This window comes from Paenibacillus turpanensis (assembly GCF_011421635.1).
GTDB classification, from domain to species: domain Bacteria; phylum Bacillota; class Bacilli; order Paenibacillales; family YIM-B00363; genus Paenibacillus_AK; species Paenibacillus_AK turpanensis.
Window position 1 is genome coordinate 1 of the sequence record NZ_WTLI01000015.1, and the last position, 55149, is coordinate 55149.

The 55149-nt window shown below is 52.0% G+C and carries 64 protein-coding genes, 3 tRNA genes and 2 riboswitches (1 of these 69 only partly in view); of the genes, 55 read left to right on the forward strand and 12 right to left on the reverse strand.

What is annotated here, in order from left to right:
- Positions 1–157: 157 nt before the first annotated feature.
- The 7 genes from GQS10_RS14595 to GQS10_RS14625 all read left to right on the forward strand — a co-directional run bounded on the left by GQS10_RS14595 (position 158) and on the right by GQS10_RS14625 (position 7503).
- Positions 158–1483 carry a putative glycoside hydrolase gene (locus GQS10_RS14595; protein ID WP_243735185.1) on the forward strand — a complete coding sequence of 442 codons (1326 nt, stop codon included), beginning with the start codon at positions 158–160 and terminating at the stop codon, positions 1481–1483.
- 110 nt (positions 1484–1593) lie between these two features.
- Positions 1594–3048: an IMP dehydrogenase gene (gene guaB / locus GQS10_RS14600; protein ID WP_166243447.1), complete on the forward strand. Its 1455-nt coding sequence runs from the start codon at positions 1594–1596 to the stop codon at positions 3046–3048.
- Between the two features lie 206 nt (positions 3049–3254).
- The gene (locus GQS10_RS14605) at positions 3255–4463 is read left to right on the forward strand and encodes a D-alanyl-D-alanine carboxypeptidase family protein (RefSeq protein WP_243735186.1); all 1209 of its coding nucleotides are present in this window, start codon (positions 3255–3257) and stop codon (positions 4461–4463) included.
- Positions 4464–4532: 69 nt separating this feature from the next.
- The gene (pdxS, locus tag GQS10_RS14610; RefSeq protein WP_166243451.1) at positions 4533–5414 is read left to right on the forward strand and encodes a pyridoxal 5'-phosphate synthase lyase subunit PdxS; all 882 of its coding nucleotides are present in this window, start codon (positions 4533–4535) and stop codon (positions 5412–5414) included.
- A 1-nt stretch (position 5415) separates the two neighbouring features.
- Entirely contained in the window at positions 5416–6006 is a 591-nt protein-coding gene (gene pdxT / locus GQS10_RS14615; RefSeq protein ID WP_166243453.1) for a pyridoxal 5'-phosphate synthase glutaminase subunit PdxT, read from the forward strand.
- Positions 6007–6085: 79 nt separating this feature from the next.
- The gene (gene serS / locus GQS10_RS14620; RefSeq protein ID WP_166243454.1) at positions 6086–7366 is read left to right on the forward strand and encodes a serine--tRNA ligase; all 1281 of its coding nucleotides are present in this window, start codon (positions 6086–6088) and stop codon (positions 7364–7366) included.
- 49 nt (positions 7367–7415) lie between these two features.
- A tRNA-Ser gene (locus GQS10_RS14625) sits at positions 7416–7503 on the forward strand.
- A 484-nt stretch (positions 7504–7987) separates the two neighbouring features.
- On the opposite strand, the gene GQS10_RS14630 is transcribed toward GQS10_RS14625, so the two are convergent.
- The gene (locus tag GQS10_RS14630; protein WP_243735187.1) at positions 7988–8908 is read right to left on the reverse strand and encodes an L-lactate dehydrogenase; all 921 of its coding nucleotides are present in this window, start codon (positions 8906–8908) and stop codon (positions 7988–7990) included.
- Complete coding sequence (locus GQS10_RS14635; protein ID WP_166243457.1) at positions 8901–9701, reverse strand: formate/nitrite transporter family protein; 801 nt, start codon at positions 9699–9701, stop codon at positions 8901–8903. Before GQS10_RS14635 ends, GQS10_RS14630 begins: the two co-directional genes overlap by 8 nt.
- A gap of 243 nt (positions 9702–9944) precedes the next feature.
- Here GQS10_RS14635 and GQS10_RS14640 point away from each other — a divergent pair, with 243 nt between their 5' ends.
- The 4 genes from GQS10_RS14640 (at position 9945) to GQS10_RS14655 (ending at position 12073) form a co-directional block, all read left to right on the forward strand.
- The gene (locus GQS10_RS14640) at positions 9945–10292 is read left to right on the forward strand and encodes a hypothetical protein (protein ID WP_166243458.1); all 348 of its coding nucleotides are present in this window, start codon (positions 9945–9947) and stop codon (positions 10290–10292) included.
- A gap of 15 nt (positions 10293–10307) precedes the next feature.
- Positions 10308–10484 carry a hypothetical protein gene (locus tag GQS10_RS14645; RefSeq protein ID WP_166243460.1) on the forward strand — a complete coding sequence of 59 codons (177 nt, stop codon included), beginning with the start codon at positions 10308–10310 and terminating at the stop codon, positions 10482–10484.
- 15 nt (positions 10485–10499) lie between these two features.
- The gene (locus GQS10_RS14650) at positions 10500–10652 is read left to right on the forward strand and encodes a small acid-soluble spore protein P (RefSeq protein WP_243735188.1); all 153 of its coding nucleotides are present in this window, start codon (positions 10500–10502) and stop codon (positions 10650–10652) included.
- 167 nt (positions 10653–10819) lie between these two features.
- Positions 10820–12073 carry a M48 family metallopeptidase gene (locus GQS10_RS14655; RefSeq protein ID WP_166243462.1) on the forward strand — a complete coding sequence of 418 codons (1254 nt, stop codon included), beginning with the start codon at positions 10820–10822 and terminating at the stop codon, positions 12071–12073.
- Here the strand turns inward: GQS10_RS14655 and GQS10_RS14660 are convergent.
- A complete protein-coding gene (locus tag GQS10_RS14660; protein ID WP_166243464.1) occupies positions 12070–12459 on the reverse strand; it encodes a hypothetical protein in 390 nt (129 codons plus the stop codon). The genes GQS10_RS14655 and GQS10_RS14660 overlap by 4 nt on opposite strands.
- Positions 12456–12761: an antibiotic biosynthesis monooxygenase family protein gene (locus GQS10_RS14665; protein WP_166243466.1), complete on the reverse strand. Its 306-nt coding sequence runs from the start codon at positions 12759–12761 to the stop codon at positions 12456–12458. Before GQS10_RS14665 ends, GQS10_RS14660 begins: the two co-directional genes overlap by 4 nt.
- A gap of 206 nt (positions 12762–12967) precedes the next feature.
- Between GQS10_RS14665 and GQS10_RS14670 the strand changes: the two genes are divergently transcribed.
- From GQS10_RS14670 to tatC, 6 genes are all read left to right on the forward strand, one after another.
- The gene (locus GQS10_RS14670; RefSeq protein WP_166243468.1) at positions 12968–15019 is read left to right on the forward strand and encodes an alkaline phosphatase; all 2052 of its coding nucleotides are present in this window, start codon (positions 12968–12970) and stop codon (positions 15017–15019) included.
- A 29-nt stretch (positions 15020–15048) separates the two neighbouring features.
- Positions 15049–16008, forward strand: a complete 960-nt coding sequence (locus tag GQS10_RS14675) for a hypothetical protein (protein ID WP_166243470.1) — start codon at positions 15049–15051, stop codon at positions 16006–16008.
- Entirely contained in the window at positions 16008–16697 is a 690-nt protein-coding gene (locus tag GQS10_RS14680) for an ABC transporter ATP-binding protein (RefSeq protein ID WP_166243471.1), read from the forward strand. The genes GQS10_RS14675 and GQS10_RS14680 overlap by 1 nt, the downstream gene beginning before the upstream one ends.
- Positions 16698–16699: 2 nt before the next feature.
- Positions 16700–18049 carry an ABC transporter permease gene (locus tag GQS10_RS14685; protein WP_166243473.1) on the forward strand — a complete coding sequence of 450 codons (1350 nt, stop codon included), beginning with the start codon at positions 16700–16702 and terminating at the stop codon, positions 18047–18049.
- A gap of 123 nt (positions 18050–18172) precedes the next feature.
- Positions 18173–18394: a twin-arginine translocase TatA/TatE family subunit gene (gene tatA, locus GQS10_RS14690; protein ID WP_166243475.1), complete on the forward strand. Its 222-nt coding sequence runs from the start codon at positions 18173–18175 to the stop codon at positions 18392–18394.
- A 12-nt stretch (positions 18395–18406) separates the two neighbouring features.
- Positions 18407–19150, forward strand: coding sequence for a twin-arginine translocase subunit TatC (tatC, locus tag GQS10_RS14695; protein ID WP_166243477.1), 744 nt, complete (start codon positions 18407–18409; stop codon positions 19148–19150).
- A gap of 422 nt (positions 19151–19572) precedes the next feature.
- Here tatC and GQS10_RS14700 read toward each other — a convergent pair whose 3' ends face one another.
- From GQS10_RS14700 to tadA, 4 genes are all read right to left on the reverse strand, one after another.
- Positions 19573–19905, reverse strand: coding sequence for a hypothetical protein (locus tag GQS10_RS14700; protein ID WP_166243479.1), 333 nt, complete (start codon positions 19903–19905; stop codon positions 19573–19575).
- Between the two features lie 429 nt (positions 19906–20334).
- A tRNA-Pro gene (locus GQS10_RS14705) sits at positions 20335–20408 on the reverse strand.
- A gap of 20 nt (positions 20409–20428) precedes the next feature.
- A tRNA-Arg gene (locus GQS10_RS14710) sits at positions 20429–20503 on the reverse strand.
- A 146-nt stretch (positions 20504–20649) separates the two neighbouring features.
- The gene (gene tadA, locus GQS10_RS14715; RefSeq protein WP_166243481.1) at positions 20650–21111 is read right to left on the reverse strand and encodes a tRNA adenosine(34) deaminase TadA; all 462 of its coding nucleotides are present in this window, start codon (positions 21109–21111) and stop codon (positions 20650–20652) included.
- A gap of 249 nt (positions 21112–21360) precedes the next feature.
- Here tadA and ychF point away from each other — a divergent pair, with 249 nt between their 5' ends.
- The 3 genes from ychF (at position 21361) to prmC (ending at position 24561) form a co-directional block, all read left to right on the forward strand.
- A complete protein-coding gene (gene ychF / locus GQS10_RS14720; protein WP_166243482.1) occupies positions 21361–22461 on the forward strand; it encodes a redox-regulated ATPase YchF in 1101 nt (366 codons plus the stop codon).
- Positions 22462–22562: 101 nt separating this feature from the next.
- Positions 22563–23642, forward strand: a complete 1080-nt coding sequence (prfA, locus tag GQS10_RS14725) for a peptide chain release factor 1 (protein ID WP_166243484.1) — start codon at positions 22563–22565, stop codon at positions 23640–23642.
- A gap of 31 nt (positions 23643–23673) precedes the next feature.
- Positions 23674–24561: a peptide chain release factor N(5)-glutamine methyltransferase gene (gene prmC / locus GQS10_RS14730; protein WP_166243684.1), complete on the forward strand. Its 888-nt coding sequence runs from the start codon at positions 23674–23676 to the stop codon at positions 24559–24561.
- Positions 24562–24630: 69 nt separating this feature from the next.
- On the opposite strand, the gene GQS10_RS14735 is transcribed toward prmC, so the two are convergent.
- Together GQS10_RS14735 and GQS10_RS14740 are read right to left on the reverse strand one after the other, a co-directional pair.
- Positions 24631–24957: a hypothetical protein gene (locus GQS10_RS14735; RefSeq protein WP_166243486.1), complete on the reverse strand. Its 327-nt coding sequence runs from the start codon at positions 24955–24957 to the stop codon at positions 24631–24633.
- 75 nt (positions 24958–25032) lie between these two features.
- Positions 25033–25209 carry a hypothetical protein gene (locus GQS10_RS14740; protein WP_166243489.1) on the reverse strand — a complete coding sequence of 59 codons (177 nt, stop codon included), beginning with the start codon at positions 25207–25209 and terminating at the stop codon, positions 25033–25035.
- 294 nt (positions 25210–25503) lie between these two features.
- Between GQS10_RS14740 and spoIIR the strand changes: the two genes are divergently transcribed.
- The 9 genes from spoIIR to GQS10_RS14785 all read left to right on the forward strand — a co-directional run bounded on the left by spoIIR (position 25504) and on the right by GQS10_RS14785 (position 32887).
- Positions 25504–26271: a stage II sporulation protein R gene (spoIIR, locus tag GQS10_RS14745; protein ID WP_243735189.1), complete on the forward strand. Its 768-nt coding sequence runs from the start codon at positions 25504–25506 to the stop codon at positions 26269–26271.
- A 99-nt stretch (positions 26272–26370) separates the two neighbouring features.
- Complete coding sequence (locus GQS10_RS14750) at positions 26371–27549, forward strand: L-threonylcarbamoyladenylate synthase (protein WP_166243491.1); 1179 nt, start codon at positions 26371–26373, stop codon at positions 27547–27549.
- A gap of 6 nt (positions 27550–27555) precedes the next feature.
- Positions 27556–27699 carry a hypothetical protein gene (locus GQS10_RS14755; protein WP_166243493.1) on the forward strand — a complete coding sequence of 48 codons (144 nt, stop codon included), beginning with the start codon at positions 27556–27558 and terminating at the stop codon, positions 27697–27699.
- A 164-nt stretch (positions 27700–27863) separates the two neighbouring features.
- Complete coding sequence (locus GQS10_RS14760) at positions 27864–28424, forward strand: manganese efflux pump MntP (RefSeq protein WP_166243495.1); 561 nt, start codon at positions 27864–27866, stop codon at positions 28422–28424.
- A 57-nt stretch (positions 28425–28481) separates the two neighbouring features.
- A complete protein-coding gene (locus GQS10_RS14765) occupies positions 28482–29063 on the forward strand; it encodes a low molecular weight protein arginine phosphatase (protein WP_166243497.1) in 582 nt (193 codons plus the stop codon).
- A 51-nt stretch (positions 29064–29114) separates the two neighbouring features.
- Positions 29115–29198, forward strand: a riboswitch (ZMP/ZTP riboswitch).
- 89 nt (positions 29199–29287) lie between these two features.
- On the forward strand, positions 29288–29746 hold the full coding sequence (gene rpiB / locus GQS10_RS14770; RefSeq protein ID WP_166243499.1) for a ribose 5-phosphate isomerase B: 459 nt from the start codon (positions 29288–29290) through the stop codon (positions 29744–29746).
- An 18-nt stretch (positions 29747–29764) separates the two neighbouring features.
- Positions 29765–30373, forward strand: coding sequence for a TIGR01440 family protein (locus GQS10_RS14775; protein ID WP_166243501.1), 609 nt, complete (start codon positions 29765–29767; stop codon positions 30371–30373).
- A gap of 66 nt (positions 30374–30439) precedes the next feature.
- A complete protein-coding gene (glyA, locus tag GQS10_RS14780; RefSeq protein ID WP_166243503.1) occupies positions 30440–31687 on the forward strand; it encodes a serine hydroxymethyltransferase in 1248 nt (415 codons plus the stop codon).
- Positions 31688–31879: 192 nt separating this feature from the next.
- Complete coding sequence (locus GQS10_RS14785) at positions 31880–32887, forward strand: protein kinase domain-containing protein (RefSeq protein WP_166243505.1); 1008 nt, start codon at positions 31880–31882, stop codon at positions 32885–32887.
- Positions 32888–32993: 106 nt separating this feature from the next.
- On the opposite strand, the gene GQS10_RS14790 is transcribed toward GQS10_RS14785, so the two are convergent.
- Positions 32994–33221, reverse strand: a complete 228-nt coding sequence (locus GQS10_RS14790) for a hypothetical protein (RefSeq protein WP_166243507.1) — start codon at positions 33219–33221, stop codon at positions 32994–32996.
- Between the two features lie 182 nt (positions 33222–33403).
- On the opposite strand from GQS10_RS14790, the gene GQS10_RS14795 reads away from it, so the two are divergent.
- Positions 33404–34132 carry a YwiC-like family protein gene (locus GQS10_RS14795; RefSeq protein WP_166243509.1) on the forward strand — a complete coding sequence of 243 codons (729 nt, stop codon included), beginning with the start codon at positions 33404–33406 and terminating at the stop codon, positions 34130–34132.
- 17 nt (positions 34133–34149) lie between these two features.
- On the opposite strand, the gene GQS10_RS14800 is transcribed toward GQS10_RS14795, so the two are convergent.
- Positions 34150–34845 (reverse strand): Crp/Fnr family transcriptional regulator, encoded by a 696-nt coding sequence (locus GQS10_RS14800; RefSeq protein WP_166243511.1) that lies wholly within the window; start codon positions 34843–34845, stop codon positions 34150–34152.
- A gap of 112 nt (positions 34846–34957) precedes the next feature.
- On the opposite strand from GQS10_RS14800, the gene GQS10_RS14805 reads away from it, so the two are divergent.
- The 25 genes from GQS10_RS14805 to GQS10_RS14925 all read left to right on the forward strand — a co-directional run.
- Positions 34958–35998, forward strand: a complete 1041-nt coding sequence (locus GQS10_RS14805; RefSeq protein ID WP_166243513.1) for a glycine-rich domain-containing protein — start codon at positions 34958–34960, stop codon at positions 35996–35998.
- A gap of 126 nt (positions 35999–36124) precedes the next feature.
- Positions 36125–36754 carry a uracil phosphoribosyltransferase gene (gene upp, locus GQS10_RS14810; RefSeq protein ID WP_166243515.1) on the forward strand — a complete coding sequence of 210 codons (630 nt, stop codon included), beginning with the start codon at positions 36125–36127 and terminating at the stop codon, positions 36752–36754.
- Between the two features lie 21 nt (positions 36755–36775).
- Positions 36776–37915, forward strand: coding sequence for a non-hydrolyzing UDP-N-acetylglucosamine 2-epimerase (wecB, locus tag GQS10_RS14815; protein ID WP_166243517.1), 1140 nt, complete (start codon positions 36776–36778; stop codon positions 37913–37915).
- 189 nt (positions 37916–38104) lie between these two features.
- Positions 38105–38335 carry an AtpZ/AtpI family protein gene (locus GQS10_RS14820; RefSeq protein WP_166243519.1) on the forward strand — a complete coding sequence of 77 codons (231 nt, stop codon included), beginning with the start codon at positions 38105–38107 and terminating at the stop codon, positions 38333–38335.
- Position 38336: 1 nt separating this feature from the next.
- Complete coding sequence (locus GQS10_RS14825; RefSeq protein WP_166243521.1) at positions 38337–38711, forward strand: ATP synthase subunit I; 375 nt, start codon at positions 38337–38339, stop codon at positions 38709–38711.
- A gap of 38 nt (positions 38712–38749) precedes the next feature.
- Positions 38750–39529 (forward strand): F0F1 ATP synthase subunit A, encoded by a 780-nt coding sequence (atpB, locus tag GQS10_RS14830; protein WP_166243522.1) that lies wholly within the window; start codon positions 38750–38752, stop codon positions 39527–39529.
- An 83-nt stretch (positions 39530–39612) separates the two neighbouring features.
- Positions 39613–39828, forward strand: coding sequence for a F0F1 ATP synthase subunit C (atpE, locus tag GQS10_RS14835; RefSeq protein ID WP_166243524.1), 216 nt, complete (start codon positions 39613–39615; stop codon positions 39826–39828).
- 160 nt (positions 39829–39988) lie between these two features.
- On the forward strand, positions 39989–40468 hold the full coding sequence (gene atpF / locus GQS10_RS14840) for a F0F1 ATP synthase subunit B (RefSeq protein WP_166243526.1): 480 nt from the start codon (positions 39989–39991) through the stop codon (positions 40466–40468).
- A 2-nt stretch (positions 40469–40470) separates the two neighbouring features.
- A complete protein-coding gene (locus GQS10_RS14845) occupies positions 40471–41022 on the forward strand; it encodes a F0F1 ATP synthase subunit delta (RefSeq protein ID WP_166243528.1) in 552 nt (183 codons plus the stop codon).
- 16 nt (positions 41023–41038) lie between these two features.
- Positions 41039–42553 (forward strand): F0F1 ATP synthase subunit alpha, encoded by a 1515-nt coding sequence (gene atpA, locus GQS10_RS14850; RefSeq protein WP_166243530.1) that lies wholly within the window; start codon positions 41039–41041, stop codon positions 42551–42553.
- A gap of 15 nt (positions 42554–42568) precedes the next feature.
- Positions 42569–43444 carry an ATP synthase F1 subunit gamma gene (gene atpG / locus GQS10_RS14855; RefSeq protein WP_166243532.1) on the forward strand — a complete coding sequence of 292 codons (876 nt, stop codon included), beginning with the start codon at positions 42569–42571 and terminating at the stop codon, positions 43442–43444.
- A 33-nt stretch (positions 43445–43477) separates the two neighbouring features.
- On the forward strand, positions 43478–44878 hold the full coding sequence (gene atpD, locus GQS10_RS14860; protein ID WP_166243534.1) for a F0F1 ATP synthase subunit beta: 1401 nt from the start codon (positions 43478–43480) through the stop codon (positions 44876–44878).
- 37 nt (positions 44879–44915) lie between these two features.
- Positions 44916–45317, forward strand: coding sequence for a F0F1 ATP synthase subunit epsilon (locus GQS10_RS14865; RefSeq protein ID WP_166243536.1), 402 nt, complete (start codon positions 44916–44918; stop codon positions 45315–45317).
- A gap of 349 nt (positions 45318–45666) precedes the next feature.
- Positions 45667–45754: riboswitch (cyclic di-GMP riboswitch) on the forward strand.
- Positions 45755–45856: 102 nt separating this feature from the next.
- The gene (locus GQS10_RS14870) at positions 45857–46852 is read left to right on the forward strand and encodes a 3-oxoacyl-[acyl-carrier-protein] synthase III C-terminal domain-containing protein (RefSeq protein ID WP_166243538.1); all 996 of its coding nucleotides are present in this window, start codon (positions 45857–45859) and stop codon (positions 46850–46852) included.
- A 40-nt stretch (positions 46853–46892) separates the two neighbouring features.
- Positions 46893–47249 (forward strand): hypothetical protein, encoded by a 357-nt coding sequence (locus GQS10_RS14875; RefSeq protein WP_166243540.1) that lies wholly within the window; start codon positions 46893–46895, stop codon positions 47247–47249.
- Between the two features lie 258 nt (positions 47250–47507).
- The gene (locus tag GQS10_RS14880) at positions 47508–47876 is read left to right on the forward strand and encodes an NADH-quinone oxidoreductase subunit A (RefSeq protein WP_166243542.1); all 369 of its coding nucleotides are present in this window, start codon (positions 47508–47510) and stop codon (positions 47874–47876) included.
- On the forward strand, positions 47861–48379 hold the full coding sequence (locus GQS10_RS14885) for a NuoB/complex I 20 kDa subunit family protein (protein WP_166243544.1): 519 nt from the start codon (positions 47861–47863) through the stop codon (positions 48377–48379). The genes GQS10_RS14880 and GQS10_RS14885 overlap by 16 nt, the downstream gene beginning before the upstream one ends.
- Positions 48376–49089 carry an NADH-quinone oxidoreductase subunit C gene (locus GQS10_RS14890; RefSeq protein ID WP_166243546.1) on the forward strand — a complete coding sequence of 238 codons (714 nt, stop codon included), beginning with the start codon at positions 48376–48378 and terminating at the stop codon, positions 49087–49089. The genes GQS10_RS14885 and GQS10_RS14890 overlap by 4 nt, the downstream gene beginning before the upstream one ends.
- Before the next feature lie 3 nt (positions 49090–49092).
- Positions 49093–50196: an NADH-quinone oxidoreductase subunit D gene (locus GQS10_RS14895; RefSeq protein ID WP_166243548.1), complete on the forward strand. Its 1104-nt coding sequence runs from the start codon at positions 49093–49095 to the stop codon at positions 50194–50196.
- A complete protein-coding gene (gene nuoH / locus GQS10_RS14900; protein ID WP_166243550.1) occupies positions 50196–51200 on the forward strand; it encodes an NADH-quinone oxidoreductase subunit NuoH in 1005 nt (334 codons plus the stop codon). Before GQS10_RS14895 ends, nuoH begins: the two co-directional genes overlap by 1 nt.
- A 15-nt stretch (positions 51201–51215) precedes the next feature.
- Positions 51216–51674, forward strand: a complete 459-nt coding sequence (nuoI, locus tag GQS10_RS14905; RefSeq protein ID WP_166243552.1) for an NADH-quinone oxidoreductase subunit NuoI — start codon at positions 51216–51218, stop codon at positions 51672–51674.
- Positions 51671–52171 carry an NADH-quinone oxidoreductase subunit J gene (locus GQS10_RS14910; protein ID WP_341805076.1) on the forward strand — a complete coding sequence of 167 codons (501 nt, stop codon included), beginning with the start codon at positions 51671–51673 and terminating at the stop codon, positions 52169–52171. The genes nuoI and GQS10_RS14910 overlap by 4 nt, the downstream gene beginning before the upstream one ends.
- A 1-nt stretch (position 52172) precedes the next feature.
- Positions 52173–52484 carry an NADH-quinone oxidoreductase subunit NuoK gene (gene nuoK, locus GQS10_RS14915; RefSeq protein WP_166243554.1) on the forward strand — a complete coding sequence of 104 codons (312 nt, stop codon included), beginning with the start codon at positions 52173–52175 and terminating at the stop codon, positions 52482–52484.
- 12 nt (positions 52485–52496) lie between these two features.
- Positions 52497–54368: an NADH-quinone oxidoreductase subunit L gene (nuoL, locus tag GQS10_RS14920; protein WP_166243556.1), complete on the forward strand. Its 1872-nt coding sequence runs from the start codon at positions 52497–52499 to the stop codon at positions 54366–54368.
- Positions 54369–55149 carry the 5' end (the start) of a complex I subunit 4 family protein gene (locus tag GQS10_RS14925; RefSeq protein WP_166243558.1) on the forward strand. 851 nt of this gene lie beyond the right edge of the window, so 781 of the gene's 1632 nt are visible here — the first part of the coding sequence; its start codon is at positions 54369–54371; its stop codon lies beyond the right edge, outside the window.

The window sequence follows — 55149 nt, forward strand, 5'->3', positions numbered from 1 at the left end:
GCAGGGTCCCGGAAGAGTAGGACGCCGCCAAGCAAATGAAAACACGCTTCACCATAATGGTGAAGCGTGTTTGTTTTTTTATAACAAGGCTGGTGTCATTTCAGACTTATGATTGCAGGTAAGCCGCTTCATACTAATGCCTAAGGAGGTGTACCGTATGAAGCGGTTTTTATTATATTGTATGTTATTCCTTGTCACTGTCGGCTTATTCGGGTGTGCAGCTGCAAACGATCGGCAGGATGAAGCGGCACCATCGAAGCCTGATTCCTTTACTGCGCAGGAAGAGGAGGGGCTTGCAGATGGGAATGAGAATAATGAAGCGCCCCACAATTTAAATGCTCAAGCGATGGATGGAACCCATTCCAATCAGCAAAATTCAATGAATCAACAATCGAAGTCAGAGCAAGCCAATGATGGGCAGCAAGCCGAAACCTCAAAAACGGAGGTTAACGATACCCCAATTTCCCCACGTGTACCTGATGTTCCACTTCGCCATGACATTAAAGGTATTTATGTGTCCGGTTATGCAACACAGGAAAAAAACTTTGAGAAGCTACTGAAGCTTTTGGATGATACCGAATTGAATGCAATGGTTATCGATGTGAAAGACGATAGCGGTCGAATTACGTACGATTCCAATATTCCGCTTGCTGGCGAGATTGGTGCAGACGAAAAAGCGAAGATCACTGATGTCAAAGCCTTGCTTCAAAAGCTGAAGGATAAGAAGATCTACGCCATTGCACGAATCGTTACGTTTAAGGATCCCTTTTTAGCAGCGAAAAAGCCTGAATACGCCATCCATACGAAAAAAGGCCAAGTGTGGCGTAATAATAAGGGGGTTTCCTGGGTAGATCCGTATATCCCGGAAGTACAGCGCTATAACCTTGAGATTGCGAAAGAAGTGGCTGCGCTTGGATTTGATGAGATCCAATTCGATTACGTTCGTTTTCCGGAGAATGGCGCCAAATTGGATCGTGAAGCAGCGTTCCGTAATGAGAATGGCTGGACAAAGGAACAGATGATCGCTAATTTTGTAAAGCTGGCCAAGGAAGAGCTTCATGCTGCTGGAAAGCCGGTTTCTGCGGATGTATTTGGATTAACGACGACGGTAAATAACGATATGGGAATCGGGCAAAATTGGACCGCGATCAGTCCTTATACCGATTTTATTTCCCCAATGACTTATCCTTCCCACTACGGGAGTGGGCATTACGGAATTAAGCACCCTGACTTAGAACCGCATCGGCTGATTGAAGAAGCCATTAAGGATGCACAGGAAAAGAACAATACCTTAAAACAGCAGGGGAATACGCCAGCCTCGATCCGTCCTTGGCTCCAGGATTTTACGGCTACCTGGGTGAAGCCGCATCAAACGTATAAAGATAAACAAGTGAAAGAGCAAATTAAAGCGTTAAAAGAGCTCGGAATTGAGCAATATTTATTATGGAACGCGAACTGCAAATATTCGTTAAAAGGCGGTTGAAATCCGTCTGGTTCGGTCTGACCCCTTTGCTTGACAGCAATAGGGGTCATTGTTAAGATGGCAATAATAAATTTTGGAATATGGAACCATGAAAGGTAGGGTGCCTCCACGTGTGGGAGTCGAAATTTGAGAAAGAGGGCTTAACGTTTGATGACGTTTTGCTTGTGCCGCGTAAATCGTCCGTGCTTCCGAGAGAAGTTAATGTTTCAACGAAAATTGGACATCTCACGCTCAACATACCACTGATGAGTGCAGGGATGGATACGGTAACGGAATCGAAGCTTGCGATCGCAATTGCCCGTGAAGGCGGAATTGGCGTTATTCACAAGAACATGTCTATTCAGCAGCAGGCTGAGGAAGTGGACCGGGTAAAGCGTTCCGAGAGCGGAGTCATTACCAACCCGTTTTCCTTAACTCCCGATCATCATGTGTACGAGGCAGAAGCATTAATGAGCAAGTACCGGATTTCCGGTGTTCCGATTGTGGATGCGGACCAGCGTTTAGTTGGAATTATCACAAATCGGGATTTGCGTTTTGTCCATGACTATTCGATTCGGATCGATGAGGTGATGACCAAGCAGAACCTCGTGACGGCACCAGTGGGGACAACCCTCCAGGAAGCCGAAATCATTTTACAAAAACATAAGATTGAAAAGCTCCCCTTAGTGGATGAAGAAAAACGCCTCAAGGGCCTGATCACCATTAAGGATATCGAAAAAGCGATCCAGTTTCCGAATTCGGCGAAGGATGCGCAAGGCCGTCTCGTTGTTGGTGCGGCGATCGGCATTTCGAAGGATACCTTTGAGCGCGCCGAAGCCCTTGTTAAGGCTGAGGTCGATTTAATTGTGGTGGATTCCGCTCACGGCCATCATATCAACATTATTGAAACCGTAAGGAAGCTTCGCCAGAAGTACCCAGAGCTGCTCATTGTCGCAGGCAATGTGGCCACGGGAGAAGCAACACGCGATTTGATCGAAGCCGGAGCATCGGTCGTTAAAGTGGGCATTGGACCTGGTTCCATCTGTACAACGCGGGTTATCGCCGGTATTGGGGTACCCCAGGTTACGGCTGTTTACGATTGTGCGAATGTGGCAAGACAGTATAATGTACCGATTATTGCCGACGGAGGCATTAAATACTCGGGTGACGTTGTCAAAGCTATCGCGGCCGGCGCAAGCGCCATTATGATTGGCAGCTTGTTTGCAGGTACGGAGGAAAGCCCGGGGGAATCGGAAATTTATCAGGGTAGGCGCTTTAAAGTGTACCGTGGTATGGGCTCAATCGGTGCAATGAAAGAAGGCAGTAAAGATCGTTACTTCCAAGAAAACGAGAACAAACTGGTACCGGAAGGAATCGAAGGCCGCGTACCGTATAAAGGACCGATCGTTGATACGATTCACCAGTTGATTGGCGGATTGCGTTCCGGTATGGGATATTGTGGTACAGGAACGATCACTGAGCTGCAAAATGATACACAGTTCATTCGCATTACTGGTGCCGGTTTGCGAGAGAGCCATCCTCATGATGTGCAAATTACGAAAGAGGCGCCAAACTATTCCTTATAAAATGACGTCGAAGGTACACCAAATTAATGGTGTGCCTTTTGTATTATTTTTTTATGTAGGAAAGCTATGGTACAATGGATAAGCGAAAAAACAGATGGGAAGTGAGAGCGTTGTTCATCAAGCCACGAGCTTGGAAAAAGCGAATTTCGACGGTCGTTGCACTGGCATTATGTATAAACATCGGTTCTACATTCATTTCTGGCTCTATGGCAAAAGCAGCTGAAGACCCGGCATTGCAGCTTGATGTGCGCACGGCCATTTTAATGGATGCGGGCACAGGTCAATTTTTATATGAGACCGAGGGTGCGGATAAGCCGCTGCCCCCGGCAAGTATGGCGAAAATGATGACAGAGTTCATCGTCATGGAAAACATCAAATCGGGTAAGCTAACTTGGGAAGAGCTCATAACAACGACACAAAATGCTGCGGACGTTATTGGTTCCCAAGCATTGCTGGCAGTAAATGAAAAACTGACCGTTCGTCAAATGTTTGCGGCGGTTTCCATTTACTCGGCAAACGATGCTGCTGTTGCTTTAGCAGAGCATATTGCCGGATCGGAAGAAGAGTTTGCCAAGCTGATGAATGAAACTGCGAAGCGGCTCGGATTATCGGCAGACGCTCATTTTATCAACGCAACCGGTTTGTCTCGCAAGGATATGGGTAAATATGTGCCAGAAAGTATTGAAGGGGAAACGCTGCTAACAGCGCGTGATGCGGCGTTACTTGCTTATTATATTATTCGTGATCATCCAGAGGTTTTGGAATTTACGAAGCAGCCGAGCTTCAAGCTCCGTGAGCGGGATAAAGATCCTATGGTGAACTGGGATTGGATGGTTGAAGGCAACAAGGATAATGTGTATTTGCGAAAGTATGCTTACGAGGGCTTGGATGGTTTAAAGACAGGTAGCACGGATGAGGCAAAGTGGTGTTTTACCGGAACGGCTGTGCGTGACGGAATGCGTTTGATCAGCGTTGTCATGGGTGCTCCTTCTGAGCCCAAGCGGTTTGAGGAAACAAGAAAGCTTCTCGACTACGGCTTTAAAAATTTCGAAAAGCGCACCCTTCTGGACGCAAAAGTAGAACTTCCCGACGCGAAAACGGCAGAGGTGAAAAAAGGCAAGGAGCCTGAAGTTCCGGTCGTAACGGACGGTAAGGTTGAGCTCATTGTAAAGAAATCGGACAAGGTGGAGCCGGAAGTAAAGGTTGAGTGGATCGAAGAAACGAAGCGGGTAGCGCCAATTGAAGCGGGTGCAGTAATGGGCACAGCTACAGTGCTTTATAACGGCAAGGAAGTTCAGAAGGTCAACCTTGTCGCAGCGGAAAAGGTCGAAAAGGCTAATTGGTTCGCACTGTTATTCCGTTCCATCGGTTCATTCTTCGGAAACTTATTTTCCGGTGTGAAAAATATGTTTTAATTTCGTTGTATCTTGAAAATGAATCAGGTAAAATAATCGGATAGAAGTCATTGGCAGGGGGAAAAGCAAATGGAAACAGGTACATCAAGAGTTAAGCGCGGTATGGCTGAAATGCAAAAAGGCGGCGTCATTATGGACGTCATGAATGCAGAGCAAGCGAAAATTGCCGAAGCTGCGGGCGCATCTGCGGTTATGGCTCTGGAGCGGGTTCCTGCAGATATCCGCGCAACCGGCGGAGTAGCGCGTATGGCGGATCCGACGATCGTTGAAGAAGTGATGAAGGTCGTATCGATCCCGGTTATGGCGAAGGCTCGTATCGGTCACTTCGTTGAAGCCAAGATATTGGAATCTCTTGGCGTGGACTATATCGATGAGAGCGAAGTTTTGACGCCTGCGGACGAAGTGTTCCACATTAACAAGCATGAGTTTACGGTGCCGTTCGTTTGCGGCGCGAGAGACATCGGCGAAGCATTACGCCGTATTGGTGAAGGCGCATCGATGATTCGGACGAAGGGCGAACCGGGAACAGGCAATATCGTTGAAGCGGTACGTCATATGCGTTTGATGATGAGCCAAATCCGCAAGGTGCAGAACATGTCCAAGGACGAGCTTATGGCGGAAGCAAAGAACCTGGGAGCGCCGTATGAGCTGCTGCTCCAAGTTCACGAAACCGGTCGTATGCCGGTTGTAAACTTTGCTGCAGGCGGCGTGGCCACTCCGGCAGACGCTGCATTGATGATGCATCTTGGTTCGGACGGTGTATTCGTTGGTTCCGGTATTTTCAAATCGGACAACCCGGAGAAATTTGCAAAGGCGATCGTTGAGGCGACAACTCATTATACAGATTATGGCTTGATCGCGGAGCTTTCCAAAAATTTGGGTACACCGATGAAGGGCATCGAAATTTCCAAAATCGCAGCTGCAGAACGCATGCAGGAGCGCGGTTGGTAAGATGAAGATCGGAGTACTGGCTCTGCAGGGAGCCGTAGCTGAGCATATCCGCCTTATTGAGAAGGCCGGCGGTCAAGGCATTATCGTGAAGCGCAAAGAGCAGCTGGACGAGCTTGACGGTCTTATTATCCCAGGCGGGGAAAGCACTACGATCGGGAAGCTGATGCGTACGTATGACTTCATCGACCCGATTCGCACGTTTGCCGCTGCCAAAAAGCCGGTATTCGGCACCTGTGCCGGGCTGATTGTTGTAGCGAAGGAAATTGCCGGACAGCCGGAGGCTCATTTAGAGCTGATGGACATGAAGGTGGCACGGAATGCTTTTGGACGTCAGCGCGAAAGCTTTGAGGTGAATCTGGACGTCAAAGGGATTGCCGAGGACGTGAGAGCGGTCTTTATCCGTGCTCCGCTGATTGAGTCGGTTGGCGACGGGGTCGAAGTCCTAAGCGAATACAAAGGACAAATCGTCGCCGCTCGCCAAGGGCATTTGCTGGCAACCTCCTTTCATCCGGAATTAACCGACGATGAAAGAGTTCATGCCTACTTCCTGCAGATGGCGAAGGAACAGCAATCTGCGAAAGCTGCATTATAATGAATGTAACGGCACCTCAGCTCCGCTTGCGGATGTCTGCAGGTGCTTCCATTTTAGTTGAGTTGCGGAGGGATTGGGCTTGTTAGACGTCAAGTTATTACGTAACGACTTGGAAGCCGTGAAGCAAGCTTTGAAAAAACGCGGAAAATCGCCGGAAGAGCTGGATGGGTTCACCGAACTGGACATCCGGCGCAGAGAGCTGCTGCAGGAAAGCGAGCAGCTGAAAAACCGTCGTAACACGGTATCTCAAGAGGTGGCCGCCAAGAAAAAAGCCGGTGAAGATGCGGAAGCGCTTATTTTGGAAATGCGCGAAGTATCCGACCGGATTAAGCAGCTGGATGATGAAGTAAGACAGACGGAAGAGGAGCTTAACGGCCTGGTGGTCGCGATCCCGAATATTCCGCATCCTTCCGTTCCGGTAGGCGCTAATGAGGATGACAACCAAGAGGTCCGCCGCTGGGGCGAGCCTACATCGTTCGGCTTCGAACCGAAGGCTCACTGGGACTTGGGTCAGGAGCTTGGTATTTTAGATTTTGAAGCGGCGGCAAAGGTGACCGGCTCACGCTTTGTATTCTATAAAGGTCTTGGCTCGCGGCTGGAGCGGGCGTTAATCCAGTTTATGCTGGATACGCATGTCGATCATTTCGGGTATGAAGAAATGCTGCCACCGATGATCGTAAACCGCGACAGCTTATTCGGAACCGGACAGCTTCCGAAATTTTCGGAGGATCTGTTCCATTTGTCGGATTCGGAGTATTATTTGATCCCGACAGCAGAGGTTCCGGTCACGAACTATCATCGTGACGAGATTTTGGACACTGATCAGCTGCCGAAGTACTACGCGGCTTACAGTGCGTGCTACCGCTCTGAAGCGGGAGCAGCCGGCCGTGACACCCGCGGATTGATCCGCCAGCATCAATTCAATAAAATTGAGCTGGTGAAGCTGGTCAAGCCGGAGGAGTCCTACGAGGAGCTGGAGAAGCTTACGGCGCAGGCAGAGAAGATCTTGCAGCTGCTTGGCCTGCCATACCGTGTGATGCTGCTCTGTACGGGCGATATGGGCGCCAACTCGGCGAAAACCTACGACCTTGAGGTGTGGCTGCCTTCGGGCAATACGTACCGCGAGATTTCGTCCTGCAGCAATTTCGAGGATTATCAGGCACGCCGTGCAAATATCCGTTACCGGAAAGAGCCGAAAGCGAAGCCAGAGTTTGTCCATACGCTTAACGGTTCGGGTCTTGCCATTGGCCGGACGGTAGCTGCGATCATGGAAAATTATCAGCAGGCCGACGGATCAATCGTCATTCCAGAAGTGCTTCGACCGTATATGGGCGGCAAATCAGTAATTGCTAAAATGTAGAGATTGAATATAGGTTACACCTGTGATACAATGCAAATTGTCACCGTTCGGAGAGGTGGTCGAGTGGTTTAAGGCAGCGGTCTTGAAAACCGCCGAGGTGCAAGCCTCCGTGGGTTCGAATCCCACCCTCTCCGCCATAACATCTTCTGCAGATTCGACCCCCAGGGTTCGTCGGAGGATCAGCAACGGTAGCAATAGCTTCGCAGTCTCGCCGAAGGCGAGGATCCCACCCTCTCCGCCATAACATCTTCTGCAGATTCGAACCCCAGGGTTCGTCGGAGGATCAGCAACGGTAGCAATAGCTTCGCAGTCTCGCCGAAGGCGAGGATCCCACCCTCTCCGCCATAACATCTTCTGCAGATTCGACCCCCAGGGTTCGTCGGAGGATCAGCAACGGTAGCAATAGCTTCGCAGTCTCGCCGAAGGCGAGGATCCCACCCTCTCCGCCATAACATCTTCTGCAGTATTCGAACCCCAAGGGTTCGTCGGAGGATCAGCAAACGGCAGCAATCACGCATCGTAAAGGTAAAACCTTAATACATATACAAACAGAAAGAGCGCCGCGATGGACGCTCTTTTTTTGTTGCAGCTTAACCACATATTCGATGGTTCCTATCTCCCTTACTGAACCTCGATCGAATGGATAAGCTCCTTCAGCTTGTTCGCCGATTTATGCAGAAGCGCTTTTTCGTCCTCGGAGATATCCAGCTTCATAACCTCCCGGACGCCTTGGCGGTCCACGATGCACGGAACCCCCAAGTACACATCAGATACGCCATGGTAATCGTTAAGCAGGGTCGATACATTGAGCACGGCACCCTCGTCACGAAGGATTGCTGTGCAAATACGGTCCAGCGCAAGAGCGATCGCGTAATAGGTCGCCCCCTTGGCTTCGATGATTTCGTAAGCGGCATCCCGCGTGCTGACAAAGATTTTATCCCGCTGCTCCTGATTCAGCTGAACGGGGGTGCCTGCAACATTAGCCAGGCTCCATAACGGAAGCTCCGAATCGCCATGCTCCCCGATGATGTGGGCATGAACGCTGCGAGGGTCAATATTCAGCTCTTCCCCGATTAAATACCGGAAACGTGCACTATCCAGCAAGGTTCCCGACCCGATAATCCGTTGAACCGGCCACTGCGACTTTTTCCAAGAGAAGTAGCTCATAATATCGACCGGGTTTGATGCAATGAGCAGAATCGCATCTTGGTTAACCTTTAACACCTCATTGATAATGCTCTCGTAAATGGCAACATTGCGCTTTAGAAGGTCGACCCGGGATTCTCCCGGTTTCTGTGCAGCACCCGCGGTGATGATGATGATCTCCGCGCCGCGGCAATCCTCGTAAGTTCCTGCCCATACTTTGGTTTTGCCGACGAAAGGAAGGCCATGATTCATATCGATCGCATCGCCAATCGCTTTTTTCTGATTAGCATCAATCAAGACAAGCTCATCCGCTCGTTCGCGCAGCAGGAGTGTATAAGCCGTTGTTGCACCGACCGCACCTACTCCAATAATGACTACTCTTGATTTATTATTCATGCTCTGCACCTTCCTGTTCTTCATAATAAGGTTTATTGACATAGTGATACATATAAGCCATAAGAATTGCTCCGCCAATCAGGTTACCCAAAGTGACAGGAACTAAGTTATGGAAGACGCCCTGCATCGAAATGGTCCCAGGATGATTAAGTACAAGTGCGATGGCGAAGGTGCACATGTTGGCAATACTGTGTTCGTAGCCGGAAATAAAAAAGCAAAACACAAATAGCATCATGGCAAACATTTTGGCCCCATCATTTTTCATGGACATCGGGATGAAAAAAGCGAGACAAACTAACCAGTTACAAAGAATGGCTCGAAAAAACAGCTCCATGCTGGGTAGGTTCATTTTTTTATCGACAACACTTAATAAGAAGGCATTGACCGATTCTTCGGCAAACAATCCGGTGGTAAAAATAAGAGCTGCAAACGCGACCGCACCGAGGATATTACCTAGGTAACTTAAGACCCACAGCTTAACGACCGTAAGCCAGCGCATTTTACGTCGTAGCGCCGTGTAGCTGTAATAAAACGTGTTTCCCGTAAACAAATCGCCGCCGCCGTACGAAATTAAGATAATGGCCGCACCGAAGGTGAGGGCCGCCATAGGATACGTAAATGGGGAATGCACCGCGTAAAAGAAGCTTCCGGTTTTAAAAGCAACGATGACGCCAAACCCGATGAACATGCTGGCTAATGCGGAACGCGCTATGTAGCGAAGCCAACTGCTTTGGTACACTTTTTGTTTTTTGAGGGCGAGCTGCTCCACTTTTTTTAATGCTTCGACTTCCATCCTGTTTCCCCTATTCTTTCAAAGGTTCGCAATGCAGCTGAACACTCAGAACTAAACTTTTACTTCCAAAATTCCATGTTTTACCCTTTTAAATATAGCTTATCAGTTCGGATCCGCATACATCAATGGTTCGATATTAACAATTTCTTTATTCATCCCAAGGAAGTTCCCTGAGGAACGAAATTACCATTCATGGTGCTGTACCAAATCGGGCATTGTAAGCAGTAGAGGAGGTGCTGTACTATGACGAGAATTGCGCAGCCAAGCGTAAGCCAGCAGGAGCTGGTACAAGCATGGGAAAACACGCTGCCATTGCTGTTGAATCCAGGGGACAAGTGTGTGGTTCGTCCTGATGAGCGGGATCCGCAGGCCCTTATGGTCACGATTGAAACCGAAGGACGCAGCATGTATTCGTTTGATTTTCGCTGCACATATGTGGACGACCGTGAGGTTCAAGTCGAATTCCTTGATGTTGAGCGTGGCGGAATCCATGTCGCGGAAAATACGGAAATTATTCAAAATTTAATCGAGGATTATGTACGCCATTTCCACGAGTGTGCGCAGCGTCTTCATGCGCTGACGCATCGGTAAAAGGAGGGATTGGGGATGACGAAGAATCATTCCGCAGCCGACAAAAACCTGCAAAACGTGGTTGATGACCTGAACCATGCTTCTCCGGTGGCTTTAGAAAATCAACAAATCCAGCAGGACAAAAATGACCGCCGCCGTTATGCGCAAAAAAATCATGACGATAAGCGGGACCAGCATTTGGCCCGTCATTAAAAGGAGGTTCATCCGATGGCAAAGCATATGACGCAAATTCAGAATGAACCGAATCATGACCGTGAGCCGCTCGGGAGAAACCCGGCGCAGCCGAACGAACCGTTATCCGGCTCGAAAGCGGTCAAAAACGGCCAGCATTCCCGTGATAAACACGGCGAAGGCCACTAAATAACAAGCAGCCAGTGCGGTCCACACGGATCGCACTTTTTTGCTGAATTTAGATAGGGTTGTGATCCTTTTAGGAAATGGAGAGATTTTTGGGACAGATCTTACATACATTGATAAGGGACAAGAAGAACAAATCCGAACTGACTTCAAGGAGGCTCTTTACCCTTATGAATAAGCCGGTGATCCTGACGCTGATCGGTCTTGCAATCTATGCGGCCGCAGTCATGCTATATTTGAATGCACATACGCCCTTTGAGGTGCCGGAGGCGTTTCGCGGAGGCCCGGGAGACCCGTCGATGTTTATGGAGCGGGAGCACGTTCAGACGGTCCATCACTATGCGAAGGAGCGTTGGTTGGCAGCGCTGCTGCCGATTCCGCTGGAATGGATCGTGTACATTTTATTGATGACCTCTGGGGTTTCCTTATGGTTTCAGCATAAGGCCAAGCAAATCAGCGCCAAGCCGTTTCTCCAAACGGGCGTGTACGTGTTTTTGCTATCTGTTGTTATGGGGCTGGTCTCGCTGCCGGCCGATGTTTACTTATTTAAGCTGGCTCAAAGCTATGAGATGACGGAAATGACCAGCATGGAGTGGGTATCGCTGCAGCTGAAGCAATTTGCGTTAAGCTTTCTGATGTGGCTTCCGGTGATTTGGGGATTGTATACGCTGCTTAAGAAGGTGCATCGCAGGCGCTGGTGGCTGTGGAGCTGGCTCGCGACAATCCCGCTGACCTTATTCTTATTGTTTATTCAACCGGTCGTCATTGACCCGATGTTCCATACCTATGAGCCGCTTCAGCATGCGGAATTAAAAAAAGATATTGAGCTTCTAGGCGGTCAAGCGGGGATTCCGGCGGATCGGATCTTTCAGGTGAACATGTCGGAACAGACGAATGCCTTAAACGCTTATGTTAACGGTATCGGCGGAAGTGCGCGGATTGTGCTTTGGGATACGCTGATCAAGGCGCTCTCGGTGGACGAAACGACGTTCGTAACGGCACATGAAATTGGCCATTACATTAATCATGACATATGGCGGGCCTTTGCGTTTACGATTATAGTGGCATTCTTCGCATATCGGCTTATCTTTCATTATTATTTTCGGATGCTGCTGCGTTGGGGAAGGAAGTGGAAAATACGGACGTCCGCTGATTTGGCGGCGCTGCCGATGCTCCTGCTGGTTGTTTCCATCGTGAGCTTTACGTTAACTCCGATTCATAACGCGTATTCACGGCATTTGGAACGGCAGGCAGATGAGGTGGCCGCGCAGCTGCAGCACCCGGAAGCGGGAATCCGGGCTTTGCAAAAGCTGGCTATCCATAGCAAGGCGGAGGTAAACCCCCCGCTTATCCTTCACTTTTGGTTTGATTCCCATCCGCGGTTGGTGGAGCGGATTGCCGATTTACAGGAAAAGCTCCCTTAATCCTTAGATACGGGGGAGACCGCGTTACCAAGGCCTTGGCGCATCGCAGCGATGGCTTGATGCAAATATTCGACGTAGCTTGCTGCGCGGTCTTCTTCAAACCGTTTCGGAATAGACCGGATCAACCGTTCAAAATTGTCGATAAGATGATCCGGCTTCATTCCGAAGCGGACCAGCATCCCATTTAACCATAACGCATAGTCTGTGAAAATATTGCTGCTTCGCAGTAAATACGCGGTGTCTAGATGGCGGAAATGATGGCGATTGTCCTCCCGGCATTTTTGCACGCCGCGCTCTCCGTAACGCTCTAGAAGCTCCGGAAACGCCTCGTACATGCCTTTTAACGCATCCTCAATACAAGCCTCTACTCGATCCTCCAGTCTCATGTCGCCACCACCTTAAACTTACGGACGGTTGGAACAATGGAAGCGAGCTCTTGGTCGGGATATTTTTTCTCGAGCTCATGAATTCGTTTGAAATCCTCCGAGGTGACCCAGGCCAAATAATGCTCTTTCGTATCCCACTGCATTTGGACGGTCAGCTCTTCCGGATCGGTCTCGGTCTGCAGCAGCTGAAACGATTGAAAGCCCGGGGCCTGGTCGACGAGCCGGGAACGGTTCCGATACAATCCGATCACTTCATCCGCCTTTTCATGCGGAACGCGCACGATCGAATGGACGATGTACATGAGGGCACTCTCCTTTTTCCTAGTTTACGAATGTATTGGTATTGTACCACAAGGATAAAGGGTGGAAGCGGGAAGCAGGGGAAATCGAAATGATGCAAATCTATCTCCCTTATGGGCAAATTTAATACTAGATTAATATAGTGCGAACTTTGCGTTTACATTCTCCTCCTATAATGAACTAGGCGAATACATATGGAGGTGTACGAATGAAAAAGCAAGTGTTCAAAGTGATTTCAAGCGTAGCTATTACAAGCTCACTCGTAGTGGGTTCGTTTGCAGCTCCGGGCCTGCCCGTGCAAAAGGCTCAAGCGGCAGAGCAAGCAGCAGAGGCTTCGATTTACATTGCTCCGATTAACAAAGCAAAGTTTTTGGCAGGAACCAAATTTGACTTCCGTGTCGAATTGAATAATTTGAAAGCGGTTCCGCAGAACGTAACGATTACGATTAACGGAAAAGCAGCGGAAGAGTTCTTTGGCAAAACGTTTGAGAAAACACAAACGGAAACAAGCCGAGAGTTCACCATCCGTGATGTTTCGATTAACGAAGCGGGAGCTTTTGAAGTAAAGGTTCAAGCGGACAGCATGAGCCATTCTGTAAAATATGATGTTGTTTTGGCTGACCAAAGCGGTAAAAAAGCGAAAAACGTGATCCTGTTCATCGGTGACGGCATGGGCTACCCGGTATTGACAGCAGCTCGTTTGATGTCCAAAGGAAACGTAGAGGGCCGTTACAACGGTCTGCTGGAAATGGAAAAGATGCAAACGCGCGGCACAGTAACTACTTCCGGTATGGATTCCATTGCAACCGACTCGGCTAACAGCGCGAGCGCGTATACAACGGGTCACAAAGCAGTTGTTAACGCACTTGGAACGTATCCGAACAATACGAAGGATTCCCTGGACGACCCGAAGGTAGAAACGATTGCTGAAATCGTGAAGCGTGCAGCAGGTAAGGCGGTAGGCGTTGTTTCCACAGCGGAAATCGAAGACGCATCCCCGGCTTCTGCGGTAGCTCATACACGTCTGCGCGGCGACAAAGCAGAAATCGCGGAGATGTTCTATAATGTCCAGCCAGAAGTTATTCTGGGCGGCGGCTCGGCATACTTCCTGCCGCAATCGACCATCGGTTCCAAGCGTAAAGATGAGAAGAACCTGTTTGACATGTTCCAGCAATCCGGGTACAAGATCGTTGAGAACGGAACGCAGCTGAACGAAGTATCCAAAGAAAACACGGACAAGCTGCTCGGCCTGTTCCACACTGGCGATATGAACGTGTACTATGACCGTTCCACGAACAACACAGCTGCGCTGAAGTCGTTCACGGATCAGCCGACGCTGTGGGATATGACGCAAAAGGCGATCGACGTCCTGAGCAAAGACGAAGACGGCTTCTTCCTGCTCGTAGAGGGCGGCAGCATCGACAAGCAGCTCCATCCGCTGGACTGGGAGCGCGCGATTTATGACGCAATCGAAATGGATAAAGCAGTAGGCCTCGCGAAGCAATTTGCCGACCAAGACGGCGAGACCCTCGTTGTTGTAACGGCTGACCATGCACACTCCATGAGCATCACCGGTACGTATTGGGAAGGCGACGGAAAATCCGGCAAGGATGCAGTCCGCACGTACCAAAACGCAGGCTTCCCGACTTACTATGACGGCGATGGCGACGGTTTCCCGGATAATGTAGATGCGGATCGTAAGCTTGCTGTGCATTTTGCAGCCCACCCGGATTACTATGAAGACTACAAGTTCGATCCGGTTCCGACTGCTCCAGCGGTAAAAAATGAAGCAGGCGATTATGTTGCAAATCCACAAAAGCTGCTTAACCCGGATGACCCGAACAAAGACCGCTTCCTGCAGGTGGGTCCGCTGAATGCAAGCACTGGCGTGCACACGGTAGACGATATCCCTGTTATGGCTCATGGTCCAGGCGCGAACTACTTCCGCGGCACGATCGACAACACGGAAATTTTCTTCGGTATGATTCATGCCTTGGGCTTGAATCTGGTAGAAACAGAAGCAGAGGGTCAGAACTGGGTTCAGCTTCGTGAATTCGTCAACGTTCTGGGCGGTACTGCAACATACAATGCTCCAAAGCATGAAGTTACGGTTGACGTAAACGGCAAGACGATTGTACTTAGCCTGAATTCGGGCAAAGCTTACGCGGCTGGCAAAGAAATTGCGCTGGAATACAAGTTTGAGAACGGCAATACGCTTGTTTCCGCTCAATCGTTGATTTCTGTACTGGCATCCAACTAAAACTTATCTAGACTATGGAGGGATCGTTCATGTTTGTGAATAACAAACGATTGATCGCTTCGGCCATAGGCTTGGCAATCCTCGCTACAACAACTGCAGGCTGTAACCAATCGGCTTCTCCTCTACAGGAGAAGCCGGTTGTTTCTAACGCAGGCAGTGCCGGGAACCAAGCCGACACCAAAGCGGCTGCAGCGTCCGTGAAGCCGGAAAGCAGCGATAAAGAGGAGCCGGCCAAGAAAGCACAAACGTCACCATCGAAGGAAACGGCCGCCGCTCAGCCAGCAGCTGCCCCAGTGAAAGAGGAGAACTCTGCCGCCAAGGATACGGCTCAGAAGCTAGGCGAGCAAGCTTCTGAGGGCGAGTCGAAGGAGCAGACCGCGCAAGCGCAGGCATCAGCAGCACCGGCAGCGGCGAATGGGGCTTCTCAGCCGACACAGCAGCCGTCAAGCCAGCCAGTGGCAGCTGCACCTGAGCAGGCACAAGCGGCGGAAGCCGGCACGACTGTACCGCAGCTAGAGGCAAGCCCAGTGCAAGCAGGCGCAGGAGGGGAAACGGCGAAAGCGGAGCCCCAGCAGCAGTCGAAACCTGCGGATAAGCTGATTAAGCCTTATGATGACGACCGGACGCTGACTTTTGACGGCTTATATTCCAAAATGACGGTTCGCGGTATGGAATTTTCCGAAAAACTGAAAGCATTGGATGGAAAAGAGGTCGAAATGACCGGTTATATGGCGCCGCCTCTAACTGCCGACGTAACGTTTTTCGTATTGACGAAGGTACCAATGGCCACTTGTCCGTTCTGTTCCAGCGATGCCGACTGGCCGGCGGATATCGTTGTCATTACGATGCCAGAGGGGGAAGATATCAATCCTACCGAGCATCAGGTCAAAGTAAAGGGAACCTTAAGCATCGGTTCGGAAACCGATGAAAACACGGGGTTCGTCAGTTTAATTCGGATTCATGCGGACAAAGTTGAGGTGTTGAAATAATGCTTTCCTTGCGTGAGGTTACGAAAACCTATGAAACCCCGGATGGCCCGATGACGGTGCTCACCGTGGATGAATTTGACATGGAAGCAGGTCAAGCGGTCGCCCTCATCGGCCCGAGCGGTTCAGGAAAGAGCACCCTGCTCAACATTATCGCTGGGATCTCTAGGCCAACAACAGGAAATGTTACAGTTAAAGGCATCGACGTAACCGGTCTACGGGAATCGCAGCTTGACCGGTACCGTGCCGAGCATATCGGCTATGTGTTTCAAAACTTTAATTTGCTTCAAGGTTATAGCGCATTGGAAAACCTCATGCTCGCCATGCAGTTTGGCGGCGTAGTCCCGAAGGCGGAACGAAAGCGTAAGGCGCTGCGGCTGCTTGAGCAGGTAAATCTGGGACACCGGGTCAACCATGTACCTTCAAGAATGAGCAACGGGGAGCAGCAAAGAGTGGCGATTGCAAGAGCGTTGATCAACGCACCGGCTCTTGTGCTTGCCGATGAACCGACGGCCAGCTTAGACCCCGAGAATGGGAAGCTAATTGTCAGTATGCTGACTGATTTATGTCAATCCAGCGGAGCGGGACTGCTGCTCTGTACGCATGACATGACAATAGCCGAGTCTCTAGGGAAACGTATGACGCTTGGAAAAAGTCAAACGCCGGTCCGTCAAGAGGGAGCAGTGAGCTAACGATGAACTTATTTGCGATGGCATGGCGCAACTTGATGAACCGCGCCGTTCAAAGCTGGATAACGATGATTATTGTTGCTGTAGGCATTGCCATGGCGCTTTGCGTTCTCATTTTGGCCTCCGGCGTCAAACAGGGAATTAAAACGGCGACCGAACCGTACGGTATGATCGTCGGAAGTAAGGGCAGCGCCAATCAATTAGTGTTTAACACGATTTTCCTTATGGATCGTCCATTGGGGAACATTCCGCTTCATGTATATGAAGAGTTAAAAGAGGATCCGCGGGTGAATGAGGCCGTTCCTTTTGCACTCGGGGACAATTACAAAGGGTATCGCTTGGTGGGGACATCGGAGCAATTTTTCAAGCTGAAGGCGGCTCCGAAGGATCCGGATTTTTTTCAAATTGGTGAAGGACGTGTTTTTCAAGCTTCTTTTGAAGCGGTGATCGGTTCGGAGGTCGCCCAAAGAACCGGATTGAAGGTAGGGGACAGCTTTGTGTCCGGCCACGGTGTGGTCGCAGCTGTCGGAACAGGGAATAGTCATGCCGAGCATCCCTATACGGTTGTCGGAATTATGAAAGAGCTTCAGGCGCCGGCGGATCAAGGCATTTATGTCGATATGAATAGCTACTGGGTAAGCCATGGTCAAGCTCCGCATGAGGAGGGTGAGCATGCGGAGGAGCATGAAGGTGAGGCGCATCATGACGAGCATGGCGATGCTCATGCAGGCGAAAAGGCCGATGAGCATCCAGAAGGCGCGGCTGGACAGCCGAATGCCAGCAGCGAAGGGCATGCCGCTGGAGAGCATGCGGAGGAGCCAGGCGTAACCGCCGTATTGGTAAAGCCCAAAACTTACATGGATTTAATGAAAATGTATCAAGAAATCAATGCATCCACCGAAGCTCAGGCCGTATTTCCTGGACAGGTCGTGGCCAAAGTGTTTGACATGATGGGTACGGGTGAAGAAATGCTGAAGGGCGTAAGCTATATTGTCCTTGGCATGGCGATGCTGACCATTATTCTCTCGCTGTACAGCTCCACCTTGGAACGCAGGCGTACGGTCGCTGTCCTCCGGGCAATTGGGGCGCACAAAAGTACTGTGTTCTCTATGGTGATGGTTGAATCGTTCCTGCTTGTGTGTGCCGGAAGCGTACTGGGCTTAGGCCTCGGTTATGGCGCTGCCGCCGCACTTGCTGCTCAGATCGGTACGGAAAGCTCGATTCATACGCCGATCGTGTTCGATGCGGCCCATCTCGGAGTAGCAGGAGCCTTCAGCTTGATCGGCGCAGCTGCGGGCATTATTCCTGCTGTTACTGCGTTTCGTACCGAAACCGCCAAGTATTTGAACGGCTGATGGGGACGAGGCACAATTTATAGATGTTTTTTGCAGAAAGCTTTGTTAAAATGTAAGAAAAAGAGGCCCCGCTATACAGCGGGGTTTGCTTGTAAGCAAACCATTTTCGGAGGAGTTGGGACTATGCCGTTCGGTAACATTGGTATCGGAGGATTAATTTTAATCCTTATCATCGCCCTCATTATTTTCGGACCGTCCAAGCTGCCTGAGCTCGGCCGCGCATTCGGCCGCACGTTAAGCGAATTTAAAGACGCAACAAGAGGCTTAACCGGCAACGACAAGGAGAAGGACGATAAGAACGAAAAGGACGAGCCTACTCAAATCGGAACATCCGATAAAAAATAAGGTGGGGAAACGATGCCGTCGGAGGAAATGAATTTAGTTGATCATTTGGCGGAGCTTCGTAAACGACTTATCGTTACCTTGCTTACGTTTACGGCGGCTTTAGCTATAAGCTTTATTTTTGTCAGAGATATTTACCTGTGGCTCGTGCGGAACTTGGATCAAAAGCTGACCATTCTCGGGCCCTCGGATATTTTATGGGTGTATTTCGTCATTTCCGGCGTCTGCGCGATTGCAGCGACGATTCCGATGGCCGGTTATCAGGTGTGGAGCTTTGTGAAGCCGGCTTTGAAGGAAAACGAGCAGAAGGCGACGCTCAGCTTCATTCCGGCGCTTGCAATTTTATTCATTGTGGGCCTTGCTTTCGGCTATTTTATTTTGTTTCCGATGGTTCTAATGTTTCTTCAGGGAATGGCCGGAGATTTCGAAACGATGTACACGGCGGAGAAGTATTTTACGTTTATGCTGTACATGACGCTGCCGTTCGGTCTGCTGTTTGAAATGCCGGTGATCGTCATGTTCTTAACTCGGCTCGGCATTGTGAACCCGGTGCTGCTGTCCAAGTCGCGGAAGCTGGCATATTTTATTTTGACCGTTGTTGCCGTGCTGGTGACACCGCCGGACCCGATGTCGGACATTCTGGTCATCGTACCGCTGTTCGGGTTGTATGAAGTGAGTATTTGGTTGTCCAAAATCACCTATAGAAAAAAGCTGTCCCGAGAGCAAGCAGAGCTCGGTCAACAGCTTGGAGCGGAGTAGAGGGCTAGTGCAGCCCTCTGCTTTTTTTTATGCGATATGAATGTAGCGATTTCCAAGTCGTGCGATTTGAGGAAATGTGACATTCTGTTACCGTGATAAGATAGCTGCCCGTTCCCATCGGTGGTCTCCAATGAATAAGAGGAGAAGGGGGCGCTATTTCAAGTGTATGGAATAAATAGAGGGAGAAAAGGGTGCTATTTTCTCATAATAAAAAATTTAAGGGAATTATGGGGCCTAATCGGTTGGTTTTCCGTAAAATAGCGGAAGAAAATTCGCTTAACCATTGGAAGAGGGATCAAACTCGACAGCCGACGATAAGGCAGAACTTACGAGCCCAGTTGTCAAAAGACACCTTACCAGATGACATCGGCTGCTATTGATAAACGGTTGCTCATTATTAAAAGGCATCGATAGAGGTATTCTTAATTTTTGTGGCGAGCACTATCCCGGTCGATGTAAATTTGAGATATCCATAGATATTCTGGCACACCGGAAAACCAAAGCCTCACCGGGTCACCGGTCTGAAGATCGGAAAGTCGGCCGCTGGCATCCCGGAATGTAACGAGGGTATACGGGACAACGTTATACTCGATTCCGTCGACCTCAAGGGTGTAGGCTTTGGTTGCAGCTTCTCCCGTTCCGTACCAAGCTGTTATCGTTCCTTTCTTTTCACCGCTTTGAACCTCACCCATCGATATCACCTCTACATACAATCCAACGGTCTGTCCGCAAAAGAACACTGATGGCAAAAACATAATCAGGAAGAAACGGAGTTGATTCCTTTTCGCCAATAACAAACTCTTTATTTGTAAAATAGTGTATTTAATGTTGTACCTCTACAGAGAAAGAGAAGTTGTACCATAGGCACAATCGCTGTTGACCCTGACATTGATGTTATGGTTTATACTGGAACCATCCCCGAAGGGAGGCAGAGCAGCATGAAGATCGGGGAGTTATCTTCGCGCACCGGTGTTAGTGATCGTTTTTCGAAATAGGGAGCCGATGGAAAAGCTGGTTGGGCTGCGGCCAAAAGAAGTCTATCAAAAGACGTTGGATCGGTATTTAGAGTAGAGGATCAGAGGAATGATAGTTGTGGTAACGTGTTAAAAGCACAAAAAAACCTGCTGGGTAAAGACCCGGCAGGTTATTTCCGTATGAATCTGCTGCACAGATTATATGAAGTATCGGGATGACACGATTCGAACATGCGACCCCCTGGTCCCAAACCAGGTGCTCTACCAAGCTGAGCTACATCCCGTAAATAAGATGCTTTCGAAACGCGCCACGGCGGGATTCGAACCCGCGACGCACAGTTTAGGAAACTGTCGCTCTATCCTGCTGAGCTACGGGCGCTTAAGCAAGATATAATATAGCACACAATTTTTCATAGTGCAACAAGCGAGTTGGGGGTAAATATTGTCTATTGTGTGATAAAAGAAGATTAAAAAAAGAATGATAGCGGCGCTCCACCTGGTCGGAGCGTTTTTGCTGCGAGAGGCCTACGCTTTCCCCCGCAGCTTACGGAAAAACGAGCTCAGCAGCTGGCCGCACTCCTCCTGCAGCACACCGCCGATCACTTCGGTGCGATGGTTGAACCGCTCCTCCTGGAGCAAATTCATCAGCGTTCCGGCGCAGCCCGCTTTCGGATCGGGCGCACCGTACACAACGAGCGGCACCCGGGCTTGTACGATGGCCCCGGCGCACATCGGGCACGGCTCCAGGGTGACGTACAGCGTGCACTCCAGCAGCCGCCACGCGCCGATGACCCGGCTCGCTTCGCGAATCGCGATCATTTCCGCGTGCGCCGTCGGGTCATGCGCCGTTTCGCGCAAATTATGGCCGCGGCCGATAATTTCCCCGTTGCGCACGACGACCGCTCCGATCGGTACCTCACGGATCGCCTCGGCTTTATTTGCCTCTTCAATCGCTGCTCGCATCCATTGTTCATATGTGGATAACATTTTTACATCCCTCCCGCCCAAAACTGTGGATAACAAATGGTGAAAAAGCTTATTGTTGTTAACAGCATGTGGATAAGTCTGTGGATATGTATGGCATTTACGCACAACTGCGAAATAGACATGTGTATAACCGCTATTGTAAAGGGTATCCCCAGGGATGGCAATGAGGTCTAAAAGATGACATTGACCGGGCACTACTATATAATAGGCATGTTAAGCGAATTTTTCGGACCAAGGAGTGTCAATTCAATGGCGTTGAAAGCAGGGATCGTCGGGTTGCCGAATGTGGGTAAGTCGACTTTATTTAATGCGATTACTCAGGCTGGGGCGGAATCCGCCAACTATCCGTTTTGTACGATCGATCCGAATGTGGGGGTCGTCGAAGTACCGGATGAGCGGCTTCAGAAGCTGGCCGACATTGTCGTGCCGAACCGGATCGTGCCTACGGCATTTGAATTTGTCGATATTGCCGGTCTTGTTAAAGGGGCGAGCAAGGGCGAAGGTCTTGGCAACAAGTTTTTGGCGCATATTCGTGAGGTGGACGCGATTGTACATGTCGTCCGCTGTTTTGAAGATGAGAACATCACGCATGTGTCGGGCGGTGTAAACCCGATTGACGATATTCAGGTGATTGAGCTGGAGCTGATCTTGGCGGATGTGGAATCCGTGGAAAAGCGAATCGAACGCTCCAAGAAAAATATGAAGGGCGGCGACAAGAAATACGCGGAAGAGGTAGCCATCCTCGAGCGTGTGCTTCAAGCCCTTTATAATGATAAGCCGGCGCGCAGCGTGGAGCTGACCGAGGATGAGAAGCTGATCATCCGCGATCTTCACCTGCTTACCATGAAGCCGATGCTTTACGCGGCGAACGTGAGCGAGGAGCATGCCGGCGATGCGGACAACCAGCCGCTCGTGCTGAAGGTGAAGGAATATGCCAAGGCGGAAGGCGCCGAGGTCGTAGCGATCAGCGCGAAGGTGGAATCTGAAATCGCCGAGCTTGAGGGCGAGGACAAGGAAATGTTCCTGCAGGAGCTCGGACTGGAAGAGTCGGGCTTGGATCGGTTGATCCGCGCGGCCTACCGCCTGCTTGGCCTGTACACGTATTTCACGGCGGGTGTGCAAGAGGTTCGTGCGTGGACGATCCGCAAAGGCATGAAGGCGCCGCAGGCAGCGGGCGTTATTCACTCCGACTTTGAGCGGGGCTTTATCCGGGCGGAGGTTGTCGGTTACGATGCGCTGGTGGAGTCGGGCTCGATGAACGCAGCGAAAGAAAAGGGTTTGCTTCGTTTGGAAGGCAAAGAATACGTCGTGCAGGACGGCGACGTGATGCATTTCCGTTTTAACGTATAATTTCCGCTTGTTTGAATGGTTTTCCGGTTGACATTCGGCCTTCCGGGGGCATAATGATAATACAGAATATTTTTTGGGAAGAAAGGTAAGGGGTGAGCGTCATGTTGGATCGTTTGCAGGCGCTGGCAGACCGGTACGATAAGCTGAGCGAATTGCTCTGTGATCCCGATGTGGCGAACGACACGAAAAAGCTTCGGGAATACTCGAAAGAGCAGTCCGATCTCCAGGAAACATACGAAACGTACCAGGAATATAAAACCGTCAGTGAGCAGCTGAGCGACGCTAAGGCCATGCTTGGCGAAAAGCTCGATGATGAAATGCGTGAAATGGTCAAAATGGAAATCGACGAGCTGTCGGAGCGTAAGGAAGAGTTGGAAGCGAAAATCAAAATTTTGATGCTTCCGAAGGATCCGAACGACGACAAGAACGTTATCGTCGAAATCCGCGGCGCGGCCGGCGGCGACGAGGCGGCGCTGTTTGCAGCCGACCTGTACCGGATGTACCAAAAGTACGCCGATGCTATGGGCTGGAAAACCGAGGTGCTCGATTCTAGCGTCAACGATTTGGGCGGCTTCAAGGAAATCGTATTTATGGTGCAGGGCAAGGGCGCGTACAGCAAGCTGAAGTACGAGAGCGGCGCGCACCGTGTACAGCGGATTCCGGCGACGGAATCAGGCGGACGGATTCATACGTCGACCTCGACGGTTGCGGTGCTTCCGGAGGTAGAGGACGTTGAAGTGGAAATTCGCGAAAGCGATATTCGCGTCGATACGTTCTGTTCCAGCGGTGCGGGCGGTCAGTCCGTTAACACGACCAAATCGGCGGTGCGTGTGACGCATGTGCCGACGGGCATCGTAGCGACTTGTCAGGACGGCAAATCGCAAAACTCGAACAAAGAGATGGCGCTGCAGGTGCTGCGTGCGCGGATCTTTGAGAAAATTCAGCAGGAAAAAATGGCGGAGTACGACAGCGAGCGCAAGAGCAAGGTTGGCACAGGCGACCGCAGTGAGCGCATCCGTACGTACAATTTCCCGCAAAGCCGGGTAACGGATCATCGGATCGGCCTTACGCTGCACCGTTTGGATTCAGTGTTAAACGGCGATCTGGAAGAAATCATCTCGGCACTTACCATCGCAGAGCAGACGGAGTTAATGGATAAAGAGAGCCAGTACGCAGGCTGATGGGAGAGAGAATCAATTGAGCACGAAAACGATGCGAGAAGCCTATGCAAGGGCTTCTTCTTTTTTACTGGAGCGCGGAGTGGAGGACAGCGGGCGCAATGTCGAGCTGCTTCTGATGCATGTTGCAGGAATAGGAAGGGCGCAGCTGTTTTCGCGCTGGAGCGAACCGATCGCGGAGGAAGTGGAAGAGGAGCTGGAGCGCCTGCTCATGCGCCGCGCCTCGGGGGAGCCGCTTCAGTATATTGTGGGCGATCAAGAGTTTTACGGCTTTCCGTTCGCGGTATCGCCGGCGGTGCTCATTCCGCGCCCGGAAACGGAGCTGCTCGTTGAGCAGCTGCTGGCCCGCGGCGATCGGCTGTTCGCCGGGGAAGCAGGGGCGGGCGAAGCCGGATCGACGGGAGCGGTGCGTCCGCAGGTGCTGGACATCGGCACGGGCAGCGGCTGCATTGCGGTGACGCTGGCGAAGCTGCGTCCGCAGTGGGGCGTGTCCGCCGTCGACATATCGGAGTCGGCGCTGGAAGTGGCTAAGGGCAACGCCGAGCGTCTTGGCGCGCCGGTGCGGTTTCTACACGGAAGCTGGCTGTCGCCGGCGCTGGAGGAAGGGCTGCGGGTCGACATCCTCGTGTCGAACCCGCCGTATATTCCCGCGGGGGAGCTTCCGTTTCTGCAGCGGGAGGTGCGCGATTACGAGCCGCGCGGTGCGCTGGACGGCGGCATCGACGGAATGGACCCGTACCGCGTGCTGGTCGAGCAGATGAAGCAGCTGCCCGGCGGCGGTCCGCGGCTGGTCGGCTTTGAAGTGGGCATTCACCAGGCGGAGCAGGTGGCAGGGCTGCTGCGCTCAAGCTCCGAGTGGGGCGGAGTGGATATTGTGAAGGATTACGCAGGGATTAAACGTCATGTGCTTGCGTGGCGGTAATTTATAAAGAAGATTGGAGAGCGGGGACACAGGTTCCTGCTCTTTTTTCGTTTAGGCAAGAAGCTGCATTTACAGCGCTCGAAGGGCGAATACGACAAACAAAATCACATGGATGGAGAGCGCTGCCTGAAAGAGGCGGGGACTTTTGGCCTTCGCTTTGTTTAACAACCAAAAGGAAAGCAAAGGCATAAAAATAACGAACACCGGACCAATGCCGGACAGCAGCAAAAACATCAGGGCAAAATAGGACGGCGGACCGACGCCGTGCTCCCGATTTACGGCGAGCGCTTCCGGGGTATCGACGACGGTAATCGTGATCACCCAAAGGAACACGAAATAGTAGAGATATAGGCCAAGGAGCCAGAGTCCTTTTAACAACCGTTGTTTAACCTGCAAATAGAACCCTCCTTAGGAAAGAGAAGATTGCTCGATAGGCGGATCTAAAGGGCGCTGCAGGTGTGCCGGACCCGCTTATTTTTTCGAGTGAGAGGAACGCGTACCCCGTTTCATCCACTTTTTTCGCACAAAATCGATGATGCTGCCTGCGGCCCACCAAAAGCCAAGATGCAGAGCATAAAGAATGACGTGAAACAGCGGTTCAACGCCGATGGAAGTGTTTAGCTGCGTAAGCGGACGCTCAAACGCCATGTTAATAGGGTTGGTCAAAAAAATGACGATATTATTATCATCTTGCCCCAAAAGATGAAGGGCACATACGGACGCGGAAAAAGTGACCAGCCAAAAGCTGCATCGGTGATGTATTTTCATGAGTGAAGACCTCCGTAGAATAGACTGAGCTGCCTTATAAACAGTGTAACGGCGCGGAAAGACAGGTCATAGTACTGAGTTTTTCTAGTACCTCAAAAAAATTACTAGATTACTAGGTTTAGATCTCCTACTCGGTGTCCATACTAGGACTATAAGAGAGAGGAGATGGATACGATGTTTCATTCCAACCGGACTTCTAATCATACATATAATAGTGTTGAATTTTATCCGCGCCGCCAAAAGGTAAGCTCGAAAATGGTTACCTATCTCGCATTTCTGCTGGTCCTTCTGATCATGAGCTGGGAGTCGCACAAGGTAAATGCAGCGGTAGCCGCACCGAGCATTCCGCAGGAATCGATTCGTTTGCGCATTCTTGCCAATTCCGATTCGCCGACGGATCAGCTGGTGAAGCGGGCCGTGCGCGATGAGATCGTGAAGGAAATGAACCAGTGGGTGAAGGGACCGGAAACGCTGGAGGAGGCAAGAGCGATTGTTGCTGCGCATCTTCCGGAGCTGGAAGCGGCGGTCGCTAGAGTGCTGGAGCAGCGCGGCTTCAATTACACATATCAAGTGGAGCTGGGGCAGATCGATTTTCCGACGAAAATGTACGGCAACGAAATGTATCCGGCAGGCAAGTATGAAGCGGTATTGGTGACCCTCGGCAACGGGGAAGGGCAAAATTGGTGGTGCGTGCTGTTTCCGCCGCTGTGCTTTGTCGATATCGTTTCGGGCGACAAGAAGAAGGAAGAGGAAACGAAGGTCGAAAAGAGCGAGGAGCAAACACCAGCAGGTGAAAAAGGCTCAAAGACTGCTTCGGCAAAAGGAGATTCCGGTAAGGTTGTAGTTGCTTCTGCACAGGCCGATGCGGAGCCGGAGGTTCGGTTTTTCGTGGTGGAGCTGTTTCAAAAGCTCGGCGGTTTTGTAAAAAGCCTGTTCGCGTAAATGTTGGCGGCGTCAAAATTTTGGTATAATCGATGTCATTGATTAACAATGAGGCGCAGATAATGCGATACATATTACCTGAAACAGAGGGCGGCAGGCATGACGAAGGAATGGATAATACAGTTCGGCGAAATCGGAACGGATGGGCAAGATGATATAGGCAGGAAGGAACGCGTCGAGAGAGAGAAAACGGCTCTGGAAGAAGCGGCGGACATTCTCCGTGCGGGCGGCGTGGTCGCCTTTCCGACAGAGACGGTATACGGCCTTGGGGCCGATGCGACAAATACAAAAGCGGTGGAGCGGGTGTTCGAGGCGAAGGGGAGGCCGTCGGACAACCCGCTTATTGTCCATGTTGCGAGCATACGGCAGGCCGAGGAGCTGGCGGTGGAATTACATGAGCTGGAGCGGCAGCTGATGGAAAAGTTTTGGCCGGGGCCGCTGACGGTGATTGTACCGGTGAAGCCCGGAGCGGTGTCGGAGCGCGTGACCTGCGGGCTGGCGACGGTCGGGCTGCGCATGCCGGACCACCCGGTGGCGCTCGCGCTGATTGAAGCGGCGGCGCTGCCAATCGCCGCGCCGAGCGCGAACCGCTCGGGCCGGCCGAGCCCAACGCGCGCGGAGCATGTGCGCGTCGATTTGGCCGGGCGCATCGACGGCCTCGTCGACGGCGGCGCGACAGGCGTCGGCCTGGAGTCGACCGTAGTCGAGGTCACACGCGGCGAGGTGCACCTGCTGCGGCCGGGCGGCGTGACGCCGGAGATGCTGCGCGAGGCCGGCTTCCGCGTGGCGGCGCCTGCTGCGGCTGACGCGGGCGGCGGCGATACACCGCCGGAGACGGCCGCCGGTAGCGGCGCAGCGGGGCCGGGCGCGATGGCGGCCGCGGAAGCGCCGCGCTCGCCCGGCATGAAGTACGCGCACTACGCCCCGCAGGGCGAGCTCGTGCTTGTCGAAGGCGGCGCGCCGGAAGCGCGGGCGCACCGCATCCGGGAGCTGGCGGCCCAAGCGGCGGCCGCCGGAGAGCGCACCGGCATCCTCACGTATGCCGAGCATGCCGGTGCCTTCGCAGGCGCGGCCGACGTCGTCGCGCTTTGCGGAAGCGTAAGCGATCTCGCGCGCACGGCTCGCGAGCTGTTCGCTGCCCTTCGTCGCTTCGATGACGAAGGGGTCACGCGTATAATTGCCGAAGGCTGCCCGGAGGAGGGGCTCGGGCTCGCCGTTATGAACCGCCTGCGCAAGGCCGCCGGCGGCCGCATCGAGCGGCTGGAGCAGCCGAAGTAACATGGCGTGAACCGAAAGATAGCGATTGTCGGAAGAGTACAAGCTCATGCCGGTCGTCCACAGCATGCTCGCACGAACACGGAGACGGCCATTCCGTATTTCAGCATTTTACGAGGACTCATCATCCGGCTTGCAGGCTGTAATGTATAACTGTATCGCAGTCCGTATCCTGCTCGATTCGGCGATACCATGCTGCCGTGAGCATGCGACCGTATCATTTTTCCTGGAAAGCCTTGATCCCGTCCACTTCTAGAGACATGTTTCCCAGCTTGTTCGCATATTCTTGAACAGAATACGGACAAGGGGGAACCGGAATGCACGAAGTCAGTGCCCATCTGGGGCAAATGCTCACGATCATCATTATCGCAATTGCCCTGGGCATGGATGCTTTTTCACTCGGTCTCGGGATGGGCATGAAGGGCATTCGGAAGCTGGATGTGCTGAAGATCAGTACAGTGATCGGTATTTTTCACATCATCATGCCGTTAACGGGAATGTTTATGGGGAAATACGTCAGCTCCTTGCTCGGCGATGTAGCGACATTGACGGGGGGCTGCCTGCTTATTTTGCTTGGGGGGCACATGATTTACAGCTCGCTGCGGGGAGAAGAGGCGGCGTCATTCGATCATTCATCGTTATGGGGCCTGCTGCTTTTTGCGCTGAGTGTGAGTGTGGATTCCATGTCGGTCGGCGTTTCACTTGGGTTGTTTGCTTCCGATCTGGTGTTCACCGTGTTAACGTTCGGCGCTTTTGGCTTTATCATGTCTGTGATGGGTCTAATGCTTGGGCGTCATGTGGCAGGATGGGCGGGCGACTACGGCGAGACGTTCGGCGGCGTCATTTTGCTCGTGTTCGGCATTATGTTTTTTATTTAAGCGCGAATTTGGGTTACAATAAAAAGGATAGCAACGATAGGGGGAACGACCATAACGATGCATATCCTGTTCGTTTGTACCGGCAATACTTGCCGAAGTCCGATGGCGGAGGCGATGTTCCGCCGCATTGCGGAAGAGCAGCAGCTGGATGCCGAGGTGCGCTCGGCGGGGGTGTCCGCTTGGGATGGAAGCGCCATTTCCGAGCAATCCCGTACGGTGCTGGAGCGTAAAGGCATTCGGGCCACGATGCAGTCGACGGCGCTGCGCGGCGATCTTGTAGATTGGGCCGACCTGATTCTCACGATGACGATGAATCATAAAAATGCGATTATCCGCATGTTTCCGCACGCACTGGATAAGACGCATACGTTGAAGGAGTACGTGATGGACTTCGGTGATGCGGCGTCGGATACGCTTGCCGAGAAGCAGGCGCTGGCAGCCGACATTCAGCTGAAGCAGGCGCTATCGCAGCCAGCAGCCGAAGAGATGCGCCGACTGGCGGAGCTGGAGCGCAGCGGTCCGGGCCTTGATGTGGCCGATCCGTTCGGCGGCCCGCTGCATTTGTATGAGCGGACGGCGGAGGAGATTGAGGCCGAGCTGTACAAGCTTGCGCGAAAAATAAAGTTGCAGAATGGGTAGCTGCCATCTTTACAGGCGGCCTGCCTCTGCGGTAAGATAAAAGTAATTCAACAGCCCCGGTGTAACTGGCGACGAACGGTGGGTTTACCACAAGTGGAGCACTGGGGAATACGGCCGGTCGCCTGGGCAAAGAGCAGATACGCGCATATATGCGCGGGTTGCTCTTTTTTTGTTTTGCAGGCGCTCTTCGGGGTATAATGAGGGCAAAAAGGAGGCGTTCGTCTATGAAAATTGCAATTGGCTCCGATCATGCCGGATTCCGGCTGAAGCAGCAGTTGAATGAAGTGATTGTGAAGATGGGACATGAAATTGAGGATGTAGGCTTTAATGGTACGGAATCGGTGGATTACCCGGATTTCGCATCGGAGGTTTGCAACCGTGTCGTTGCCGGCAAGGCGGACCGGGGGATTTTGATTTGCGGAACAGGCATCGGCATGTCGATTGCGGCGAACAAAATTCCGGGCATTCGCTGTGCGCTGGTGCATGACGTATTCTCGGCAAAAGCAACCCGTGAGCATAACGACACGAACGTGCTGGCGATGGGCGAGCGTGTGGTTGGGCCGGGTCTTGCGGAAGAAATTATCGCAACCTGGCTGGATACGCAGTTTTCCGAAGGCGAGCGCCACATCGGCCGCATTAACAAAATCAAAGCGTTGGAAGACCGGAACGCGCTCCATCCTTAATGGAAGGGGGCTGCGAAGATGGCAAATACTGCAGCAGAATATAAAGCGAACGCTCGTTTGGCGGCGGCTGAGCTGCTGGAGGCCGGACAAGTCGGCCGCGGCAAGCTGCTGGTCATTGGCGCGAGCACGAGCGAAGTTATCGGTAAGAGGATTGGCACGTCCGGTACGTTGGAAGTCGCGGCCGCCGTGTATGAAGGCGTGCTGGAAGCGGCTGCGGCCGCCGGCTGCGACGTCGCGTTCCAGTGCTGCGAGCACTTGAACCGCGCGTTAGTGCTTGACCGCGCTGCCGCAGCGGTGTACGGCACAGCCGAGGTAAGCGCGATTCCGGTGCCCGGAGCGGGCGGCGCGATGGCGGCTTACGCGTACGCGAACCTGCCGCAGCCATGCCTCGTGGAGGCGGTGCGCGCGCATGCCGCGCTCGACATCGGCGAGACGCTGATCGGCATGCATCTGCTGCCGGTGGCGGTGCCGTTTCGGCCGAGCGTGCGCTATATCGGCGAAGCGCGGGTGACGGCGGCGTATACGCGGCCGAAGCTGATCGGCGGCACGCGGGCAGTTTATTCGCCGGAGATTGCGGCGGAGAAGCTGCTTGAAGCAGGGTTTAGGAAGCGGGAGCAGGACTGTTAACGGAATGTAGAGAGCTTGAAGCAGGCGAATACGCCTGAATATAGGATATGTGAGGAGACGAAGAACATGGAACATTTGCGTAATGCGGATCCTGAAGTTATGAAGGCAATGGGTCTTGAGCTGGAGCGTCAGCAAAACAACATCGAATTGATCGCTTCGGAAAACATCGTTAGCCGCGCTGTCATGGAAGCAATGGGTACGGTACTGACGAACAAGTATGCAGAGGGCTACCCGGGCAAGCGTTACTACGGCGGCTGCGAGCACGTGGATATTGTCGAAAATATCGCGCGCGACCGTTTGAAGCAGCTGTTCGGTGCGGAGCACGCTAACGTACAGCCGCATTCCGGCGCCCAAGCGAACATGGCAGTTTATTTGGCTGCACTCAACCCTGGCGACACGGTTCTTGGGATGAATCTGGCGCACGGCGGTCACTTAACACACGGCAGCCCGGTTAACGCATCCGGTATTCTGTACAACTTCGTGCCTTACGGCGTAAACGAAGAAACGTTCATGATCGATTACGATGAAGTGCGTAAAGCGGCGTTCAAGCATCGCCCTCGCATGCTCGTAGCCGGCGCCAGCGCTTACCCGCGCATCATCGACTTCGAAGCGCTTGCTTCCATTGCCAACGATGTGGGCGCAATGTTCATGGTCGATATGGCGCATATCGCCGGTCTTGTTGCGGCAGGTCTGCACCCGAACCCGGTTCCGCATGCGCATTTTGTTACTTCGACGACGCACAAGACGCTTCGCGGTCCGCGCGGCGGCGTGATCCTGACCCGCAAATCGTGGGCGCAAGCGATCGATAAAGCGGTATTCCCAGGCTCGCAGGGCGGCCCGCTGATGCACGTGATCGCCTCCAAGGCGGTAGCGTTCGGCGAAGCGCTGTCTCCGGAGTTCAAGACGTACGCGCAGAACGTTGTGACTAACGCAAAAACGCTGTCCGAAGCGCTTCTGGCGGAAGGCTTCACGCTCGTTTCCGGCGGCACAGACAACCACCTGATGCTGATCGATTTGCGCAGCGTCAACCTGACTGGTAAAGTGGCAGAGAAGCTTCTGGACGAAGTCGGCATTACTGCGAACAAGAATGCAATTCCGTTCGATCCGACAAGCCCGTTTGTGACAAGCGGCATCCGGATCGGTACCCCGGCGATTACGTCCCGCGGCATGGATCAGGACGCGATGAAGACGATCGCGCAAATTATCGGCCTCGTGCTGAAAAATCCGGAAGATACAGCGGCGCACGAAAAGGCGCGCGGCATGGTTCGCGAGCTTACGGCAAAGTTCCCGATTTACGAAGGACTGTCCTACTAAGAGGGAAGCCGCCGCATTGGCGTAATAACATCATCGAGCCTCTGCCCTTGCAGAGGCTGCACATAGACCAGATCAGGCCGTCCTTCGGGACGGCTTGTTTTGTAGGATGAAAGGGGCAGGGCATGTAAACTTGTACCTTAGTAGAAGCCAGATGATATCGTTACCTATACAGCGATCCGGGAGGTGTAACGGGTGAGAGGATGGGAGCATTGGAACAAGCTCCGACGGTTCATCGGCAAATGGCTGTTCCGTGAGGGGAGGCTTATTCGCGGCATATACCGCGTCGAGCGCGTACTGGGCGAAGGCAGCTACGGCGCCGCCGCTTTATGTATTGATGAGCGCAACGGGCGCCGCTGTGTGCTGAAATGGATCGCCCCGGAGCACGGCAGTCCGCAGAAGGCGCGCAGGGTGTACGAACGCGAGACCGGCCTGCTACGGCGGCTGCGGCACCCGGCGATTCCGGCGCTGTACGATACGTTCGCTGCGTGGGGCTTTCTGTGCTTTACGATGCAGGTGGCCGAAGGCAAAAGCATCGAGGAGCTTTTGTTTGCCGACGGCATCATCTTTAGCGAACGGCAGGCTTTGGAGCTGTGCGCCAAGCTGCTTCCGGTGCTGGCGTATCTGCATCAGGCGAGCGTCATTCATCGTGACATCAGCATTGCCAACGTGATGGTGCAGCGCGGCGAACCGATGCTGATCGATTTTGGCCTTGCCCGGGTGACGGGCAATTCCGCCGAGGAAGTCACTGCCGACGACATCGACTTGCGGGATCCTTCGGTCAAAAAGGAGCGGCGCCGCATTCATCCGACCAGCGACTTTTATTCGCTGGGCCACCTTCTGTTGTTTTTGCTGTACAGCGATTTTGATGAGCCTGAAGACGAAGTGGACGATGTGGAGGGTGTCATCGCCAAGGAACAATCGTCAGCGGGAACACAGCCTTTTCAAGCCGGTGTGGACTCAGTTCAACTTGACGTTCTTCGTGTTCCGGAAGATGAGGAAGAAATGGATCGAGGCTGGGAGGAGGAGCTTTCCCTGGCAGAAAGCACAAAAAAACTGCTCCGCCGATTGCTGAGGGCGGACCAGCCTTTTGAAACAGTGGAGGAAGCAGCCAGGGCCTTTCAGGATGCGCTGCAGCAGCTTCCTCCAGATAAGGCTTCCAAAGGTCCTAAGCAGAAAAAGGCTGCGATAGGAGGCCCTTAGGAACAAGTCATATTTGCGATCATGCGATCGAGAGTAAGGCTTGAGTAAGGTTATGGTACGGTAACCGTAAGATGAACGAATTCCCCAACCGCCGTCTCCGTCAAAATTAGCTGCTGAAAAAGCTGGATTTCTTCTTCTTTTTATAATAAGAATGTCCGTATTGGTTGTGGTGCTGATGCGGGTGGCCGGAATAACGATCGCTGCTGCTGAATTTCTTATACACATTGCCGAACGGCTTGCGGTCACTGCTATAATGCGGTTTGTACGAAGAGCCGTGAGGACGGCGTTTGGAGAGCGCCGATTTGGCTAGTTGCTTTAACAAGTCTTTAAACATGGTGGACTGCTCCCTTCGGTGATTTTTCTAGTATTCCAATTGATACGTTTCTCATGAAACGCGGTTTCACAATGGGGCAATGGGTGCGATGGGGGCAATAGAGGCGGTGACCTCCATCACATTCGGCCGTGGGCTGATTCCGTATAATAAACCCCAAAGTCAAAATGGACGGAGGGGTTAGGATGAAGCCGGTCATACCGCATGAGCATGGCGGATGGGCGATGGTTACCGTACCGGTTGTTGTCGGGACCTGGGCGGGTGGAGCAACCGCATGGCATATTCTGTTGTTCCTGGCGTGGTTATTCATGTACTTAGCTGCATATCCTGTTCTGCAGTCGCTGAAAGCTAAGGCGGATCGCCCTAGACTGTTTAGGTGGGCCGCGATCTACGGTGCAGCAGGCGCCCTGCTCGGGGCTCCGCTTCTCGTGCATGAGCCTCGGCTGCTTTGGCTGGGGCCGCTCATTGCACTGCTGCTGGCGGTAAATGTGTGGCATGCCAAGCGAAAGAAGGAGCGGGCGCTCCTGAATGATCTATGCGCTGTCGCCGCCTTTAGCTTGGCGGGGGCAGGGGCTTTTATGCTGGGTATGACCGAATCGAGCCGTCTTGCGGGGATGGTGGCGCTGCTTGCTTTTGCCTATTTTGTGGGGAGCATCTTCTTTGTCAAATCGGTGTTTCGACTTCGCGGCAATTCAGCCTGGCTGATAGTTGGACTCGTGTTTCACGGGCTTCTACTCGCGCTGCCCGCAGCGGTCGGTTATCCTTGGGTTGGCGCGGCCTTTCTCTTTTCGCTCTACCGTATGGCGAGATACGGCGGCCGGACGATCCGTCCAATGAAAGCAGGAGTGCTGGAAATTATCAATTCGGTTCAATTTGCTCTGCTGGCGGGCTCTCTGCTTGCTGCGGCTTCGTGATCCTGTTCCTTTGGGATTTACCGTTCTTCAAGCTTTCGATACAATGCGTCGCGTTCAATTAAGATGTGACCTTCTTTGCTCGTATCCAGCACACCTTCCTTTTTTAGTTGGGTGAACAGTCGGCTGACGGTTTCACGGGCTGTACCGATCGAGTTGGCGATTTCTTGATGAGTCAGCGGAAAAGGCACCTCGAATATTCCGCCGCTGGCTGCAACGCCATGATTTTCGATTAACTCCTTCAGGAAAGATAACGCCCGGGCCTGCATATCGGAGCCGGACAGCTCCTGAAGGCGGTCCTGCAAATCCTTCAGCTTTTGCCCCATAACCCGAAGCAGCTTCACCGAAAGCTGCGGTTTCTCCAAAAGAAGCTTTTCAAATTGTTTGACCGGCATGACAATGAGTCTGGTGTCGACCAGGGTCTCGGCTGTAGCCGGGTATGGATACGGGAGAAAAAAACCGATATGCGGAAACATGGAGCCTTCTCCAAGGAGAGATACGATATGCTCGTTTCCGTTCATATCGGTTTTATACGTTTTTACCAATCCGTTCACTAAAAAATAAACCGCCTCAATTTCACTGCCCTCGACAAAAAGGATCGATTTCCGCTTGTAATCCCGCTTGCTGCTGATCTGCGTGATCCATTCCAGTTCGTATGGCTCAAGATCCTCAAACAAAGGAATCTGCCGCAGGGATTGCTGAATGATACTGCTCATGAGAGCTCCTCCTCGTACATCCGATAGTCGCTGTTTTTCATTTTACCATGCAGTTTACGGTTGTGATATTATGGAAATACGACAATTTGGAAAATAGAGGGGAGTAATGCCAATGCTGGTTTTTTTCGTGATTTTGGCTATTGCTTTTGTGGGCCTAATGATAGGCGTTTCCGCGTCAGGAAAGGGCGGCAGCAGACAAAGAAGAAGCCGCGCAACACGTCGTCCTGCAGTTGATTACTCCGCTGCTACACCGCCAGTGAAGCTCGGGCTTAGGCAGGCGGAGCCATACCAGGCGCTGGCCGATCGGCTGGAGGCTGCCATTCCTGCTGCTTACGCTGACCAGATCCGGCAAAGGGTTCTTACCGAGCACCCCGAAATTACCCCTGAAGCTTACGATTGGTACTGGTTTGAGCTAAAACGGTATTTTGCCATGAATGCAGTGCTTCCGCATGTGCCGATGTTTAGCGAGCGTGTCGATGTGCTTTGGCATGAAATGCTGATGTTTACCCGGGAGTATCAGCAGTTTTGCGACAGGTTTGTCGGACGGATGATCCACCATGTTCCGAATACGGCCCCGACGCCGATCCCGCACGAACGTGCATGGTTTGACTGGGTGTATACTCGCATGTTTGAGGAAACGCTGTATGTTTCGCATATTTGGGGGCCGATGTTTCGGCATCCGCTTTCCCCGGATCGCGTAAAGGCGCTGGAGACGGAATCTGCCGACCAGCTTGAAATGACACTTTTTAACCGCCAGGCGGCGGAACAATACCCCGAAGTCCGAGGAATGATCAGGAAGCTAATTGCCGAGGCTAAGGAGCAGACATCCCAGGCGGCGGCGGAGCGGCAGCTGGGGCACACCCGTCCGCGGCGTGCGGAGGGGGCAATAGCGACGGATTTTGCGGCGATGGCACTTGTTTTTTATGCTGCGGATTCGCTAAGTGAATATGAATCCTTTGCCGAGGAAGAATTCATGAATATTCCGCCGGATAAACGCGATGCATCCGGGTGCTCATCTACATTTTATGCCTGCGGCTCCGGGTCGACCTCCAATGATAACGGAGGAGGCTCAGGAGATGGCGGTTCCGGAGGCGGGGACTCCGGCTCCGGGTCATCTTGCGGTTCCTCCTGCGGAGGGGGATGCAGCAGCTAGACTGCTTCGGCTGCGGGCTGCTGTATTTAGAAGGAAAGAATTCGCAATTCGTTGGCCAGTACGCTATAATAATTGATCGAACATACGAATACAGCAGCCGCAGCAGCATGCGGTCAGGAGGCACAAATGGGCAAGGTATTTATTTGCGATCATCCGTTAATTCAGCATAAACTGACGTACATTCGCGACCAGAACACAAAGACGAAAGATTTCCGTGAGCTTGTGGACGAAGTGGCTACGTTAATGGCATATGAAATTACAAGGGATATTCCTTTGGAAAGCATTGAAGTGAAGACGCCTGTTGCAACCACGCAGGGCAAAGTCATTGCTGGCCGCATGCTTGGCTTGATTCCGATTCTGCGCGCAGGCCTCGGCATGGTGGAAGGAATTTTGAATTTGATTCCGGCTGCAAAGGTCGGCCATATCGGGTTGTACCGTGATCCGGAGACACTGCAGCCGGTTGAATATTATGTTAAGCTGCCTACCGATGTACAGCAGCGGGAGCTGATCGTGATTGACCCGATGCTGGCTACAGGCGGCAGCGCGAATGCAGCGATTGACGTGCTGAAAAAGCGCGGCTGCACTCAAATTAAGCTGATGTGCTTGATTGCGGCGCCGGAGGGCGTACAGTCGGTGCAGAATGCGCATCCGGACATCGATATTTATGTGGCGGCGATCGATGATTGCCTCAATGATCACGGTTATATCGTTCCGGGGCTTGGAGATGCGGGCGACCGGTTATTCGGTACGAAATAAGGAGAGGCAGGAGCCTTTATCATGAAAAAAGTTAAAGTGATGACGATCTTCGGCACAAGGCCGGAGGCGATTAAAATGGCTCCGCTAGTGCTGGAGCTGCAAAAGCATGAAGAGCAGATCGAATCGCTGCTTTGCGTGACCGCGCAGCATCGCCAGATGCTCGATCAGGTGCTTGACGTGTTCAAGCTGAAGCCGGACTATGATTTGAATGTGATGCAGCCGAACCAAACCTTGAACGAAATGTCGATTCGAGTGCTGCAGGGGTTAGAGCCGGTATTCCGTGAGGAAAAACCGGATTTGATTTTGGTGCATGGCGATACGTCGACCACGTTCTTGGGGAGTTATGCGGCATTCCTGCAGCAAATTCAAATTGGCCATGTCGAAGCAGGGCTGCGTACCTGGAACAAGCTTTCGCCATATCCGGAAGAAATGAACCGACAGCTGACCGGGGTATTAAGTGACGTGCATTTTGCTCCGACCTCGTGGTCTGCGGGCAACCTGCTGAAGGAAAATAAAAGTGAGCAATCTGTATACATAACAGGCAACACGGCCATCGACGTGTTCCCGCACACCGTAAAAGAAGGCTTCACCCATCCGGCCTTGGATTGGGCGGAAGGCAAGCGGGTCATCTTAATGACGGCGCACCGCCGCGAATCGCAGGGTGAGCCGCATCGTCAAATTTTCCGGGCCGTGCGCCGGATTGCCGATGAGTTTGAAGATATCGCAATTATTTATGCGGTGCATCTGAGCCCGGCAGTGCGTGAGCCGGCCCATGAAATTTTGGGCGATCATCCGCGTATTAACTTAATCGATCCGCTGGATGTATTTGAATTCCACAATTTTTACCCGCATGCCCATTTGATTTTAACGGATTCCGGCGGCATCCAAGAGGAAGCGCCTTCGTTCGGCGTTCCGGTTCTGGTGCTTCGAGATACGACGGAGCGTCCGGAGGGCATCGAAGCGGGGACGCTGGAGCTCGTCGGAACGGATGAGCAGAACGTTTACGAGCGGACGAAGGCGATGCTGATGGATCAAGCGCTTTACGAGCAGCGCAGCAAGGCGTCCAACCCATATGGCGACGGACAGGCCTCCAAGCGGATCGTTCAAGCGATCCTGCATCACTTTGGCAGAGGCGAGCGCCCAGAGCCGTTCGGACGATAAAAAAACCGTACAGCATACAGTGACACTGTATGGTTCGCTAAACCTCGAAAGCCTTGATCTATAAAGGTTTTTGACAATTTTGTTCACACAATATTTGATTTTCTTTGAATTGACAAGGTCGTTTCCATTCCGATACAATAGGTGGGGATTATTGGAGTCTGAGTCGCAGTACATATCTTGGAGGATTTCATGAAGCAGAGAAATTCGACCGATACTCCTTGGCGTGCGGCTGGTCTTGTTTCCGCAATCGGCGTAGACCTTGTGGTTTGCGTGGTTGGTGGCTTTTATCTAGGCCAGTTTGCAAGAGACCGGCTTAACGGAAGTCCGCTCTGGCTCGCTGCTGGAGTTGTGCTGGGACTGTTGGTCGGAGTTGTGAGCATTGTGTTCATGATCAAATTTCATCTGAGAGGCTCGCGATAACATGACTGAGATTTCCGTCTATTTGAAAACGGTTTACAGAATCGCGTTGGTCTTTGCAGCATGCTGTTTTGCAGTTTGGGCAGTTTTTCCCGAGCTGCGGGGTATTGCTGCCGGGCTTGTGGTTGGGATCGTCGCTTCCCTTATCAATGCATGGTTTCTTGCTTCTAAGGTCCGGTACGTTACGGAGCAAGCCTTGCAGCAAGGACGCCGCCGAGTCAATTTTGGTTTTTTGACACGGGCGGCTGTTGCTGTGCTCGCGGTTCTATTTGCGTTAAAAACGGAAGGGATAACAATTTATGCGGTAATTGCTGGATTGTTTTTTTCTCCCTTGGCAACACTCCTATTGGGTGTTGTTTTTAACAAGAAAGGCAAGTAAGTGTATTACTTTACATTCGAAAGGGGTGATAAAGCAGAATGCATCATTTGCCGGTTTACAAGCTGGATTTGGGCGGGTTCATTCTTAACATCGATATTTCCGTGTTCCTGCCGATTATCTTAAGCTGCGTTATTGTCTTTCTAATTGCGAAGCTATCGCTGCGCAACCTGTCGGTCGATAAGCCTTCGAAAGCACAGAACTTTATCGAGTGGGTTGTTGACTTCATTTCGGGTATTGTGAACAGCACGATGGACTTCAAGAAAGGGAAAGCTTTTGTTTCTCTCGGTATGGCGCTTATCATGTTTATTTTTGTAGCCAACATGCTGGGACTTCCTTTCGCAATTGGAACGATTCATGACAAACCAATGCCTGAGATCGGTATTACACAAGAATTAATTAATACGACCATGGAATCGACTGGACATGGTGTACATACCGTTTGGTATAAATCGCCGACAGCCGATGTATCCGTAACCATGGGTCTTGCGTTAATGGTAATTGTGATTGCCCATCTTAACGGCATCAGAAGAAACCCTAAGTTTTATTTCAAGCATTACTTCGAGCCGTTCCCGTTTTTCTTGCCGCTTAACATTCTTAAGCAGGCTTCGAAGCCAATCACACTGGGCATGCGTCTTTTCGGTAACATTTACGCAGGGGAAATCCTTATTTCGGTATTGATTGGAGCCGGGGCTTTCGGTATTCCGGGTCTCGTGGTATGGCAGGGCTTTAGTATTTTTGTCGGCGCGATTCAGGCGTTTATTTTCGTCATGCTTACCATGGTATATGTTTCGATGGAAATACAAGACGATCATCACTGATCGCCACTTATTGTGTAGTTGAAGCTTGCCTTCGAAAAGCTCAACAAATAGAAGATAAAACCAAATCTGAGGAGGATTTTTCAATGGAATTTTTAGCAGCTGCAATCGCGGTAGGTCTTGGAGCACTTGGTGCAGGTCTGGGTAACGGTATGATCGTAAGCAAAACAGTTGAAGGTATCGCTCGTCAGCCAGAAGCAAAGAACGCTCTTCAAACAACTATGTTTATCGGTGCGGGTATCGTCGAGGCGATTCCAATTATCGGTGTCGTACTTGCATTCTTGTTCTACGCAGCAGCTTAATCTACATAATTAAGCGGAATTACCTAGGCGGGGAGACGACGTCATCCGCGCCTTCCTTTTGCATATTTGTGTGATGGAAAATGCGTAACGAAAGCATTGCGTTTTAGGACACTCAGTGTTCCTGATATTTTTATAGCCTCTCTGAAGGGAGTGACCTCAGTTGCATTTTCATTGGGAATCGTTTGTGTTTGCTGTTATCGCATTCGCGATCTTATATTGGCTGCTAAGCAAGTATGCATTCGGCCCGCTCTTCGACGTTATGGAGAAGCGCAGACAGAAGGTAATGTCTGACTTGAACCAAGCGGAAGAGCAGCGGAAGCAGTCTACTCAATTGATCGAAGAGCAGAAGCAAGCTTTGCAGCAAGCCAAGACGGAAGCGTACGAGATCATTGAACGCGCCAAGGTGGCAAGTGTTCGTCAAGCTGACGAATTGTTGGGCAAAGCCAAGGACGAGGCCGCACGTTTGAAAGAAGAAGCGGCGAAAGAGATCGAGAACGAAAAGAACAAGGCGGTTGCAGAACTTCATGCTCACGTTGGAGAGCTTGCAGTGCAGATCGCTTCGAAAATTATCGAAAAGCAAGTCGATGAGGCTGCTCACAAAGATATGATCAACAGCTATCTCCGCAAGGTAGGTAATTAATCATGAGTGGCGGTACATTGGTTGCAAAGCGTTATGCGAAAGCGTTACTAGAAGTGGCGCAGGAGAACGGAAATATCTCTGTCGTGCGCGATGAGCTGAAAGCGGTCAGTGATGTTATTGCAAACGATGAGCAAATTCGCTCCCTTTTGGAGCATCCGAGCTTTGGGAAAGCCAGAAAGCATGATTTGATTAAGCAAGTATTCGAAGGCAAGCTTGTACAAGAGACGTACAACACGCTGCAGGTCCTTGTTGAGAACGGCCGTGAGCAATTGATCGACCAGCTGGCAAAGCAGTATGCGCTGTTAGCGGATCAAGCGGTTGGCAAGGAAGAAGCTCTTGTGTACAGTCCGATTCCGCTTTCGGAAGCGGATCAAGCGTCGGTTGCCGAAGCATTCGGTAAAATTACCGGCAAAGCTCTTGTAGTGGATAACGTTGTAGACCCGTCCCTTCTCGGGGGGATTAAAGTTCGCATCGGCGACCGGTTGTACGACGGCTCCTTATCCAGCAAGCTATTGGGTCTTCAAAAGCAATTGACAAAATCTCAAGCACTGTAGATAGGGGTGAGGTTCGTTGAGTATTAGACCCGAAGAAATCAGCACTCTGATTAAACAGCAAATTTCGCAATACGTTTCCGATATGCAAGTTGTAGAAGTCGGTACTGTCATCCAAGTCGGCGACGGTATTGCCCGTGCTCACGGCCTGTCCAATGTAATGGCGGGCGAGCTGCTGGAGTTCTCCAACGGCGTATATGGTTACGCGTTTAACCTTGAAGAAGACAACGTGGGTATCGTTATTCTGGGTCCATATAAGGACATTAAAGAAGGCGACCAAGTCAAGCGTACTGGCCGGATCATGGAAGTACCGGTAGGCGAAGAGCTTTTGGGCCGCGTCGTGAATACACTCGGTCAGCCGGTTGACGGCAAAGGACCGATCAATACTACACAATTCCGTCCGGTTGAATCCCCGGCACCAGGCGTTATGGCCCGTAAATCGGTACATGAGCCAATGCAAACAGGGATTAAAGCGATCGACGCGATGATTCCAGTTGGCCGCGGCCAGCGCGAATTGATCATCGGCGACCGTCAAACCGGTAAAACCTCGATCGCTCTTGACACGATCATTAACCAAAAGGGTAGCGGCGTAATTTGTATCTACGTTGCGATCGGTCAAAAGCAGTCCACGGTAGCACAGCTTGTTGAAACGCTTCGCAAGCATGGCGCTTTGGATTACACGATCGTTGTTAACGCAAGTGCTTCTCAGCCAGCACCTTTGCTGTTCCTGGCTCCTTATGCAGGCTGCGCGATGGGCGAGTACTTCATGTACCAAGGCAAGCACGTTCTGATCGTATACGACGATTTGTCCAAGCAAGCTGCGGCATACCGCGAGCTTTCCTTGCTCCTTCGTCGTCCTCCGGGCCGCGAGGCATTCCCGGGCGACGTATTCTATCTCCATTCCCGTTTGCTTGAGCGCGCAGCGAAGCTGAGCGACGAGCTGGGCGCAGGCTCCTTGACGGCGCTGCCGTTCATCGAGACGCAAGCGTCCGACGTATCTGCATATATCCCGACGAACGTAATCTCGATTACAGACGGTCAGATCTTCCTGGAAGCAGACTTGTTCTACTCCGGTCAGCGTCCTGCCGTTAACGTCGGTATCTCGGTATCCCGCGTAGGCGGATCCGCACAAATCAAAGCGATGAAGAAGGTTGCCGGTACGCTTCGTCTTGACCTGGCGCAATACCGCGAGCTCGCGGCATTCGCAGCGTTCGGTTCCGACCTTGACCGTGCAACGCAAGCCCGTTTGAACCGTGGTGCGCGTACGGTTGAAATCTTGAAGCAAGGCGTGAACCAGCCGATGCCGGTTGAGAAGCAGGTTGTGTCGATCTACACTGCAACCAAAGGCTTCCTCGACGACATCCCAGTTAGCGATGTGCTTCGTTTCGAGCGCGAATTCCTCGAGTACGTGGAATCGAACGCACCGGAAATTTTCCAATCGATTCGTGACACGAAGGATTTGACAGCGGACAATGAAAAAGCGATTACCAGCGCTGTCGAGAAGTTCAAAAAAGGTTTCGCCACTTCGGCATGAAGGCGGTGAGCAGCGATGGCTAAAGGGTTGCGCGAAATTAAGTCCAAAATCAAAGGCTACCAAAATACCCGGCAAATTACGAAGGCGATGGAAATGGTCGCGGCTTCTCGTTTGCGCCGTGCCCAAAACAACGCGGAAGCAGCACGTCCTTATGCGGACAAAATCCGCGAAGTGGTTTCCAGCATTGCATCCGGCTCGAACGACGTTCGCCACCCGATGCTTGAGAAACGCCAAGTAAAGAAGACGGGATATTTGGTCATTACCTCCGACCGCGGATTGGCGGGCGGGTTCAACGCGAACCTGCTTCGCAGCGTCGTAACGACAATTCGCGAGCGGCATAAATCGAACGATGAGTTCGTGATCTTCGTCATCGGACGTAAAGGACGCGATTACTTCCGCAAGCGGGGCTTCCCGATTGTAGAAGAAATCACCGGCTTGCCGGATGCGCCTACGTTTGCGGATATTAAGAAAATTGCTTCGGCAGCCGTCGGCGGCTTTACGGAAGGCAAATTTGATGAGCTGTATGTGTACTACAACCGCTTTATCAATGCTTTGACGCAAATCCCGACGGAAAAGCAGCTGCTTCCGTTAACGGCTGGCGATTTTTCCAAGGACGAGAGCAAAGAACCGACAGCGGCGTACGAGTACGAGCCGTCGGCGGAAGGTGTGCTTGAGGTGCTGCTGCCGAAATACGCAGAGGCCGTCATTTACAGCTCCATGCTCGATTCCAAAGCAAGCGAATTTGGCGCGCGGATGACCGCGATGGGCAACGCGACCAAAAACGCGACGAAGCTGATTCAAAAGTTGACGCTGGAATACAACCGGGCCCGTCAAGCGGCGATTACGCAAGAAATTACGGAGATTGTCGCAGGCGCAGGCGCGCAAGTATAACGGTTGAAGTTAGAAGTACTGAGGAGGGTAACCATGAACAAAGGACGCGTAGTTCAGATTCTGGGTCCGGTTGTTGACGTTGAGTTCGAACGTGGGCAGCTGCCAGAAATCCTGAATGCGATTCGTATTCAAAACCAATCCGAAGGCGGTCTTACGATCGACCTGACGGTTGAAGCGGCGGTTCACCTTGGCGACAACCGAGTGCGCTGCGTCGCTATGTCTTCCACGGACGGACTTGTTCGCGGTATGGAAGCAGTTGATACGGGCGCTCCGATTTCCGTACCGGTGGGTGCGGTAACACTTGGCCGTGTATTCAACGTGTTGGGCGAGCCGATCGACGAAAGCGGCGAAGTAGACCGTTCCGTTGTACACGCGATTCACCGTCCTGCTCCTTCTTACGATGAGCAGTCGACAACAGCAGAAATGCTGGAAACTGGTATCAAGGTTATCGACCTGATCGCACCTTACGCAAAGGGCGGTAAAATCGGCCTCTTCGGCGGTGCGGGCGTAGGAAAAACGGTAACGATCCAGGAATTGATCAACAACATCGCGCAAGAGCACGGCGGTATTTCCGTATTCGCCGGCGTAGGCGAGCGTACTCGTGAAGGGAACGACCTTTATCACGAGATGAAGGAATCCGGCGTTATTTCCAAAACGGCGATGGTATTCGGCCAGATGAACGAGCCGCCGGGCGCGCGTCTTCGCGTAGCCTTGACGGGTCTGACGATGGCGGAATTCTTCCGCGACGAAGAAGGCCGCGACGTTCTTCTGTTTATCGATAACATCTTCCGCTTTACCCAAGCGGGCTCCGAAGTATCCGCGCTTCTCGGTCGTATGCCGTCTGCGGTAGGTTACCAGCCTACGCTCGCAACGGAAATGGGCCAGCTGCAGGAGCGGATCACTTCCACGAAGAAGGGCTCCGTTACTTCCATCCAAGCGATCTACGTACCGGCGGACGATTACACGGACCCGGCACCGGCGACAGCGTTCGCGCACTTGGATGCAACGACTAACCTGGAGCGTAAAATTTCCGAGATGGGTATCTACCCGGCGGTTGACCCGCTGGCTTCCAGCTCCCGGATTTTGACGCCAGAGGTTGTTGGCGAAGAGCATTACCAAGTCGCTCAAGGCGTGAAGCGTATCCTTCAGCGCTACAAAGAGCTTCAAGATATTATCGCGATCCTCGGTATGGACGAATTGTCCGACGAAGACAAGCAGACGGTTGCCCGCGCTCGCCGCGTACAGCGTTTCTTGTCCCAGCCGTTCCACGTTGCCGAGCAATTTACAGGTATGCCTGGAAAGTACGTACCGGTTAAAGATACCGTACGCAGCTTTAGAGAGATCCTTGACGGAAAGCATGACGACCTGCCGGAAGCGGCGTTCCACAACGTGGGAACGATCGAAGAAGCGGTTGAAAAGGCGAAGACTCTCTAATTTTCTGGCGTAACCCTGAAGAAGGGGAGGAATCGATATGAGCACGATGCTGTTGGAAATCGTAACCCCCGAACGCAAGGTGTTTTCCGAGCCTGTTGACATGATTTCGGTCAAAGGAACGGAAGGTGAGCTCGGTATTTTGCCGAACCACATTCCTCTCGTTACGCCTTTGCGTATTGCACCGGTGAAGGTAACACAAAACGGACGGGAGAAAACGTTCGCCATCGGCGGCGGTTTCATGGAAGTCCGTAAGGACAAGGTGTCCATTTTGGCGGAAAGCGCTGAACTTCCGGAGGAAATTGACATTGATCGGGCGAAAGCAGCCCGTCAGCGTGCGGAAGAGCGTCTGCGGCAGAATCAGGAAGCCTTGGACTATAAACGTGCCGAACTCGCTTTGCAGCGCGCAATGACGCGGATCGAGGTTTACGAACGGAAATAAGAGCACTGCAAAAAGCAAAGGAATTTCCGACTCGAAGGAGAAGGAAGTATCCTTTGCTTTTTTGTTTTTTGTAAGGGGCAGTTGCACGATACATGACATAAAAAGGGTTACACATATATCCAACCAAAATTTTGTAAACGATTACAAAGATATCTTTTAAATGATAAAAGAAAGGGATCATCATAATATTTGATGGTTAGTATACTAGAACTATAAAAACTATCGAAATATGTTGAAAAAAGAGAGAAATGGTGGTAATATCTCTTTGTCTTTGATTGATTTACATCTCGGGTTTTGACGCAGTGCTACGATCGTCGTAGTCCATAAGTATAACAGCACAGCAGCAATCTTTCGATAAAGGCAAATCTATTGAAAAATAGAGACGCAAAGCCAAGGGTCTAAGGCATGTACACATGCTAGGACAGCCGGTTACCGAAAAAGATGGAGTGGAAGTAGAGTCCATCTTTTTGATGGGCTTTTTTTATCATTTCTGCAGTTTTGGTAACGAAAAGCAAGATAGCAAAGGAAGGAGCTTCAAGTTGAGCGAAGTCGTCAAACTAAGAGGGGTCAGCACCTATCATCCCGCACAAGCCTATGACAACCAATTTTTCGTTGAACACTTTAACGCAATGGGATTGGAGTCAGAGGGTCTGATGAACCATTTGGGCCGAAAAACTCGTTATCTAGTAAGTACGGAAGATGAAAACTCGTTGACGATGGCCATCGAAGTATCCAAGCGGTTGCTTCAGCAGGAAAATACATCGGCGGCGGAGCTGGATATGATCGTATTTGTATCGGACACACCGGAATACACGTACCCCAGCAATGCACTTATGGTGCATCAAGCATTAGGCGCAGTAAATGCGAATATGGTCTATGATTTGAATACGAACTGCATCGGCATGCTGACGGCAATTGATCAAGTTAGCGCAGCGCTACTGGCAAAAAAACATATGCGCCGAGCTCTCGTGGTAGCCAGCGTGCATGTCAGCAATATCGCGCGTAGTGACGATACGATCGTATATCCGAATTTCTCAGACGGAGCGGCGGCCGTCATTCTTGAAAAGACGGAGGGAACAGGCGGCTACATTGATGCTCACTATAAGACCGACTCCAAGCTGCATCAGACCGTAATGTTCCCGGCAACCGGCTTTTCCAAGCTGTTCCGGAACGACATTCAACTGGAAGAGAAGCGGCTGCGCTTTGAACCACACGATGTAAGCTATTTTTCCGATGAGTGGAAAAAGCTGATTCTAGAATTGCTAGAGCGGAATGGATTGTCTGTTCCGAATATTGACCATTGGATATTTTCACAGTTTTCACGACCGGAAATCCTGGAGACCCTGGAAAAGCTGGAGGCCGGCTATGACAGCTACACATTTGTCGGAGAACAGTATGGCTATACCGGTGTCACAAGTCCGATCTTCGCTCTACAGGCTGCAATGCAGCAGGGGAAGGTTGTTCCCGGAAGCACCGTGCTGTTTTGCTCGGTTGGCATAGGCTACACGATGTCCGCAGTATTGTATCAATTTTAAATAAATACATAGAGAAGCGAAATTAGGAGGAGAAACAAACATGATTACATTCGACAACAAGGCAGCAGAAAAAAAATTGGTGATTACGGTATCCGGCTTTATTAGAGAAGAAGAAGGGGAAGCGTTCCTCAATGATTATAACCGTCACATCGGCATGATTAAGCCTGCGGAATATACGCTGATTGTCGATTCGACAGGCCTCTCCGCTTCGAAGCCGGAAATGCTTCCGGTGCTTGAAGGCTGCTTCCGTCTTTATATGTCCAACGGATTTAAAAAGATTTTGATGGTGCGCCCATCCTCGACCATTTCTAAAATCCAAATGGAAAAGCTCGCAAAATCCATCGATTACACCGGCATTTTTGTCGATAAGCTCGAAGACGCGTTCAACCACGCATAAAAATCCCGAATCCCTCGAGATCGGGAAACGGCATGCTCACACCCAAACAGTCCTTCTAGATGAAGAAGGACTGTTTTCCTTTTCAAGGAATAAGCCTTGGTAAAATTGAGTACCCTATAAAATTGAGAACAATTCAACACAGAAAGGGTCAACTTCCAGTGGTTACAATAGACTAAAAAATCCCCGTTTGTTATAATGATTTAGGCTATGGAAGCACTTTATTTGTAATTTCCGACCGTTTCCAGAGGAGGCTGCTAAATGGATTATATGAACAATTACGTTGTCGTGGCAATCTTTATTGCGCTCGGCATTTTTTTGCCGGTCGCCGCACTTACGATGGGAAGACTGCTCCGTCCGAGCAATCCCGTTGAAGTCAAGCTGACAACGTACGAGAGCGGCAACGAACCCGTTGGTGAGGGGCAGGTTCGTTTTAATATCCGCTACTACTTGTTTGCTCTGATGTTTGTTATCTTTGATGTCGAAACCGTTTTCTTGTATCCGTGGGCTGTCGCATATGACAAACTCGGATTGTTTGCACTTGTCGAAATGCTGATCTTTGTGGCGCTTCTGTTAGTGGGGCTTATTTATGCTTGGAAGAAGAAGGTGCTAAAATGGACATCAATTTAAGCTCGATTACCCCGGAAGAGCAGCAGGAACTGGACCGCAACGTCTTTATGACGACGCTTGAGGAGCTGAAGGCTTGGGCTAGAAGCAACTCCTTGTGGCCGTTAACGTTTGGGCTGGCATGCTGTGCGATTGAAATGATGGGAACAGGCGCATCGCATTACGACTTGGACCGCTTCGGCGTTATTTTCCGTACGTCGCCGCGTCAATCGGACGTGATGATTGTTGCAGGTACGGTTACGAAAAAAATGGGGCCGCTGCTTCGCCGTTTGTACGACCAGATGCCGGAGCCGAAATGGGTCATTGCGATGGGCTCTTGCGCAACAGCCGGCGGACCGTATGTGAAATCGTATGCTGTTATTAAAGGTGTGGACCAAATCGTCCCGGTTGATGTGTATATCCCTGGCTGCCCGCCGAATCCGGCTGCCTTGATTTACGGGATTAACAAGCTTCAGGAGAAAATCCGTTATGAAGCAAAAACCGGAAAGCGGGTGACCAACCGATGAGTGAGGAACCGAAAGACGCAAAGAAAACCGACGAAAGCATCAATGAAGATTTAAAAACGAGCGCGGCTGAATCGCCGGATGATGTAAAAAGCGCGGAGGATGCCGAGAAGGAAGCCAAAGCGAAGGCAGCCGCAGAAGCGCGGGCGGCAAGAGCGCGTGAACGCGCCGCCAAGCAAGCGGCATCGGCCGAAGGCGGGGAAGGCGAAGCAGAAGCAGCGCCGAAGGAACCTTCGCCGAACCAGCCGAAGCTGGATCGTTTTGTGGAGCTGGTAAAGCAGCATATTGCAGAGGATGCCGTGGAGTCTGCTCATATTAACGAGCTGGACCGTCATCTGCCTTATATCATCATTAAGAATGAACACTGGTCAAAAACGGCTCGTTTTCTAAAATCAAATGATGAACTGCAGCTAAACTACCTTCGAAACGTTTCCGGTGTAGATATGGAAACGCATCTGGAGGTTGTTTACCATTTTCTCTCCTTGACGCATAAGCATGAGTTTTGTGTGAAGGTGAAAACCGATCGTGACCAGCCCTCTATTTCATCGGTTACGCCGATTTGGGCGACGGCCAACTGGAATGAGCGGGAAATTTACGATCTGCTCGGCATCGACTTCCCGGAGCATCCGGATTTGCGGCGGATCATGATGTCCGACGAATGGGTCGGCCACCCGCTGCGTAAAGATTACGAACCACTGGACCCGGAGGTGTAACCGATGACGCTGCGCACAGAAGAACTCTTATTGAACGTAGGACCTCAGCATCCAAGTACGCACGGCGTATTCCGTATCGTGGTAAAGCTGGACGGCGAGGTGATCCGCGAGGCGATTCCGGTGATGGGTTATCTTCATCGCGGAACGGAAAAGCTGGCCGAAAACCTGACGTATACCCAAATCATCCCATACACCGACCGGATGGACTATGTATCGGCCATGACGAACAACTACGTGCTTTGTAACGCCGTAGAGACGCTCATGCAGCTGGAAATCCCGGAGAAGGCGGAATATCTTCGCCTTATCGTCATGGAGCTGCAGCGGATTGCCAGTCATCTCGTGTGGTGGGGAACGTACCTGCTCGATATCGGGGCAATGAGTCCGTTTCTATATGCGTTTCGTGACCGTGAAATCATTATCAATTTGTTTAATGAATTATGCGGCGCGCGCCTTACGTATTTCTACATGCGTGTCGGCGGCGTAAAATGGGACGCGCCGGAGGGCTGGATTCAGAAGGTTCGCGAGTTCATTCCTTATATGAGAGAGAAGCTCGAAGAATACAACACACTGGTCAGCGGCAATGAGATTTTCTTGGCCCGGATCAAGGGGATTGGCAAGTACGATGCGCAAACCGCAATCGATTACGGCTTGAGCGGGGTCAACCTTCGCTGTACCGGCATAAACTGGGATTTGCGCAAGGATCAGCCGTACAGCATTTATAACCGGTTTGATTTTGATGTGCCCGTTTCCACGAATGGAGATTGCTATGACCGGTATTTGCTGCGGATCGAAGAAATGCGGCAGAGCCTGCGCATTCTCGAGCAAGCGGTTGAGCAGTTCCCGCATGAAGGCGAAATTATGGGCAAGGTTCCGCGCGTCATTCGACCGCCGGAAGGGGAAGTGTACTCCCGCATTGAATCGCCGCGAGGAGAAATTGGCTGCTACATCATTTCCAAAGGGAAAGATAAGCCGTTCCGCATGAAATTCCGTCGTCCATCGTTCGTAAACCTGCAAATCCTGCCGAAGCTGCTCGAGGGCGAGACGATGACGAACCTGATTACGATTTTGGGCGCCATCGACATTGTCGTCGGGGAGGTTGACGCGTAATGGATAGCTTATTGCAAGGAAGCTTGACGCTTGGCAAGTTTTCGATGTTTCTGCTGGTCGGCGTTGTACTGCTGATGCTGGTGCTGGGCTTCGTTACCTACGCCATCTACTTTGAGCGGAAGGTCATCGGCTGGATGCAGCTGCGGATCGGCCCGAACCGGGTAGGTCCTTTCGGCCTGCTCCAATCGGTAGCGGACGTACTGAAGCTGCTGCTCAAAGAGGACACGATTCCGCGTAAGGCGGAGCGGACGCTGTTCATTCTCGCTCCGGTAATCACATTTGTGCCATCTTTCGCGGTGCTGGCGACGATACCGTACACGCAAAACTGGTTTCCGGCTGACCTCAATGTCGGTCTGCTCTATTATGTCGCATTATCGGGCATTTCTACGATCGGCATTATTCTTGGCGGCTGGGCGTCCAACAACAAATACTCGCTGCTTGGCGGGATGCGTTCTGCGGCGCAGATGATCTCGTACGAGGTGCCGCTCGTCTTGTCGACGGTCGGGGTCGTACTGCTGTCCGGCAGCTTGAGCCTGCGCAGCATCGTAGAAGGCCAAGGCGACAACTTCTGGGAGTGGAATTTCCTCCCGCAAATTATCGGCTTCGGCGTCTTTATTATTGCCGCGGTTTCCGAGCTGAACCGCACCCCGTTTGACCTGCCGGAGGCAGAGTCGGAGCTGGTTGCGGGCTACCACGTCGAGTACAGCGGCTTCCGCTTTGCCTTTTTCATGCTTGCGGAATACGTATATGTTTACGCGATTGCCTGCTTGACGACGGTGCTCTTCCTTGGCGGCTGGCATGCGCCGCTGGCGATTCTTGATTTTATCCCGGGGATCATCTGGTTCCTGCTGAAGTTTACGTTTGTGGTATTCTTCCTGTTCTGGATCCGGGCAACGATGCCGCGGATTCGTGTCGATCAGCTCATGAGCTTAGGCTGGAAGTGGCTGCTGCCGCTGGCCTTGATTAATATTTTTATTACTGCGATCGTGAAGCAGTTCATCTAAAGGAGGGGTAGGTCCATGAAAGGATTGGTCAAAGGCCTCGGTGTAACATTTAAGAACATGACCAAGAAAAAAGTGACCTATGCGTATCCCGACGTTCCGCTGGATTTGCCGGATCGGTTTCGCGGCGTGCAGCATTTTGACCCGGAGAAATGCATCGTGTGCAACCAGTGTGCGCGGATTTGTCCGACAGAGTGCATTACGCTGACCGGTAAGGCAAACCCTGACCCGGAGAAAAAGGGCAAGGTTATCGATACGTACGATATCAACTTCGAAATTTGCATCCTGTGCGATCTTTGCACAGAGGTTTGCCCGACGGAAGCGATTGTAATGACGAACAATTTCGAGCTCGCGACGTACAGCCGCGACGATTTGTTCAAAAACCTGGAATGGCTGAACGACAACAACACGAACGTCCGGAAGGATCAGAACGGCCAGGCTGCTGCAATGGCGGCTAAAGGAGGTTCGAAGGCGTGACGTTTACGGGAGAGTTTTTTATGTTTTTTATCCTGGCGTTGTTCGCCATTGGTGGAGCGATCTTTACGATCAGCTTCACCAAGGTTATACATATGGCGGTATCGCTGGCATTTACGTTTCTCAGCTTAGGCGGCTTATATGTCATGCTGGAAGCGGAGTTCGTCGCTTTTGTACAGATTTTGATTTACGCGGGCGCGGTATCGATTTTAATGATTTTCGGCATTATGATGACGAAGCATCAGGGCGATGAGGAGCAGCCGAAGCGTAAGCTGCATAACGGACTGCTGCTGGTGGGCTCGGTGGCACTGTTCGGGATTTTGTTCTATGCGATTCAGCAAAGCGTGTTTCCAGATCAGGATTTGCAGATCGCGGACAACACGAGAGCAATCGGCGAGCAGCTGTTTACGAAATATGTGATTCCGTTTGAAATTGTTTCGGTGCTGCTGACGGTGGCCTTCGTCGGCGCCATTATTATCGCAAAGAGGGAGGAGGAGTAAGATGGCGAACATCGCCTCGTCCTATTTGACATTGGCTGCGATCCTGTTCTGCGTAGGGCTCTACGGTGCTCTATCCAAGAAAAACGGGGTCATCGTGCTGTTCTCCATTGAATTAATGCTGAACGCGGTGAACTTGAATTTGATCGCTTTTGCCAAGTACGGTCTTGTCCCGTCCATTACCGGTCAAATCTTCTCGCTGTTCAGCATTAGCGTAGCCGCGGCTGAGGCAGCGGTTGGTATTGCGATTTTGATCTTGCTCTATCGGAACAAAGGAACGACTAACGTCCCCGAAATGGACGAGATGAAGCATTAGGAGGGTTCGCATATGAGTTCCGTTTACTCCCAATACGCTTGGCTCGTTCCGATGTTTCCGCTGCTGGCGTATTTGATATTAACTGCCATGGGAAGGCAGCTTCGGCAGGCCGGAGCCTTCGTGGGAATCCTTGCATCGTTCGGCGCGTTCGTGCTGTCCGTGCTCATTTTCATGGAGCGCCTGGGCGGTGCACAGGACTACACGTGGAATGGCTGGAGATGGATTGAAATCGGCGAGTTCGCCGTCAACATGGGCTTTGAGATTAACAACCTCAACGCGCTCATGCTGGTGGTGGTGACGCTGGTCAGCTTCTTGGTCAACTTGTATTCAAAAGGATATATGGCCGAGGATGACCGCATGACCGTATTTTTCAGTTATATTGCGCTGTTCACGTTTTCGATGCTCGGTCTCGTTATTTCCGTGAATTTGTTTATGCTCTTTATCTTCTGGGAGCTTGTCGGTGTCTGCTCGTTCCTGCTTGTCGGCTTCTGGTATTTCAAGCCGGAGGCAAGAGCGGCGGCGAAAAAAGCGTTTATCGTTACGCGCATCGGCGATCTCGGACTGTTCATCGCGCTGCTCATGCTCTTCGTGTATATGCCGGGGCATGCTCTCGATTTCAGCTCGATTCACAACGCGTTTAGCGGCGGAGCCATCGGGGGCAGCATTGCTACGACGATTGCGCTGCTGATCTTTGTCGGCGCGATCGGCAAGTCGGGCCAGTTCCCGCTGCATACGTGGCTGCCGGACGCGATGGAAGGCCCGACGCCGATCTCCGCGCTGATCCACGCGGCGACGATGGTTGCGGCCGGCGTGTACTTGATCGCGCGGACGCACAGTGTGTTTGTCGCATCGGAAGACGCGCTGCGCGTGGTCGCGTATCTTGGCGCGTTTACGGCGATTTTCGCCGCGACGATTGCGATTGCGCAGAACGATATTAAGCGCATCCTGGCGTATTCGACTGTCAGCCAGCTGGGCTACATGGTGATGGCGCTGGGCCTTGGCACGGAAGCCGGTTATACCGGCGGTGTGTTCCATCTCGCAACGCATGCGTTCTTTAAGGCGCTGCTGTTCCTTGGAGCAGGCAGCGTAATCCATGCGGTGCATGAGCAGGATATCCGCAAGATGGGCGGCGTCGGCCGGCACATGAAGGTGACGGCGTGGACGTTCGCCATCGGGATGCTGGCGCTCTCCGGCATCGTGCCGCTGTCCGGCTTCTGGTCGAAGGATACGATCCTTTCGGCGGCGCTAGAGGTGAACCCGCTGCTGTTCTGGGTAGGCCTTATTACCGCGCTGTTTACCGCGTTCTACATGGCGCGTCTGTTCTTCCTCGTATTTACCGGCAAACCGCGCAGCGACATGCATCCGCATGAATCGCCTGCGGTAATGACGGTTCCGCTGCTTGTGCTGGCGGTACTTGCTGTGGTCGCGGGCTTTGCGTATACGCCGATGAACCCTTGGTTCGGCGAATGGCTGACCGGCGTGCATGGCGGCGAGAAGGTGCATTGGGACGTGATTCTGCTGTCTACCGCAGTGGGCTTAGGCGGTCTGGCGCTTGGTTACTTGCTTTACGGCCGCAAGTCCGGAGCCGACGAAGCGTTCGAGGGCGGGGCGCCGGGCTTGTACCGGGTGCTCAACCGCAAGTATTACATCGATGAGCTGTATCAAGCGGTAATCGTTGCGCCGCTGCGCGGACTAGGCGCCCTGCTGGAGCTGTTTGACCGCTATGTGGTGGACGGCGTTGTAAAGCTGGCATCCGGTCTCATGTTCGGCATCGGTCGTGCCGGTGCTCGCGTGCAGAACGGTCAGGTGCAAACCTACGGCCTGCTGATGCTGCTCGGGTTCCTTGTATTTGTCGTCGTGTTTGTGGGAAGGAGGCTGTTCTAAATGTTTGGAGATTTTCCGATCTTGACGGTGCTCACCTTCTCCCCGCTGCTTGGCATACTGGCGCTGGCGCTGATTCCGAAGGATAAAGGCCGTGCGCTGAAAATGGTGTTTCTCCTGGGCGCATCGCTGCCGCTCGTGCTGGCGGTGCTGCTGTATCAGGATTTTAATAAGACGTCCGGACTTTCGCAGTACGAGGAAAGCTACCGCTGGATTGAGATTGCGCTGAATAAGGAAGCGGGAGTCGTCAATCAGTTCTCCGAGTACGTGCTGCAGCTCGGATACACCCTGGGCATTGACGGCTTGTCGCTGCCGATGGTGTTTTTAACCGCGCTGGTCGGCCTGATGGCGGCCATTGCCTCTGTGCATATCAAGAAACGGTGGAAGGCGTATTATATTTGGTTTTTGCTGCTGCAAATCGGCATGCTGGGCGTGTTTATGGCTCGCGATCTGTTCCTGTTCTTCGTTTTCTTTGAAATTACGCTGATCCCGATGTTTTTCCTCATCGGCATTTGGGGCTACAACAACCGGGAGCGTGCGGCAAATAAATTTTTGATTTACAACGGGATCGGCTCTGCGGCGATGCTGCTGGCGTTCCTTATGCTGATCGTGACCGCAGGCTTTGTAATCGATGAAAAGCCGGGAGCGCCGACGATCAGCTATACGGCCAACTACGATGTAATCGCTAAGAATTTAACGGATCCGGAAGCGCTGGTTAATATCGGGCCGGAGCAATTCCCGAACAGTCCGTTCTACGCTTCACCAGAGCTGAAATGGGCGATGT

Excerpts from the sequence above, each read along its gene's own strand:
- GQS10_RS14765 (WP_166243497.1), top strand. The coding sequence starts at position 28,482 with ATGCATATCCTGTTCGTTTGTACCGGCAATACTTGCCGAAGTCCGATG.
- GQS10_RS14630 (WP_243735187.1), bottom strand. The coding sequence starts at position 8,908 with ATGAATAATAAATCAAGAGTAGTCATTATTGGAGTAGGTGCGGTCGGT.
- GQS10_RS14650 (WP_243735188.1), top strand. The coding sequence starts at position 10,500 with ATGGCAAAGCATATGACGCAAATTCAGAATGAACCGAATCATGACCGT.
- pdxS (WP_166243451.1), top strand. The coding sequence starts at position 4,533 with ATGGAAACAGGTACATCAAGAGTTAAGCGCGGTATGGCTGAAATGCAA.
- GQS10_RS14700 (WP_166243479.1), bottom strand. The coding sequence starts at position 19,905 with ATGTTTTTGCCATCAGTGTTCTTTTGCGGACAGACCGTTGGATTGTAT.
- GQS10_RS14865 (WP_166243536.1), top strand. The coding sequence starts at position 44,916 with ATGAGCACGATGCTGTTGGAAATCGTAACCCCCGAACGCAAGGTGTTT.
- GQS10_RS14825 (WP_166243521.1), top strand. The coding sequence starts at position 38,337 with ATGACTGAGATTTCCGTCTATTTGAAAACGGTTTACAGAATCGCGTTG.
- GQS10_RS14685 (WP_166243473.1), top strand. The coding sequence starts at position 16,700 with ATGAACTTATTTGCGATGGCATGGCGCAACTTGATGAACCGCGCCGTT.
- GQS10_RS14885 (WP_166243544.1), top strand. The coding sequence starts at position 47,861 with ATGGACATCAATTTAAGCTCGATTACCCCGGAAGAGCAGCAGGAACTG.
- rpiB (WP_166243499.1), top strand. The coding sequence starts at position 29,288 with ATGAAAATTGCAATTGGCTCCGATCATGCCGGATTCCGGCTGAAGCAG.
- prmC (WP_166243684.1), top strand. The coding sequence starts at position 23,674 with ATGCGAGAAGCCTATGCAAGGGCTTCTTCTTTTTTACTGGAGCGCGGA.
- GQS10_RS14750 (WP_166243491.1), top strand. The coding sequence starts at position 26,371 with ATGACGAAGGAATGGATAATACAGTTCGGCGAAATCGGAACGGATGGG.
- GQS10_RS14670 (WP_166243468.1), top strand. The coding sequence starts at position 12,968 with ATGAAAAAGCAAGTGTTCAAAGTGATTTCAAGCGTAGCTATTACAAGC.
- GQS10_RS14660 (WP_166243464.1), bottom strand. The coding sequence starts at position 12,459 with ATGAGACTGGAGGATCGAGTAGAGGCTTGTATTGAGGATGCGTTAAAA.
- spoIIR (WP_243735189.1), top strand. The coding sequence starts at position 25,504 with ATGTTTCATTCCAACCGGACTTCTAATCATACATATAATAGTGTTGAA.
- wecB (WP_166243517.1), top strand. The coding sequence starts at position 36,776 with ATGAAAAAAGTTAAAGTGATGACGATCTTCGGCACAAGGCCGGAGGCG.
- GQS10_RS14665 (WP_166243466.1), bottom strand. The coding sequence starts at position 12,761 with ATGTACATCGTCCATTCGATCGTGCGCGTTCCGCATGAAAAGGCGGAT.
- GQS10_RS14890 (WP_166243546.1), top strand. The coding sequence starts at position 48,376 with ATGAGTGAGGAACCGAAAGACGCAAAGAAAACCGACGAAAGCATCAAT.
- GQS10_RS14680 (WP_166243471.1), top strand. The coding sequence starts at position 16,008 with ATGCTTTCCTTGCGTGAGGTTACGAAAACCTATGAAACCCCGGATGGC.
- GQS10_RS14875 (WP_166243540.1), top strand. The coding sequence starts at position 46,893 with ATGATTACATTCGACAACAAGGCAGCAGAAAAAAAATTGGTGATTACG.
- GQS10_RS14775 (WP_166243501.1), top strand. The coding sequence starts at position 29,765 with ATGGCAAATACTGCAGCAGAATATAAAGCGAACGCTCGTTTGGCGGCG.
- tatC (WP_166243477.1), top strand. The coding sequence starts at position 18,407 with ATGCCGTCGGAGGAAATGAATTTAGTTGATCATTTGGCGGAGCTTCGT.
- nuoI (WP_166243552.1), top strand. The coding sequence starts at position 51,216 with ATGAAAGGATTGGTCAAAGGCCTCGGTGTAACATTTAAGAACATGACC.
- GQS10_RS14820 (WP_166243519.1), top strand. The coding sequence starts at position 38,105 with ATGAAGCAGAGAAATTCGACCGATACTCCTTGGCGTGCGGCTGGTCTT.
- GQS10_RS14790 (WP_166243507.1), bottom strand. The coding sequence starts at position 33,221 with ATGTTTAAAGACTTGTTAAAGCAACTAGCCAAATCGGCGCTCTCCAAA.
- upp (WP_166243515.1), top strand. The coding sequence starts at position 36,125 with ATGGGCAAGGTATTTATTTGCGATCATCCGTTAATTCAGCATAAACTG.
- tatA (WP_166243475.1), top strand. The coding sequence starts at position 18,173 with ATGCCGTTCGGTAACATTGGTATCGGAGGATTAATTTTAATCCTTATC.
- GQS10_RS14655 (WP_166243462.1), top strand. The coding sequence starts at position 10,820 with ATGAATAAGCCGGTGATCCTGACGCTGATCGGTCTTGCAATCTATGCG.
- GQS10_RS14675 (WP_166243470.1), top strand. The coding sequence starts at position 15,049 with ATGTTTGTGAATAACAAACGATTGATCGCTTCGGCCATAGGCTTGGCA.
- GQS10_RS14845 (WP_166243528.1), top strand. The coding sequence starts at position 40,471 with ATGAGTGGCGGTACATTGGTTGCAAAGCGTTATGCGAAAGCGTTACTA.
- GQS10_RS14645 (WP_166243460.1), top strand. The coding sequence starts at position 10,308 with ATGACGAAGAATCATTCCGCAGCCGACAAAAACCTGCAAAACGTGGTT.
- atpB (WP_166243522.1), top strand. The coding sequence starts at position 38,750 with ATGCATCATTTGCCGGTTTACAAGCTGGATTTGGGCGGGTTCATTCTT.
- GQS10_RS14595 (WP_243735185.1), top strand. The coding sequence starts at position 158 with ATGAAGCGGTTTTTATTATATTGTATGTTATTCCTTGTCACTGTCGGC.
- ychF (WP_166243482.1), top strand. The coding sequence starts at position 21,361 with ATGGCGTTGAAAGCAGGGATCGTCGGGTTGCCGAATGTGGGTAAGTCG.
- GQS10_RS14740 (WP_166243489.1), bottom strand. The coding sequence starts at position 25,209 with ATGGCGTTTGAGCGTCCGCTTACGCAGCTAAACACTTCCATCGGCGTT.
- prfA (WP_166243484.1), top strand. The coding sequence starts at position 22,563 with ATGTTGGATCGTTTGCAGGCGCTGGCAGACCGGTACGATAAGCTGAGC.
- GQS10_RS14795 (WP_166243509.1), top strand. The coding sequence starts at position 33,404 with ATGAAGCCGGTCATACCGCATGAGCATGGCGGATGGGCGATGGTTACC.
- atpG (WP_166243532.1), top strand. The coding sequence starts at position 42,569 with ATGGCTAAAGGGTTGCGCGAAATTAAGTCCAAAATCAAAGGCTACCAA.
- nuoL (WP_166243556.1), top strand. The coding sequence starts at position 52,497 with ATGAGTTCCGTTTACTCCCAATACGCTTGGCTCGTTCCGATGTTTCCG.
- GQS10_RS14880 (WP_166243542.1), top strand. The coding sequence starts at position 47,508 with ATGGATTATATGAACAATTACGTTGTCGTGGCAATCTTTATTGCGCTC.
- GQS10_RS14635 (WP_166243457.1), bottom strand. The coding sequence starts at position 9,701 with ATGGAAGTCGAAGCATTAAAAAAAGTGGAGCAGCTCGCCCTCAAAAAA.
- GQS10_RS14605 (WP_243735186.1), top strand. The coding sequence starts at position 3,255 with ATGGCAAAAGCAGCTGAAGACCCGGCATTGCAGCTTGATGTGCGCACG.
- tadA (WP_166243481.1), bottom strand. The coding sequence starts at position 21,111 with ATGTTATCCACATATGAACAATGGATGCGAGCAGCGATTGAAGAGGCA.
- nuoK (WP_166243554.1), top strand. The coding sequence starts at position 52,173 with ATGGCGAACATCGCCTCGTCCTATTTGACATTGGCTGCGATCCTGTTC.
- GQS10_RS14805 (WP_166243513.1), top strand. The coding sequence starts at position 34,958 with ATGCTGGTTTTTTTCGTGATTTTGGCTATTGCTTTTGTGGGCCTAATG.
- GQS10_RS14760 (WP_166243495.1), top strand. The coding sequence starts at position 27,864 with ATGCACGAAGTCAGTGCCCATCTGGGGCAAATGCTCACGATCATCATT.
- GQS10_RS14895 (WP_166243548.1), top strand. The coding sequence starts at position 49,093 with ATGACGCTGCGCACAGAAGAACTCTTATTGAACGTAGGACCTCAGCAT.
- nuoH (WP_166243550.1), top strand. The coding sequence starts at position 50,196 with ATGGATAGCTTATTGCAAGGAAGCTTGACGCTTGGCAAGTTTTCGATG.
- glyA (WP_166243503.1), top strand. The coding sequence starts at position 30,440 with ATGGAACATTTGCGTAATGCGGATCCTGAAGTTATGAAGGCAATGGGT.
- atpD (WP_166243534.1), top strand. The coding sequence starts at position 43,478 with ATGAACAAAGGACGCGTAGTTCAGATTCTGGGTCCGGTTGTTGACGTT.
- atpE (WP_166243524.1), top strand. The coding sequence starts at position 39,613 with ATGGAATTTTTAGCAGCTGCAATCGCGGTAGGTCTTGGAGCACTTGGT.
- GQS10_RS14640 (WP_166243458.1), top strand. The coding sequence starts at position 9,945 with ATGACGAGAATTGCGCAGCCAAGCGTAAGCCAGCAGGAGCTGGTACAA.
- pdxT (WP_166243453.1), top strand. The coding sequence starts at position 5,416 with ATGAAGATCGGAGTACTGGCTCTGCAGGGAGCCGTAGCTGAGCATATC.
- GQS10_RS14800 (WP_166243511.1), bottom strand. The coding sequence starts at position 34,845 with ATGAGCAGTATCATTCAGCAATCCCTGCGGCAGATTCCTTTGTTTGAG.